The organism is Heyndrickxia shackletonii, assembly GCF_001420715.1.
GTDB lineage: Bacteria > Bacillota > Bacilli > Bacillales > Bacillaceae_C > Margalitia > Margalitia shackletonii.
In genome coordinates this window covers 672,155-725,460 of record NZ_LJJC01000006.1, presented here as the reverse complement: position 1 = coordinate 725,460, position 53,306 = coordinate 672,155, and the positions used below count along the sequence as shown (strand labels likewise).

At 35.8% G+C, this 53,306-nt stretch carries 50 protein-coding genes, 1 rRNA gene, 1 pseudogene and 1 riboswitch; of the genes and pseudogenes, 8 read left to right on the top strand and 44 right to left on the bottom strand.

What is annotated here, in order from left to right; translation table 11 throughout:
- The 13 genes from AN964_RS21685 to AN964_RS21625 form a co-directional block, all read right to left on the bottom strand.
- Positions 1-77, bottom strand: a 16S ribosomal RNA gene (locus AN964_RS21685); the annotation flags it as partial.
- 498 nt (positions 78-575) lie between these two features.
- Positions 576-878, bottom strand: a complete 303-nt coding sequence (locus tag AN964_RS21680; RefSeq protein WP_055741867.1) for a DUF4190 domain-containing protein — start codon at positions 876-878, stop codon at positions 576-578.
- Between the two features lie 452 nt (positions 879-1,330).
- On the bottom strand, positions 1,331-2,503 hold the full coding sequence (locus AN964_RS21675) for an ABC transporter permease (protein ID WP_055741866.1): 1,173 nt from the start codon (positions 2,501-2,503) through the stop codon (positions 1,331-1,333).
- On the bottom strand, positions 2,496-3,185 hold the full coding sequence (locus tag AN964_RS21670; RefSeq protein WP_055741865.1) for an ABC transporter ATP-binding protein: 690 nt from the start codon (positions 3,183-3,185) through the stop codon (positions 2,496-2,498). The genes AN964_RS21675 and AN964_RS21670 overlap by 8 nt, the downstream gene beginning before the upstream one ends.
- Before the next feature lie 2 nt (positions 3,186-3,187).
- Complete coding sequence (locus AN964_RS21665) at positions 3,188-4,054, bottom strand: efflux RND transporter periplasmic adaptor subunit (RefSeq protein WP_055741864.1); 867 nt, start codon at positions 4,052-4,054, stop codon at positions 3,188-3,190.
- Positions 4,055-4,403: 349 nt separating this feature from the next.
- Positions 4,404-5,339 (bottom strand): class I SAM-dependent methyltransferase, encoded by a 936-nt coding sequence (locus AN964_RS21660; RefSeq protein ID WP_235950793.1) that lies wholly within the window; start codon positions 5,337-5,339, stop codon positions 4,404-4,406.
- 404 nt (positions 5,340-5,743) lie between these two features.
- The gene (locus AN964_RS21655; protein WP_055741863.1) at positions 5,744-7,531 is read right to left on the bottom strand and encodes an ABC transporter ATP-binding protein; all 1,788 of its coding nucleotides are present in this window, start codon (positions 7,529-7,531) and stop codon (positions 5,744-5,746) included.
- A 13-nt stretch (positions 7,532-7,544) separates the two neighbouring features.
- Positions 7,545-8,774: an MDR family MFS transporter gene (locus AN964_RS21650; protein WP_055741862.1), complete on the bottom strand. Its 1,230-nt coding sequence runs from the start codon at positions 8,772-8,774 to the stop codon at positions 7,545-7,547.
- A 232-nt stretch (positions 8,775-9,006) separates the two neighbouring features.
- On the bottom strand, positions 9,007-9,654 hold the full coding sequence (locus tag AN964_RS21645; RefSeq protein ID WP_055741861.1) for a response regulator transcription factor: 648 nt from the start codon (positions 9,652-9,654) through the stop codon (positions 9,007-9,009).
- Positions 9,635-11,830: a sensor histidine kinase gene (locus AN964_RS21640; protein WP_055741860.1), complete on the bottom strand. Its 2,196-nt coding sequence runs from the start codon at positions 11,828-11,830 to the stop codon at positions 9,635-9,637. The genes AN964_RS21645 and AN964_RS21640 overlap by 20 nt, the downstream gene beginning before the upstream one ends.
- 342 nt (positions 11,831-12,172) lie before the next feature.
- Positions 12,173-12,844, bottom strand: coding sequence for an HAD family hydrolase (locus AN964_RS21635; RefSeq protein ID WP_055741859.1), 672 nt, complete (start codon positions 12,842-12,844; stop codon positions 12,173-12,175).
- Between the two features lie 116 nt (positions 12,845-12,960).
- Positions 12,961-13,998 carry a ketopantoate reductase family protein gene (locus tag AN964_RS21630; RefSeq protein WP_055741858.1) on the bottom strand — a complete coding sequence of 346 codons (1,038 nt, stop codon included), beginning with the start codon at positions 13,996-13,998 and terminating at the stop codon, positions 12,961-12,963.
- 94 nt (positions 13,999-14,092) lie between these two features.
- Positions 14,093-14,833 (bottom strand): acetoacetate decarboxylase, encoded by a 741-nt coding sequence (locus AN964_RS21625; protein WP_055741857.1) that lies wholly within the window; start codon positions 14,831-14,833, stop codon positions 14,093-14,095.
- Between the two features lie 153 nt (positions 14,834-14,986).
- On the opposite strand from AN964_RS21625, the gene AN964_RS21620 reads away from it, so the two are divergent.
- Positions 14,987-15,874, top strand: coding sequence for a LysR family transcriptional regulator (locus AN964_RS21620; protein WP_055741856.1), 888 nt, complete (start codon positions 14,987-14,989; stop codon positions 15,872-15,874).
- Positions 15,875-15,972: 98 nt separating this feature from the next.
- Here the strand turns inward: AN964_RS21620 and AN964_RS21615 are convergent, their stop codons facing one another.
- Positions 15,973-16,974, bottom strand: a complete 1,002-nt coding sequence (locus AN964_RS21615) for a DUF3231 family protein (RefSeq protein WP_055741855.1) — start codon at positions 16,972-16,974, stop codon at positions 15,973-15,975.
- A 304-nt stretch (positions 16,975-17,278) separates the two neighbouring features.
- Complete coding sequence (locus AN964_RS21610) at positions 17,279-17,779, bottom strand: hypothetical protein (RefSeq protein WP_055741854.1); 501 nt, start codon at positions 17,777-17,779, stop codon at positions 17,279-17,281.
- 378 nt (positions 17,780-18,157) lie between these two features.
- On the opposite strand from AN964_RS21610, the gene AN964_RS21605 reads away from it, so the two are divergent.
- Positions 18,158-18,898, top strand: coding sequence for an arylamine N-acetyltransferase family protein (locus tag AN964_RS21605; RefSeq protein WP_055741853.1), 741 nt, complete (start codon positions 18,158-18,160; stop codon positions 18,896-18,898).
- Between the two features lie 322 nt (positions 18,899-19,220).
- Here the strand turns inward: AN964_RS21605 and AN964_RS21600 are convergent, their stop codons facing one another.
- The 7 genes from AN964_RS21600 to AN964_RS21570 form a co-directional block, all read right to left on the bottom strand.
- The gene (locus AN964_RS21600) at positions 19,221-19,757 is read right to left on the bottom strand and encodes a GrpB family protein (RefSeq protein ID WP_055741852.1); all 537 of its coding nucleotides are present in this window, start codon (positions 19,755-19,757) and stop codon (positions 19,221-19,223) included.
- Between the two features lie 282 nt (positions 19,758-20,039).
- Complete coding sequence (locus AN964_RS21595; RefSeq protein WP_152982443.1) at positions 20,040-20,423, bottom strand: hypothetical protein; 384 nt, start codon at positions 20,421-20,423, stop codon at positions 20,040-20,042.
- Positions 20,424-20,581: 158 nt separating this feature from the next.
- Entirely contained in the window at positions 20,582-21,208 is a 627-nt protein-coding gene (locus AN964_RS21590; RefSeq protein WP_055741850.1) for a DJ-1/PfpI family protein, read from the bottom strand.
- A 285-nt stretch (positions 21,209-21,493) separates the two neighbouring features.
- Positions 21,494-22,366, bottom strand: coding sequence for an AraC family transcriptional regulator (locus AN964_RS21585; protein ID WP_055741849.1), 873 nt, complete (start codon positions 22,364-22,366; stop codon positions 21,494-21,496).
- A gap of 220 nt (positions 22,367-22,586) precedes the next feature.
- Complete coding sequence (locus tag AN964_RS21580; protein WP_055741902.1) at positions 22,587-23,018, bottom strand: hypothetical protein; 432 nt, start codon at positions 23,016-23,018, stop codon at positions 22,587-22,589.
- A 58-nt stretch (positions 23,019-23,076) separates the two neighbouring features.
- A complete protein-coding gene (locus AN964_RS21575; protein ID WP_152982442.1) occupies positions 23,077-24,108 on the bottom strand; it encodes a DUF3231 family protein in 1,032 nt (343 codons plus the stop codon).
- A gap of 285 nt (positions 24,109-24,393) precedes the next feature.
- Positions 24,394-25,209 carry a LysR family transcriptional regulator gene (locus AN964_RS21570; RefSeq protein WP_055741848.1) on the bottom strand — a complete coding sequence of 272 codons (816 nt, stop codon included), beginning with the start codon at positions 25,207-25,209 and terminating at the stop codon, positions 24,394-24,396.
- 123 nt (positions 25,210-25,332) lie between these two features.
- Here AN964_RS21570 and AN964_RS21565 point away from each other — a divergent pair, with 123 nt between their 5' ends.
- Positions 25,333-26,568, top strand: a complete 1,236-nt coding sequence (locus AN964_RS21565; protein ID WP_055741847.1) for a cysteine desulfurase — start codon at positions 25,333-25,335, stop codon at positions 26,566-26,568.
- 212 nt (positions 26,569-26,780) lie between these two features.
- On the opposite strand, the gene AN964_RS21560 is transcribed toward AN964_RS21565, so the two are convergent.
- Both AN964_RS21560 and AN964_RS21555 read right to left on the bottom strand, forming a co-directional pair.
- Positions 26,781-27,623 (bottom strand): MerR family transcriptional regulator, encoded by an 843-nt coding sequence (locus AN964_RS21560; protein WP_055741846.1) that lies wholly within the window; start codon positions 27,621-27,623, stop codon positions 26,781-26,783.
- A 74-nt stretch (positions 27,624-27,697) separates the two neighbouring features.
- Positions 27,698-28,861, bottom strand: a complete 1,164-nt coding sequence (locus tag AN964_RS21555; protein ID WP_055741845.1) for an MFS transporter — start codon at positions 28,859-28,861, stop codon at positions 27,698-27,700.
- 949 nt (positions 28,862-29,810) lie between these two features.
- Between AN964_RS21555 and AN964_RS27175 the strand changes: the two genes are divergently transcribed.
- Together AN964_RS27175 and AN964_RS21550 are read left to right on the top strand one after the other, a co-directional pair.
- Positions 29,811-30,272, top strand: a complete 462-nt coding sequence (locus AN964_RS27175; RefSeq protein ID WP_235950792.1) for a hypothetical protein — start codon at positions 29,811-29,813, stop codon at positions 30,270-30,272.
- Entirely contained in the window at positions 30,221-30,988 is a 768-nt protein-coding gene (locus AN964_RS21550; protein WP_235950791.1) for a styrene monooxygenase/indole monooxygenase family protein, read from the top strand. Before AN964_RS27175 ends, AN964_RS21550 begins: the two co-directional genes overlap by 52 nt.
- A 36-nt stretch (positions 30,989-31,024) precedes the next feature.
- Here the strand turns inward: AN964_RS21550 and AN964_RS21545 are convergent, their stop codons facing one another.
- A complete protein-coding gene (locus AN964_RS21545) occupies positions 31,025-32,197 on the bottom strand; it encodes an MFS transporter (protein WP_055741844.1) in 1,173 nt (390 codons plus the stop codon).
- A 78-nt stretch (positions 32,198-32,275) separates the two neighbouring features.
- Positions 32,276-32,375: riboswitch (purine riboswitch) on the bottom strand.
- Positions 32,376-32,578: 203 nt separating this feature from the next.
- Entirely contained in the window at positions 32,579-33,475 is an 897-nt protein-coding gene (locus tag AN964_RS21540) for a LysR family transcriptional regulator (RefSeq protein ID WP_055741900.1), read from the bottom strand.
- Between the two features lie 164 nt (positions 33,476-33,639).
- On the opposite strand from AN964_RS21540, the gene AN964_RS21535 reads away from it, so the two are divergent.
- Positions 33,640-34,863 (top strand): MFS transporter, encoded by a 1,224-nt coding sequence (locus tag AN964_RS21535; protein ID WP_055741843.1) that lies wholly within the window; start codon positions 33,640-33,642, stop codon positions 34,861-34,863.
- Between the two features lie 246 nt (positions 34,864-35,109).
- Here the strand turns inward: AN964_RS21535 and AN964_RS26810 are convergent, their stop codons facing one another.
- The 7 genes and pseudogenes from AN964_RS26810 to AN964_RS21510 form a co-directional block, all read right to left on the bottom strand.
- The gene (locus AN964_RS26810) at positions 35,110-35,250 is read right to left on the bottom strand and encodes a hypothetical protein (protein ID WP_163258620.1); all 141 of its coding nucleotides are present in this window, start codon (positions 35,248-35,250) and stop codon (positions 35,110-35,112) included.
- Between the two features lie 152 nt (positions 35,251-35,402).
- Complete coding sequence (locus AN964_RS21530; protein ID WP_055741842.1) at positions 35,403-35,870, bottom strand: helix-hairpin-helix domain-containing protein; 468 nt, start codon at positions 35,868-35,870, stop codon at positions 35,403-35,405.
- Between the two features lie 149 nt (positions 35,871-36,019).
- Entirely contained in the window at positions 36,020-36,538 is a 519-nt protein-coding gene (locus tag AN964_RS21525; protein ID WP_055741841.1) for a GNAT family N-acetyltransferase, read from the bottom strand.
- Positions 36,539-36,909: 371 nt separating this feature from the next.
- Positions 36,910-37,476, bottom strand: coding sequence for a dihydrofolate reductase family protein (locus AN964_RS21520; protein ID WP_055741840.1), 567 nt, complete (start codon positions 37,474-37,476; stop codon positions 36,910-36,912).
- Positions 37,477-37,742: 266 nt separating this feature from the next.
- On the bottom strand, positions 37,743-37,901 hold the full coding sequence (locus tag AN964_RS26525) for a hypothetical protein (protein WP_161809300.1): 159 nt from the start codon (positions 37,899-37,901) through the stop codon (positions 37,743-37,745).
- Between the two features lie 383 nt (positions 37,902-38,284).
- On the bottom strand, positions 38,285-39,049 hold the full coding sequence (locus AN964_RS21515) for a phosphotransferase (protein WP_163258643.1): 765 nt from the start codon (positions 39,047-39,049) through the stop codon (positions 38,285-38,287).
- Positions 39,050-39,425: 376 nt separating this feature from the next.
- A pseudogene (locus tag AN964_RS21510) lies at positions 39,426-39,779 on the bottom strand (LOG family protein); the annotation flags it as partial.
- Between the two features lie 83 nt (positions 39,780-39,862).
- Between AN964_RS21510 and AN964_RS21505 the strand changes: the two are divergent.
- Positions 39,863-40,186, top strand: coding sequence for a MazG nucleotide pyrophosphohydrolase domain-containing protein (locus tag AN964_RS21505; protein WP_055741838.1), 324 nt, complete (start codon positions 39,863-39,865; stop codon positions 40,184-40,186).
- 108 nt (positions 40,187-40,294) lie between these two features.
- Here the strand turns inward: AN964_RS21505 and AN964_RS21500 are convergent, their stop codons facing one another.
- The 3 genes from AN964_RS21500 to AN964_RS21490 all read right to left on the bottom strand — a co-directional run bounded on the left by AN964_RS21500 (position 40,295) and on the right by AN964_RS21490 (position 41,727).
- Positions 40,295-40,762: a hypothetical protein gene (locus tag AN964_RS21500; RefSeq protein WP_055741837.1), complete on the bottom strand. Its 468-nt coding sequence runs from the start codon at positions 40,760-40,762 to the stop codon at positions 40,295-40,297.
- Between the two features lie 377 nt (positions 40,763-41,139).
- Complete coding sequence (locus AN964_RS21495; RefSeq protein ID WP_055741836.1) at positions 41,140-41,433, bottom strand: MazG-like family protein; 294 nt, start codon at positions 41,431-41,433, stop codon at positions 41,140-41,142.
- A gap of 33 nt (positions 41,434-41,466) precedes the next feature.
- A complete protein-coding gene (locus tag AN964_RS21490) occupies positions 41,467-41,727 on the bottom strand; it encodes a hypothetical protein (protein WP_200915638.1) in 261 nt (86 codons plus the stop codon).
- Positions 41,728-42,319: 592 nt separating this feature from the next.
- On the opposite strand from AN964_RS21490, the gene pbp4b reads away from it, so the two are divergent.
- Positions 42,320-45,016 carry a penicillin binding protein PBP4B gene (gene pbp4b / locus AN964_RS21485; RefSeq protein WP_055741835.1) on the top strand — a complete coding sequence of 899 codons (2,697 nt, stop codon included), beginning with the start codon at positions 42,320-42,322 and terminating at the stop codon, positions 45,014-45,016.
- 942 nt (positions 45,017-45,958) lie between these two features.
- Here pbp4b and AN964_RS26805 read toward each other — a convergent pair.
- The 8 genes from AN964_RS26805 to AN964_RS21445 all read right to left on the bottom strand — a co-directional run.
- Complete coding sequence (locus AN964_RS26805) at positions 45,959-46,132, bottom strand: hypothetical protein (RefSeq protein ID WP_163258647.1); 174 nt, start codon at positions 46,130-46,132, stop codon at positions 45,959-45,961.
- Positions 46,133-46,698: 566 nt separating this feature from the next.
- Positions 46,699-48,528, bottom strand: a complete 1,830-nt coding sequence (gene glmS / locus AN964_RS21480) for a glutamine--fructose-6-phosphate transaminase (isomerizing) (RefSeq protein WP_055741834.1) — start codon at positions 48,526-48,528, stop codon at positions 46,699-46,701.
- Positions 48,529-48,604: 76 nt separating this feature from the next.
- Entirely contained in the window at positions 48,605-48,907 is a 303-nt protein-coding gene (locus AN964_RS21475) for a hypothetical protein (protein WP_055741833.1), read from the bottom strand.
- A 757-nt stretch (positions 48,908-49,664) separates the two neighbouring features.
- Positions 49,665-50,498 (bottom strand): alpha/beta fold hydrolase, encoded by an 834-nt coding sequence (locus AN964_RS21470; RefSeq protein ID WP_055741832.1) that lies wholly within the window; start codon positions 50,496-50,498, stop codon positions 49,665-49,667.
- A gap of 80 nt (positions 50,499-50,578) precedes the next feature.
- The gene (locus tag AN964_RS21465; RefSeq protein ID WP_055741831.1) at positions 50,579-51,022 is read right to left on the bottom strand and encodes a hypothetical protein; all 444 of its coding nucleotides are present in this window, start codon (positions 51,020-51,022) and stop codon (positions 50,579-50,581) included.
- Positions 51,023-51,332: 310 nt separating this feature from the next.
- The gene (locus AN964_RS21460) at positions 51,333-51,899 is read right to left on the bottom strand and encodes a GNAT family N-acetyltransferase (RefSeq protein ID WP_055741830.1); all 567 of its coding nucleotides are present in this window, start codon (positions 51,897-51,899) and stop codon (positions 51,333-51,335) included.
- Between the two features lie 33 nt (positions 51,900-51,932).
- Complete coding sequence (locus AN964_RS21455; protein WP_055741829.1) at positions 51,933-52,352, bottom strand: GNAT family N-acetyltransferase; 420 nt, start codon at positions 52,350-52,352, stop codon at positions 51,933-51,935.
- Positions 52,353-53,063: 711 nt separating this feature from the next.
- Positions 53,064-53,306: transposase (locus tag AN964_RS21445; protein WP_200915637.1), on the bottom strand; the 243-nt coding region annotated here is incomplete at its 5' end.

Sequence of the window (53,306 nt, the reverse complement as noted above, 5' to 3'; positions counted from 1 at the left end):
TTAAAAGTCCGCTCGACTTGCATGTATTAGGCACGCCGCCAGCGTTCGTCCTGAGCCAGGATCAAACTCTCCAAAAAGATGTTTGATTGCTCATAAAATGTCTTAAATAAAAGACTATAATTAACGTTGACGTTTCTGTTTTGTTTAGTTTTCAAAGAACTATTTTTTGTGACAGGATTATATCCTATCATTTTTTTCTTCTGTCGTCAATTACTTTTTTGAAATAATTTTTCTTATCAGCGACAGTAACTAATTATACTGACATCAAACTATTTTGTCAACAACTTTTTAATGATTAGAAGTTTAATATGTTGGTAACTCTTAACGACATTTATTATATTACTATTATTCTTTAATAAGGTCAATAGATTTTTTCATTAAATATAATTAAACTTTTGCTCATAACTTATTTCTCAAATAACAATACACTTAAATAGGATACAAAAGTTATGCTGCATCATTATATCCTTTCAATATCCTTTAATAGAAAAAATGATTATCCTAATACTTCCTTAAGTATAATCGTGCTATTTTTATTCAATATGGTACATAATACTTATTTTCGTAAGATACCATTAGTTAAATGAAACTGAAATAAATTGTAATTCGTACTCTACGTTGGTAAACATATAGATAGAAAGAATAGCAAATAAAATCCAAAGAAGATGAATGACGATCCCAATAATGCTACAAATAAACCCGGACGTTGCAAGTCCCCTTCCATTTTCATTCGTCTCCTTAATTTCTTTTATTCCTATTCTTGAAAATACTATTCCGATAATACCAAGTATTACTCCAATAAAAGGTATTACAATGGAGAGAATTCCAAGCGTTAAGGAAATTACTGATTTGCTATTTGTCTTACCTCTTTCAACCATACACATATCCCCCTTTCCTCTATTATCGTTTTTATTCTTAAGGTAAATGTAAAAAAAAGACATTGTTACTGAATTTTCTCCAATGCATCTTTGATAAGTCCAATACAAATTATGTTTATTTTTAAACTGCCCCATTAGAACCTCTCACCATACTCTTCAAAAAATATTTCTGTTATTTGCATTCAGATGTGTTTACCATTCGATTATTTGCTTCTAATGATCATTTTTCAAAGGTATACACTTTTCCATTTTGCGGGTTTCTATATTTTTCTCCCGTGAAGCCCCTATTATCCGCTTTCCTATAAAATCATTAAGGTACCATGACTTACAATCTTTCCTAATGCTATATTGCTTTGTTTTTAGTCCCGCAGATGAATTGTCTTTGGTCAAATTTCTACGGGATGCAAGCACTTTTTCTCGTCTTAAATGGATGCAAAAAAATAGTTTATCCTTTAAATACTACGCAAAGCGTCAATCGGGTTAAGTTTTGAAGCTTTTCTTGCTGGTGCAATTCCAAAAATAATACCAATTGCTGCTGAAAACCCAAAGGCTAATAATATAGTTGTCGCTGAAAGTGCAAAACTGGCACCTATTAACGTGCAAACACCAAATGCGATTAATGCTCCTAGCAATAAGCCGATAGTACCTCCAAAAAGGGAAAGGAAAACTGCCTCGAGGAGAAATTGCTGTTGTATTTGTTTAGGCTCTGCCCCAAGAGCCTTTCTTAAACCTATTTCTGTCGTTCTTTCCGTTACGGAAACAAGCATCATATTCATAATTCCAATTCCACCAACAACCAATGATATTGATGCAATCCCTCCTAGCATAAGGGATAACATCGTTGTAATCTTTTTAAACGATGAAATCATATCTTGCATATTCATGACCGTGAAACTGTTATCTTTATAATTGAACGCCTGGTTTAGGATCGATTCGATATCCTCCGTTATTTTTTCGGATTCATTGGCATTGCTCATATACACATCTACATTTGACATATATCCAGTGCCAAGTAACCCCATTGAGGTGGTATAAGGAATAATGACCGCATCATTATTTGAGGAATCTGAAAAACTATTCGACTTCTGTAATGTCCCTACCACGGTATATGTCACACCAGCTATAAGAAGCTTTTTATTAATCGGATCTTCTTCCCAAAACAAATCGTCTGCAATATTAGAACCAATGAGACAAACTTGATTCTTATTTTGGATGTCAAGAATATTAAGACCTCTGCCGGTTTCTATTAAATCCTTTGTCTTTGAAAAATACACATCATTTTTACCTTGTACCGTAACATCCTTTTTCTCCTTCCCGTTATAAACGACTGTTGTTTTTCCAGAAAGGGTTGGAGATACTCCTGCTACTTGATCAATTTTTGTAAGGCTTTGTATGTCACTGTCCACTAGCCCCTTCTTGAGTGGTGTCCCCATTGCCTGAATGGTTATTTTATCCGTCCCAAACGAGGAGAATTCACTCGTCATTCCGTTCATTGCGCCTTCAACGATAGTAATTAAAGCTATAATCGAAGCCACACCTATAACAATCCCCAGCATCGTTAAAAAGGAACGCATTTTATTATGGATCAGATTCATCCATGCCATCTTGATATTTTCCTTAAACATGTGCGAACTCCTCTCTAAGGTTTCCGTCTAAAATATTTACAATTCTGCTCGCATGATTAGCTATTTCAATATCATGAGTAATCATAATAATGGTCTTTCCTTCTTGGTGAATCTCATGAAAGAGCTCCATTATTTGAAAACCTGTTTTTTGATCCAATGCTCCAGTTGGTTCATCAGCTAGTAGAATGGTTGGCTCTGTCACCATCGCTCTGGCGATCGCCACTCTTTGCTGCTGACCTCCCGAAAGCTGATTAGGCCGATTGTGTAATTTTTCTTCAAGACCAACTCGAACGAGCATGTCGGCAGCCCTTTGTTTGCGTACCTTTTCAGTGACACCCGCATATACAAGTGGAAGCTCTACGTTCTGCACTGCACTGAGCCTGGGAAGAAGTTGGAATTGCTGAAACACAAAACCAACCTCCTTGTTACGAATCGCAGCAAGGTCGGCTTCATCAAGCTCATCAACCTTTTGATTAGATAAGAAATAGTCACCGCTTGTTGGTGAATCAAGGCAGCCAATTATATTCATGAGTGTTGATTTTCCTGATCCTGATGGCCCCAAGATAGCAACAAAATCTCCTCTATTTACTGTAATATTGATATTATTTAAAACCACTTGTTCCTCATCGCCCATATGGTAAGTTTTCTTGATTTGATTCATATTGAGAATTTGTTCTCTCATTATTAGTTACCTCCATGCATCATCATTGAAGGAGAATTATCTTTACTGGAGATCATCACCACATCACCAGCCTCCACTCCGCTTTTTATCTCCACTATGGTCCCATCGTTGATACCCGTCTGAATATATTTTTTGGTTGTCATTCCTTTTTCTGAGGGAATTAAAACATACGGTTTATTTTGACTATCAAATTTGATTGCTTTCATCGAAAGGGTAGTTACACCATTAGCGTTTTGCTTCAATATTTTTGCCTCCGTACTCATACCAACTCTCATCGCTTGATCTTTATTAAGGTCAACCGTTGCAGTAAAATAAGATACACCGTTTTCATTTGTTGCTTCCTTAGATATGGCTGAAACCGTTCCTTGTATTTCCTTTTCAAGCGCATTAATCGTTACCTTCACCTTTTCGCCAACTTTTAAATATTTCAGGTCGTACTCGTCAACCTTTACATTTGTTTGTAAGGCAGAATAATCTACTATATCGACAAGCTGTGCTCCTGACATGATTTCTGCGTTTTCTTCTACATAGATTTTGGAGATTTCCCCTTTGAATGGAGCCTTAATTTTCTCCCCCTGGTTCGTCACCATCACAACTTCGCCGCTCTTGACTTTATCTCCAGGCCTCACTTTCATTTCTTTTATCTGCATTGGAGCTTCACTAATAATAGTCTTCCTGTTTTTTGCTTCTACTGCACCTGAAAAGCTGTAGTACGTAGTTATGTTGCCAGTTTGTGCTTTTTCCTCTTCAAAATCGCCAGAACCTTTAGGTTGAAACAACACCACTGAAACTATGGTAACGATGATAATCCCTACAAGGCTCCAGATCACTATCTTCTTTTTACTTTTCTTCTTTTGCTTTGTATTCATTTTCTTCCCTCCATTGTTTGATGTAACCTCATCTTTTTCTATCAATCTTTTAGAAGCTGAAAACTTTCTACATGTCAGATAATTACTAGATGGTTTCATTGTATGATTTTTCAATTTCTTAAAAACCGCACACATTTTGAGTAATCCCGCAAGAATTTGTGGTATCTCCGCATGATTTTATAGAATAGATCGATGTTATCTTCTTAAAAAGAAATACCCTAACACAGTGTGTTAAGGTATTTGTACAATAATCTTTATACATTTTGAATTTGTGCTTTAGGCTTCATCAATTGTTTTCTTCCTGAATTAATAAATAATATTCCGATAAAGATAACAATAACGATCTTTCTTATGAAAGTCGTATTACATTAGTTGAATAATCATTTGCATCAACGGCAAATGATTTGTTTGATTCTATTAGCAATTCTTCGATAAAAGGAAGACCAGGTGCATAAATAAAGCTTCCTCCAAGCTTTAATGAATGTAATATTTCCATATACTTATGTGCATAACTTTCGAAATTACCATCCACCTTTAAATGATGATGAGTAAAATGATTCGAAAAAGCCATATGGGATATAACCGTTCCCCAATTGTTGGATTTAAAGGCACACTCAAGCCAATTCATTTTTAATAAATGATCACATGGGTTTACATTTCTATCCATCCCAAAAGCTTGGATTCCATTCTTTCTTAAGAAATGAACTAAATGAGCTTGTGGACCGCACCCAATATCTAAAACAGGTTGTTTAATGGTATCAAGATTGATTTTTAATAATTTCAATTGAAACTCAGGAGTATATTCGGCACACTCTACCTTGAACAACACTGGTGATTCTTTGTACTTTTTTAATATTTCGGCACCATTTGATTCTAATAAAAATGCCTGTAGTTTTTTATAGTGATTAGAGAACAAATGATCAAGTTCTATCTGAGTTATTTCTTTTTGATCCCCAAGCACACAAATGGATTCAAATAAATCCTTATAGATATTTTGGAGTCTATCATAATTCTCACTATTAAAATCTAAGTATTGATTAACTTCAACAAATAAATTCATGGATTGATCGGCAATAAACTGTAGTAATTGTTGATAAGTCCCCACCACTTTTGTATCTTCAATAAATTTTGAAATCTCCTGCGCTTTTTGGACAATTAGTTGAATAGTTTCCCTAGAAGGATTTATGACCATTTTCCCATTTGCCAATTCATAAAATAGACTCTTATCATGATTATGAATCAACTGTTGTTCGACCGTCTTTTTAAAGTCATCTAAAGTGAACATTATTCTTCTTCCCCTCTAAGAACATTTCTATCAGACATATTTTTTGCAATGTCACTGAATGTGGAAACTTGATTTCTCATCATCTTTTCCAACCTACTGAAAAGACATACCAATCCCTATCGTTTATTTAATTCTCATTCTATCCTTGCATTCGCAGAAGCATTATTGTTGGTTCTGTCGCTTATAGATGCTGACAAATTTTTTACTGCATAACCCACTAATGCAAAATAAATGATAAGTAATATTAACTCCATATAAAAAGTGGGACCTTCGTATATTTTTTGTTGTAAAAAACACACAGAATCTTTGCGGATTACCGGTATAATTCTGTACTAGTGAAGTATGTTTTTTAAAAAAGCTGATATTATTTGCTAATTCTTAAGCAATACATCACTGACAAAGAGTTAATAACTCTTTTGCATTCCTGAAACAAGCTTTAATTCATCACTCTTAGGAGTATTTTGCTTCGAGTAAAGCTCCTTATAATAGCCTTGTCTCTTTAGAAGGCTTTGGTGGCTGCCGCTTTCTATAATTTCTCCATTCTTCATCACAAAAATAGTGTCAGCATTCACAATGGTTGAAAGTCTATGTGCAATCATAATAACCGTCTTATTATTATCAAAACGATTAATGGATTCTTGCACTAGTTTTTCACTTTCATTATCCAGTGCACTAGTAGCTTCATCTAAAATAATAAGTGACGGATTTTTTAAAAATACACGAGCTAAGGCAATACGCTGCTTCTGACCGCCTGAAAGCTTGATACCTCTTTCTCCTACTTCTGTATCGTATCCATTTGGCAAAGCAGTGATAAAATCATGAGCAAAAGCCTTCTTTGCTGCAGCAATCATTTCTTCTTCACTGGCATCAAGTTTTGCGAGCTTAATATTGTCCCTAATGGACGTGCTGTATAAGAAATTTTCCTGTGTTACAATCCCCATATGTTCTCGGAGACTTGAAAGAGAATAATCTTTGATATTTTTCCCATCAATTAATACTTCCCCATTTGTTACATCATACATTCTTAACAAAAGCTGTAAGATTGTGCTCTTTCCTCCACCGCTTTCCCCGACGAATGCATACGTTTTTCCCTTTTCCATTGTTAACGACACATTCCTAATCACTTTTTCCTTACCATTGTAGGCAAAAGAGACATTCTTGAGTTTTATAGAATCATTGAATTTGTTTAATTCAAGCGGATTTGCTTTTTCTTTAATCGTGGAAGGTGTATTGAAAAAGTCGAAAATCCGTTGTAAAGCAACTTTTCCCTCGGTGATAGCAGGATAAGCATTAACCAAAGCCGCAACTGGGCTCCTCATTTTATCCACATATGCAAAAAATGCGATTAAACTCCCGGCCGTTAAATCTCCATTCAAAACAAATAAGCTAGCAATAATCGCTACTATAAAAGGAGTCATATCACTTAATACGTTAACGAATGCAAGCATTAATGCATTTATCTTCGCATGCTTATCTGTCAGTCGATCAAAATGTGTTAAATGCTGATCCAATTCTTCCTTGTCGCGTTTCTCAGAAGCAAATAGCTTCGACACAAACGCCCCTTGAATTTTTTCGAAAATAAAACCACTCATAACAGATCGGTACTTCATCATATTTCGCGTTGATATTTTAAAGCGTTTAGATAGAATATGAGCGAGAATAAACTGAAAACTTACAAGTCCTACTGAAAGCAATGCTAACTTTATATTCATCGTAAACATCACGACCACAACAAACAACAGGACGATCATTTCAATCCAAATGTTCCCAAAAACTGCCATTAAATAACCTCTTACCTTTTCAATATCATCAAAAAAACGTGTGCCAATTTCCCCGCTTTTATTATCCGCAAAATACTTAGCATCGAGCGCATGAACTTTTTTAAAAGCGTCCTTACGAAGATTCTTAATAATATTGTTATTCGCTTTATGAATGCAAAACTGTCTTACATATTCCATTGGTGTACGAACAAATAAGAAAACCGCAAGCATAGAGGTAGCAATGAAACCTAATTTTTCTAACTTATCCACGCTGGACAATGCTTCATTTTGAAGCAAGCTATCAAAAATATATTTTAAAATCAGAGGAACAAACAGCGGAATTAAGAAACGAAATAAACTCCCCATAAATCCGATCATATACAATTTGCTCACTCTTCTCACATAAGGTAAAAATTGTTTAAAATCATTCAATTTGAGTACCCCCTTATAATTTGAATTGTGTTACCTGTTGTGATTGCCTAGAATATAGCTTCCGCCCCCACGCATAGAAACCGATGCTGAATAAAGAAACCAAAGCAAATGTTAAAAACATCGTCCTTCCGCCATAAGAAACCAATACTATTCCACCAAGCCATGGCCCAATAAAATTGCCGAAATCACTAAATCCCTGGGCTCCGTAATACATACCACGCATCCCCCTTGGTGTGATTTCATCAAGCTGGGCATATTCAGATGGAATGATCAGAATCTCCCCCAAGGTGAAAAGGACCATAGACAAAATGAAACCGCATGATTCTTGTGAAAAAGCAAAGCCAATTTCTCCAATCGAAAATAATAAACTTCCAAGAACAATCCTGCTGAAAAGTCTAAATCTCTCAGACCATCTTGTTATGAACACTTGTGTCGCAATCACGGTTATCCCATTGATGCTCATTAAATAACCAAATAGCTTTAAGCCATGATGAGGATTGGTTTTGTTTAAATATTGGGAAAGGGTGACAGACATTTCACCGTGAACAGCTGTGAGTAAAATACTTCCGCATATAAAAAGAAGTAATACCTTATCCCGTAAAAACACCTTCCATGACTGTGATATCGTTACCTTTTCGACCACTTCGGCTTCCGTCATACTAGTTGCATTCTTATATTGAAGTAAAAATCCCATTATTAAAAAATATCCAGCATAAATCAGTGAAGTAAAAAGAAATGCCGTTTTGTTCCCCGCAATCCCAAAGTAGGTTCCAATAATCGGACCGACTGCATAACCAATATTCCCCGCTATATATCGGTAGGAAAACACCCTGGTCCTCTTTTCCTTCTTAGTCAAATCTGCAATTAATGCCTTCGAGATTGTTACGAAAAATGAAGAGAAAAGACCGCGAAGAATATTTAATAAACAAAGAAGCATCGAGTTACTCGTTAAAAGAAATCCACTAAATACAGCTCCTAAAATGAGTAATGAGAATAACATCAATCGATTTCTGCCTAAAAAATCGGAAAGAGTACCTCCCAGAAACCCGCCAATGGTCGCCGTTAAAGCACCTGCTCCGACAATCATCCCAATCGTAACCGGTTCTAAGTGTGCTGAATTCATTAAATAAATTGGCAAAAACACTAAACTAATGGAGGTCGTTAAACTGCTGAATACTGTACCTACTATTAATAGAGGAACAATTGGATGATATCCCATTAAGTTAGTTAAGATTCGATTCATCTTCCTCACCCTGCTAAAGTTGACTTGTTTTTCTATGTCTCATTGTACGGTGACTTTAAGTCACTTCACCCGCATACTTTTTGAGTAGCTCCGCATGATTTTGTCGTATGCCCGCATGGACTTTCACAAGTAAAACACCCTAAAGAACAGTTGATTTCCTATATAAAGGCATAAAAAAAGAGCTTGAAATGAAGTTTCAAACTCTTTTTTTACTATTTAACTTCTTTTTTCCCTAATATAAGTCTTCCGCTGGCAGTATTCCTAAACTTTTTGCTTTTTTAATTGCCTCTACCCTTGAATTAACACCAAGCTTTTGAAAAAGCTCAGTTAAACTATATTCCAGCGAGCGTTGGCTAATTATTAATGTTTTGGAGATCTCTTTATTGCTATGTCCTTTTGCCAATTCTCTAAGAAGATTTTCTTCTTTGTTGCTGATTATTGCCGATTCATTACTTTTATCACTCTGCACCACTATTTCTTGACGTCTTAACTGCTTCAATAACTGCATCGGGATAATAGCCTCTTTTCTAGCCGCACTTCGTATAGCTTGAATCAATTGATCTCTAGTTGACGTTTTGGAAATAAAGCCAGAGACACCGGATTCCATTAGTAAATTAAAGTGAGGCGCTATATCAAATCCGGAATATATAAGAATGATGGCATCTGGAACAAGCCCGAGGACTTGCTTCGCCAAATCTGCACCATTAATATTAGGCATGTAGAGATCAAACAAAATAACATCAAAATGATGGAGGCGGACTAAATCAGAAACACAATATACATCTGTTTCTATCGTCACATTCATATCTGACTCAGATTCTATTAACATTTTAGTCCCTTCAACAACCGATCGATGATCATCAACTAGTAATATTTCCATTGTATTCCCCTTTTTGCTGTATAGTGGCAGGAATATAAACATCTACATGAAAGCCCTTTTGTGGGGCCGAATTCATATACATATCACCCTCTAAGCTTAAAATCCGGTTTTCAATACCTGCTAACCCCATATGGTTAAATGACCCTTCCACAAGCGATATATCTGCCCCTATTCCATTATCTCTATAACAAAAATGAATCTTATCCTTATAATAGCCAAGTTTCATTGTTACCTTTGAAGCCTTTGAGTGCTTAGATGCGTTATTCAATAGCTCCTGAACAATTCGGTAGAGTCCTAGAATCTGGTCTTCATTTAGCACTATTTCTTTCTCACTAGTTAAAAACTCAATCTCATAATTGGAGAACATTCTGGTGTAAGAAAACAGACTTTTTAAGGATTCTACCAACCCCATTTTCAGAAGAAATGGTGGTCTTAGTTCATTGCAGGTGATACGAATTTGATGAATGGCATCGAGCAACCCTTCTTCAATTTGAAATAGTTCACCCTTAACCTCCTCACTGAAAAGCGCGGATGAACGTAAAGATTCGAGCTTCCGATACCAAATAATCAAGTCCTGCAAAACAGAATCATGTAAATCACTTGATAGAGATGCTCTTTCCTTTTCAGAAAGTCTAAATAAAAGCCGTAACATCCATTTTGGTGTCTCGTCATTCGTTACCATTTCTTCTACACGATTCATTAAATCCTCAATTAACTGCAGGTTATCATAAAGTATAGTGACATAGTGAATGGCTGTTTCAAGCCATTCCTTCTCCATCTTAAGCAGGGTTTGGTTTAATTCTATTCTTAAATAGACCTGCTGTTCCTTCTCGCCTATTTTTAACCATATTTCGTTAATACTTCTAAATGTAGGATTCTCACATCTCAGCACTTCTTCTATTGACACATTTTTCACTGGTAAAACATTTTTGACTTCTTCCACTAACCGATTTTCTAATTCTGTTACCTTCATAACATTAGCCAAGTCATTAGAAAAACGGTTAATGCTTCGCTGAAGAAACTTATATCTCTTTTGACTATAGATTAACTCTTGCTCTCCCTTTTTACGCTCGGTAATATCCTTTACAATCCCATGGACCCCATTAAGTTCCCCAAAAAGAAAAATTGGCACAAAGGTTATATTGACAATCCGCAAACCACTACCATTTCCAGTGATACGACATTCAACATCTCTTGGTTCTCTCTTTTTCATCACCTCAGACAGCATTTCATAAACAGGAATATGATCTTCATCAAAAATTAATCCTATAAAACAACGGTCAGATAGCTTATCTTTTTCGAGACCAGTAATTTTTTCAAATGAATGATTAGCATTTACAAAATTACCTTTTAAATCGATGGAAAAAACACCGTCCAAATTGTTTTCAAATAATGATTTGTATTTTTGTTCACTTTCCTCAATTGCCAGCTCTGAGCGTTTCTTTTCGGTAATGTCCAGCAAAATTCCATCTAACCTTTCAATTGCACCATTGCTGTCCAAGAACGGATGGATAATCATCCTCACCCATTTTATTTCGTTATCAACGTGGATAAACCGAATGATTTTATTCACTGGTATTCCCATATCCAGGGTATTCTTTGTTTCCCCCATTAGCATTTCATTATCATCAGGATGAATATGATCATGTATCCGTATCGGGTTATTGATTATTTCACGCCTCGGGATCCCCGTTATTTTCTCAATGCTTTCCGAACAAAAGGAGTATTGATGAAAGTCCTTATCGCCCGACATAACAGCTGCGTTTACACCTTCAAGGATATTTTCCAGCAACTGCTCTGTCTTTTTCCGCTTTGTAATATCTCGAACTGCAGCAACGACGTATTTAACATCACCGAATTCGTCTAAAACCGGTTTTACCCGTGTCTCTACATAGAGGAGGGAGCCCTGTGAATGGAATATACGGTAATCTAGTTCCACTGATGTTTTTGATTGGATAACTTGTTGATGAGATAATCGAACACGTTCCTGGTCTTGAGGATGAATAATAGTAAATGCATCCATCCCTTCGTACTGTTCAACCGTATAACCTAAAGTTAAGTGGATAGAAGGAGATACATATCGTACAATTGCATCATTATCAACCAGAACAATGATATCTAATGTGTTTTCTGCCACTATTTTGTAAATCTCATACTCCTTTTGCGCATCCTCCATTTTCAGTACAACTCCTTTCTTATTTGTCTTTTAAATCGATACTTTTGTGACTATTATATAGAAGGCAGCAAGCTTTCATCACGCAAAAATATGGCGAATGTCCGCAAGACTTTTCTATGTTTTAAATCCTTTTTATGGATTGGAAATTTTCTTTCAAAGAATAAAACAATAAGAAAAACCGGGAAAAACATTGCCCGGTTCTATTAATTTAGTTATGAATATCCATTTGCTTATACTGTTTGCCTTGGACTTCTTTATAATATTCCTTATACATTTTTGCTTCATGTTTTTTTACATGAAAATATCATAGGAGTTGTAGGTACTCCATCAAGTTTTAATAACTTAACGTTCTGCATTTAAAGCTTTAATGATCACTGGCAGCTCACCTAAATCATGAATGGTGAAATCCGCTTCTATATTACCCTCGCTGCAATTCTTCTTCCAAATTCCAATCATTCCGACATTTCGCGAAGCTTTCACATCATTTTCAGGATGATCCCCCACAAATATGCTTTCCTTAGGTGAAACATTCAGTTGTGCTAGGGCTTTTTTAAATATTTGCGGATCGGGTTTCTTTATTCCCTCCCACTCTGATATTAAAATGGTGTCAAAATACTTCTCAATAACAAGCGCCTTAATATTCCCTAACTGAAATTGCCCTTTTCCGTTTGTGATCATGCCAAATTTAAGATCCATCCTCTTTAAATTTTCTAACATACTGATGAGATTAGGAAATGATACACAATGATGTTTAAAAGTACAAATGTAATCATAAAGTAGTTCTTCCCATGATATCTCTGTAATCTTATATTCATCTACTAGTTGTTGATATACCTTATCTTTCCACACATATCCATGATTATCTAATTCCAAAAATCTAGTAATGTATATCTCTTTCGGAATATGACCTAATATTTTCTTAAACTTATTATATTGTGAATGGATGAACATTTTTACCGATTCATCCCTGTTTAACAAAGTTCCATCTAAATCAAATATAGCTGCTTTGACCAATTTTATTTCGACTCTCCCTATTATTTTATGCTCCTTCTCCTATTCGGTTTCATTAATGGGATTTCCTTCTTAGCGATACAAAATAAAAACCGCCCTTTTTGGACGGTTCTTTCTAATTATATACCTTTGTCGATTAGCTCATTAAAGTAAACAATATTTGTATCAAAATCTGGGACTGATTTTTCTTGTTCAGCTTTATGAACAAGTTCCACTAGTAAATCGTTGAATGGGGTTGAAATTCCTACTTCTTTCCCCTTCGAAGATACAACACCATTTATATAATCAATTTCACACTTTTTCCCTTTTTCAAGATCTTGAAGCATGCTTGCCTTTAGTAAAGCTTGCGGTTGAAAGGCAACCTTAGCGTATTCAGCGGCTTCATTTAAGTTGCTTCGATCTTTATTCAGATTGAACTTTTCAATTTCAAGACCGCCCATTTTTACAAACTTGACACCAATGGAATGCCCTACTTTAATGGTTTCATCCGCTAATCGAATAGCGGTTTCTAATGCCGTTTCATTGTTTAAAACATCTCCATATGTGCATCCGAAAACAGCTGAAGTACCACTCATTGCAATATTTATCATGAGTTTAGACCATTTTGTTCCTACAAGGTTGGTAGATATTTTCGTCCCACCTACAAGGTCTAATACTTCTTTAATCTTTTGAACTCGTTCCGTAATCGTTCCATCCAACTCGCCAATTTGAAAAGCATTAGCCTTAAAGGCAGGTTCGGCGGAAGTTAATTCAGAAACACCAGGTTTAACCCATGTCGCACCGAATTCCACAGAACCGCCGATCACTTTATCTTTGCCAATAATTGCAGAAACGGCTTCTTCCGGAACACCGTTTTGAAGTGAAAGTAATACACCATTTTTACTTAGGTATGGTTTAATATTCTCTAAAACTTGCTTATTAAAAATTTGTTTGGTTAATAGAAGGACAAGATCGTAACTGCCGCTCATTTCTTCCGGAGTGATGGCTTTAACAGGTACGTTTTCATTAACTGTACCAACAATAGTTGCACCTGAACTATTTAAAGTATTGATATGTTCTTGATTTACATCAATCAGTTCAACATTTTGATTGCCTTTAGAAAGATAAGCACCTACGATGGTTCCTAATGAACCTGCACCATATATTGCAATTCTCATATGAATTCCTCCTAGATGACGGTTCCAAGATGTTTTAATATACACTTTTATTACCATGAAATCCGTCGGTTTATTTCAAATTTCATTAAAACCTTTACTTTTCAGCTAAATAATCATATATAACTGTTGGAGATGCTAAAGACAGCTCTGTTAAGATGTGCGAAGCCGAAACGACTTCAAGAACTGGTAAATCAGCCATCGGCGCAAGAGCGTGTGCAAACAGTTCCAGTCTTGCTGGACCGGACCAAGCACCGAGTATTTTGATATCGGTAATTTGACTTCGTACTAATTCACAAATTCTTGGATACCCGTCATAACCAGGCATTTTTTTCAACATATAATTTGGTTTAACAATCTCTTTTAATGCCTCCGAATGATCCAGCGGGAAATGCTTATAGCCCATGGTAGCTGTTGCTACTCGTAAAGTACCATAATCCAAGATTCCCACTAAGGTATCAGAATCCACATACAAACTTGGCTTGCCAAGTTTCTTAGGATAAGCCGCAATTTCCCGGCCTGAAGCGATGGCAGGAAAACTATCTACATACATTGCATGGAGATAATCACCTTCCTCTCCTTCAAAGCTGACAGGTATTACTTGTCCGCATTCTGTATAAGATCCTAGCCCTGTTACATCCGGCATTTTCATAATTTCAAATCTTACAAGAGGATCTTTAACCTCTAATGGTTCTGGAACGACCTTTCTCAAGCTTTCAAGGTCGGTTCTATATAAAATGTTCAGGTATTCGCGATTATAAAAACGATACGGCCCCAAAGGATACGCGCCTGCATCTAATGGAGTCGTAAACTGCTTAACCACATCTTCCTTTTTCATCCGAATGACACCTTCCTTTTTTACTTTGGTACAGTAATTTACATTATGGTAATTAGCATTTCCTCTTTTACCAACTACCTCTAATATCATCTTAAACCTGAATTTACATTTAATATAAATATATTTATTAAAATAAATGAGGTGCACTAATAAATGGAGTTGCTTCAATTAAAATACTTTCAGACAGTAGCCTATACAGAGCATATTTCTAAGGCAGCAAAACAACTGAATATCGCACAGCCTTCATTAAGTCTAACGATAAAAAGACTCGAAGATGAATTAGGTACAACCTTATTTGACAGGAAAGGGAGAAATATCCGGTTGAGTTCGACAGGAAAAATTCTTTTGAAACATGTGAACAAGATTTTTACCGAAATTGAAAATGCAAAAATGGAAATTCAATCTCAGGATCAGGACAATTCCAGTACCATTAAAATATCGATTTCCAACCCAAGATTCCTAAAAGGATTAATTAGTGAATATATTACCCGGTATCCTAATACGAAAATACAACAGGGGATAGGAGTAAAAAGTGAGATACTGACAAGCTTGAAAAAAGGAGACATTGATTTAGGGATAGCATGTCCTCCCATAACGGACGAAGCGATAGCAAGTTGTGTGCTTGTTGACGAAGATATCGTGCTTGTCTTACCTTTAAATCACAAGCTTGCAGCTAAGTCGGAGATTTTGTTAAGCGAAGTTGCTAATGAATCTTTTATTTCTTTGGCCAATCACAAAGAGTACATCAGTTTTACAACGGAGTTATGTCAAAAAGCTGGTTTCACACCAAACAATATTTTTGAAGTAGACGGGGATCTTTTGTTAGAAATAATCAAACTCGATCAAGGTGTAGCACTTCTTCCGATTTCAGTCTGCAAAAAGTTTAATTTACATTATATAAAAATTGCCGATATGGATTCTGCCTTTACTGTCGGGCTTTCCTGGTCGAATGATAAAATATTATCCTCTACGGTAAGAAACTTCCGTGATTTCATTATTTCTTACTTTAAAGAGAACGATGAAAAGTTCAAAGTTGAATGAAAGAATTTGCAAAAGATTCCTGTTTCTTCAAACTAGTACGATTTATAATATGTATTTGTTAAACTTTATCGTTTATTTTCCATTTAAATATTTTCTTTTCAATCAGTAGGCAGTTCTCTACGATCATCCGCTACAGGTAGTTTTTCAAACCAGCCATTTTTAATAACAATTTTCCCGTAATTAGGCAAAAGCTTGAATACTCCTAAAATGGCTTCCTCACAATACCCAACTACATCCATTCGCAAGCTTGAAACTAAAGCTGTTCCGTAATACGACGTGGAAGCTCCTAAAAGAAATCCAGCATTAATCATGATTAATTTATCTGAAAATGGTGCAACCTTTGAATTTGTAATATGAGTGTCCAAAAGACTCGGAATATGAAGATTCTCTTCTCTTAACAGTGTAGAAAAAGTTCCATAGTTTTTATTAATCGTGATTAAACCTTTCTCAAGATGTTTACGAACTTCCTTGTTTTTTGCAACTTGGCTGAATCCGAGACATATCCCCTTTGCTAAACGAGTCTTTGTCAAATTTAAAAAAATATTCCCAGCTTCTGCTGAATTCAATGGCCTTTTCTTTCCAATTACATCTAATGCGTAACCTATGTTTGTAATATATTCAACTTTTTGCGGGGTAGAGAAATTAGGAGGATGTTCATATAACCCTTTAGATAAAAGAATATCCACGGATTGGTTATATACTTCCATAGCATCCATATTACATTGAAAATAATAATCTCGAATGTCTCTCCTTGAAGAAGTTCCAAAGCAAAGACTATATCCAGTCAAACCATGATTCGTCATCGTATGTAAGTAATGTAACCAAAAAACATCCGAAAATAGGGGTGGAGCCTCCAGATTTACATCTTTATCCGTAAGTCCATTTGGCAAAGGGAATTTTTCTAATGCAAAAAATTCTTTTATTCTTTCCTTGTGTTTTTCTGACAAGCTTAAAGTAAATTCAAACAAGGCGTGTATTTCAGGATCCTTCACCGTTAATAAAACATGCTTACAAATACAAATGGACATTGTTTCCTGAATATATTGGATAAACAAATTTGTAATTTCCGTTGATGTCAATCGAATGGTATCCTCGCCCAATTTTACATACCTCCAAAATTGATACTAAAAAATCATCCTCAACATTTTCCACTGTATTAAAAGGTATTTTTCCCGACTTTATTTCTTATATGTGTTCATGAAAAAGCCTCTATTACTAGCTTTATGAAGTAAGAAGCTGAGATGTATTTTCTATACATCATCAATGAATTCCCCCAACACGATCACCATCACATTAACCAAATAACTGATTACTTAAGTAAAAAAGCTTAGTTTCCAGTTTAGTCAAACAAATAAATAAGAGCTGTCGATTTCGTTGATCTTCAGCTCTTTTACCTTTATATATCTACACCCAGTTATCATCTGAATTGTCATCCCATCCGCCAAAATCATTGTTATCTTGTTGGTCATTGGGATTGTAATCAACACTGTCAAAATTACGGTCCCCATTATCCTGATTCCAATCATCCTGTGGCTCCCGATCCATTCCCTCCCGCAGTTGATTGATTTCATCCTGCTGTAAGATATTTTGGTCTTCTAATTCTCGCAATAGTTCATGATCCTCGAGATTCTGCAACGATTGGTACTGATCAAATCCAATTCTGCCCTGTTCTAATAAATAGGTCAGTAAAGCACCCGCTGCCAACCCACCTGCAAAAGTGCCGAATCGTCCCATCCCTATGCCTCCTGTGTTCCAGGAATTAGCCGGCCCATAATAATCCGGACGCTCATTATATATATTTCTTCTCGGTTCGTAAACTTGCGGCCGGTTACGCAGCATCAATGGACGAATGATAAAAAAATGGATCAACAAAATGATGATAATAATCGCAATGAATAAAAACATCCTGCCTGAACCCCCTTTCAAACTAAGAATCATTTTTTCCTTCTTATTTTATACTGTTCTCCTACTTTTAATAATGAAACATTTTCATAAGGCTGTTTTCGTAAAAATATTTGCTTTTCGATTTTAGTGTAAAACTGAAATAATATCGTTTCGGGGTATCTACTGTTCCAAGCTAAACGGAGAATTTTATTATGTTATTGATGAAAAGGCAACAAAGTTTAAGAAAAGAGCCTTTATCAAAGAATAATTATTCCGCATTTGTTAAAATAAATATGTAACTTCTTATCGGTGGCTACTTTATGCTATCGTCTACTAGACGGTTTTGCACGCAAAACCTGATAGTATCCCGTATATATTCGTTAAAAGGAGGAATTTTTGATGGATATTAATCAATATTTACAACGGTTTCGTGTCGAAGATGTAAAAGAAATAAGTCTGGAGACACTAAATCAACTTCAACATATGCTTCATGTCCCTTTCGAAAATCTCGACGTAATCCATCGCATTCCAATAACATTAAACTTGGAAGCTTTTTATAATAAAATTGTTTTAAACAATCGCGGCGGTTTTTGTTATGAATTAAACGGATTATTCAACTGGCTGTTACAAAGCCTTGGTTTTAACAGTTACCTTATTTCAGGCACAATCAATCGCCCCGACGGATCCTGGGCTTTGAAAGGAAGCCATGCTTGTCTCATTGTCGAAATAGATCAACCGTATCTGGTAGATGTAGGGTTTGGCGATTCCGTAAGAGGACCGATGCCATTGACTGGAGAAACAAAAGAGGATGTTAGTGGAATATATCGAGTTGTAAAGGTAGAAGACACTTTTTACGATTTACAAAGAAAAAACAATCAGGATTGGGATACGTTATATCGTCTCGACATAAGCCCCCGGGAGCTGAATGAGTTTAAGGATGCCTGCTATTTTAATCAGACTTCACCGAAATCTCATTTCACACAAAAGCAAATCGTATCTCTGGCAGCCGAGTATGGAAGATATACACTTTCAGGAAATTCATTCATCGTCACGCGTTTACAGGAAAAACAAAAGATGGATGTCGTTATTGAAGAAATACCTTACATCTTGAATAAATATTTTCACATTAAAAACATTTAATCGGTTAAATAGTATTTATTCCCTCGTCTACAAAATGTATCTATGTGATGGAACTTACATGTTCTATTTTAAAAACAAGGTAAATATTTTTTTGGATAGGAAAGTTAGGATTCCCTTAGAAAATGTATCTAAGGTTTTTTCTTTTTTAACTGGTGCTATTGTGTCCAAAGTGTCTGGTTCTTATGTGGGCAGATATTCACTTTACTTTTTAAGTTTTAAAAATAAGGTTAGTATGGATACCTGACCTTAAGGTTTTCGAATAGTAAGCATCGATCTATTTGAACTAAAAATTCACTGTCGTTTCATGTATACTTAAAATTGGTTATTTATTACTAATCCTTTTGCTAAAAATATTTTTAACGAATGCCTCTTTATATTTGGTATATGCATTAATTCCGCTGGTTTGTTTTTTAAAATAATCCAATTTTATGTCTAAGTATTCGTTCCGCGCATGTTCATTATCATTTAAATAATCTCTGAAAAAAATAAAGTTTTTCCATAACTCTTTCTCATATTCTACAAGGTGAATGAAATGTGTTTTTACAAGGTAAGTGTTATCCGTAAATTTTGCAAAAACGATTTCATTGGGTCTCTCTACTTTCAAACGCAGGAAACCAATAGTTTTAAGACCTTTTATTACTGAATTATCTACGTTTAATATATCATCAACAGCGACTAATATATCCAATATAGGTTTAGCCATCATATTCTTAATTGCTGTACTTCCAATATGTTCAATACGATTCTTACTAATATTAGTATTTTCATGTATCTCTTTCTTTATTTTCAGAAATTCATCGTTCCATTCTTCTGTATATGGTACAACCTTCACTTCATCCCCGTTTAATCCTAAGTTCATTTTGGAGCTCCTCTCAACTCTACTTTTAAATATTTTTGATAAAATTCATTAACAACTGTCTTTTTCCGATGAATTAAATTAACTTTATTCTTTACTACAGCGGCGTAGTCCATTTCAAAGAAATACATGGCTTTACTAAGATTATCATAGAAAAAGGGAACAAATTCTAAATCATTGAATACATATACATCTATTTGTTTGTCTCCACTTTTAAATGCTTCGTTTATCCGGTGGTTCCCATTTATACAAAATGGTTATTATTTGTTAAGTAGGAGCTCTGAACTACCATGACATAGGATTTTTGTGATTGTATTTTATAAGTTTAGGATCTTCGTTAATGTTACCTTGATCTACCGATGAGATACAGTCTGATGGTGTAAAGTTTACTGGATTCATATTTTTACTTTTAATAAGTGAAGCGGCTCCATCTATGTCTAGAGTATACTCAAAGATTCCTAAAGGGTACTCTACATACAACGAAAAGGTTTCTTGCCCGATAGGATGATTTACAGGATATGTTTCGTGCATAAAATATTCTTCAACCATTTTAAGCCACTTCTTTGCTATACTGGCTCCCAAGACAGATATACTTTTCATTTCTTCCATGCGTGACTTAAAATGCAGTAATGGATTAAATAGCTTTGATTGTTTTTCAAATAACTCCATTTTGCTCTCCATTTATAAACACCACTTCTCTAAAATGAGTTCTACATACATTTAAAAATTCCCCGAAATTCAAAACATCTATTTTACTTAATAAATCCCCACACTGTCCTGCTCTCCCCCTACCTAATAACTAGGTGATACACCAACAACCGGAATTATTAATAGTGTACAAATTCAATATTTCTAGCTGTTCTTTCAGAAATAGTTTTCCCCATTATTTGGCTAACAAGATATAGCGCCATATTAATTCCGGAAGAAACTCCACCAGAAGAAATTAGGTTACTATCATGTACGACTTTGACATCTGAAACAACTCTAATTTCAGGGTATTTTTTTTGCATTATTTTTAATGCTAGATGGTGAGTTGTTCCCTTCTTTCCATTTAACAAACCAGTTTCACCTAATATAAATGCTCCTGTACAGACTGAGCATATGTATTCAATGTTATTATGTTTTTTAATCCAATCTTGGATCCTTAAATTTTTTGCCACAGCTTGTACTGCCCTTAAGGGGCCACCTGGAATAATTAAAATATCTAATTCAGGACAATTTTCAAAGCTAAAATCAGGTTCCACTTTTATACCTGAATGGGTCTTTATTTGCATCCCTGTATCTGTAATTGTAAAAACATCAAATGGTCTTGTAGCTAATAACTGCTTTTTGTAAAGCGTAAACGTTTCTTCAACTCTGTTTTTCGCAGTTAACGATAATACTTCTGCTGGACCGGCAAAATCTAAAATATCAACAAAATCATAAAGCAAAATCCCCACATTTCTCTTTTTCATCTTTTCTCCTCAATCAATCTATTAAATTGGATTCACTAAATCGTAACTTTATATCAACCTGTTTCTCCTATCTACTCTCCTAAATTTCAGGACTTCTTTCTTATATACATGATAAATGTAATTTCTTCAGAAGTTAACTTCTACAAATACTAACTAATATCCTTTTGAATCAAACTACTTTACTTAATAACATGAGCCCATGTTCAGAGAATACGTACACAAACACATACACATTTATAAAAAAGAGCGCTGAAAAAATCTCAGCGCCTGTATCCAATGCTCTATTTACATTTTCAAAACCGGAATCCAAATTTCACATTTCACAGTTGGCGATGTAATATCTTTGCTTTTGATAGACAAAATTTCTGGTCCTTCTGTTTGTTGATAGCTTGAGGATGGAAACCATTCAGAATATATACGTCCCCATGTTTCCTGCAGTGTATTCGGAAAAGGTCCATCTGACTCGAATACAGCCCAAGTAAATGCTGGAACTTTTAGTACAGAAAAATCTTCAGAATACTCATGAGTGGTTGCTACACCAATATAATGATCAAGAACTCCTTTTTCCTCCATACGACCTTCCGAAAAATTAGTGGATGCTTGAATAATCCCTTTTGGTTCCACATTAGATAGTTCATAGAGTTTATTTATCTTCTCTGTATTCAATGATTTCCACATAGCAGTGATTTCTGGATTTTCACCATGGAAAACAATTGGCACCCTTTTCATGATACCAACTATGTGAAATGCCTCTTTTTCTTCTATTCGGTAATTCATTTCATTTCCTCCTTTAATGGATAGTTGGAAAGTCATTCGTGGATATGCCTTTAATGCCTGACCATAATTTCTAGCCTCTGTAGGAGTCACCCCATGCAAAGTCTGAAATGCTCTGGCAAAAGAATCTGGTGAGCTATATCCGTATTTAATAGCAATATCAATAATCCTTAAGTTGCTATTATTTAAATCAAATGCTGCAAGAGTAAGGCGTCTTCTGCGGATATATTCTGACAGCGGAATACCTGCAAGAAAAGAAAACATTCTTTTAAAATGATATTCGGAACAAAACGCTAATCGTGCCACCACTTTAAAATCGATATCATTCGTAAGGTTTTCTTCAATATATTGCAATGCATCATTCATGTTCTTAAGCAAATCCATTTTATGACCTCCCTAATCAAAAGATTAACAAAAACAAAATGTATCCTTCCGACAATTCATGCACAATAATGTAGGGTTACTATAAGTTGTATTTTCATAGTAAAGTTTCTTTACCTTTGTCTTCAATAAAAAAACGCTACTTCAGTAGCGTTTTTAAAGAATATCAGATTTTATTCGTGCTCCATTCTCTTCTTCAAATCACCCCAAGCTTCCGGTTTATTTAATGATCTGTATATTTAATTATTTTCCTAATTATTAAACCAACAGCTACTCCCGGTATAACACACAGTATTGGAAGCCATACTGGTCCAAATAATATTCCAAATATCCTTAATTTTGAAGAATAAATACAACCAACCGTTACAAAATAGGCAGAAAATAAAAACGGAAGAAAATCATACTTTTCTTTTCCTCCCCCTGCGTCTTTCCAAGCATCCCACATTGAATAGAAATACAAACATGGATAAAACATTAACCATTGATAATTTGCTTGTATAATTGCATTTTCGATATTACCATGAAAACTTAAAATAATGATTTCATTAAAATTCGCTTGAAGATTAACGACAAATTCTAATATTAACAGAACAGTTCCTTTGAAAAATTTCCCGTTTAAATACTGTCCAAATCCTGGGAGTGCAATACTCCACATTAATGCTTCTTTTTTGTTTGTCACATTGTTCTAATCCTTTACCATATTAAATTCAAATTTACTTTGGTTGTTTGATAAGCGCTTGACGGTCATCTGCTTGTGGCGGTTCCTCTAACCAAGCGTGTCTAATCATAATATTTGCACCGTCTTCCGCATATAAGGTAATTTCCGCTGAAAGCCTTGTATAGGTAGCACTTAAATCCATTCTCTCACAAGTACCCGCTGCTGTTCCATAATTTCCAATTCCGGTTGCTATCATAGCAGTAGTTAGAAACATCATTAATTTATCGGAAAATGGTGCAACCGTACTATCTAAAACATGTGAATCCCAAGACATAGGGGCAGGTAAATCTCCATCCGCAAGGAAAGAACTAAATTTTTTTAGATGTTTATTAGCAATTCCTTTTCCCTCTATAAAGAATTCCTTTACATCTTCACCTTTACAGACTTGCGCAAAAGCCATCATCATGGCTTTTCCCATTGAATTTGTTTGAATATTGATAAATAAATGTGTAATTTCAATTGCGGTTAACGGACGTTTTCTTTTACCGAAAAAGTCAAATAAAAACCTTTGCTTTGATACGAAATGAACCTTATCAGGGTTAGAAATGTAAGGTGGCCTAATATATGTTCCCTTTGACAAATTAACTTTCCTACACATATCGTGTAAAGTTTTTGCTTCTTCTAGTGTCTTTTGAAAGAATTTACTTACATCTTCTCTTGACGAAACACCTATTGCTACTCCTGCACCTGCCATTGCAATAATCGCTAAATTTTGTAAAAAATATAGCTTGAATATATCGGTAAATAATTTTGGTGCATTAATATTTACATCTTCATCAGTAAATCCAACAGGTATAGGAATTTTTTCATTAGTGAAAATGCCCGTAAGTTCCTGAATGTTCTTTTCAGTTACATCTAAAGAGTATTCAATAATTGGTAATATCTCCTTATCCTCACATTTGTTCTTAAAGTATTTCAAAACGCATCTTGTTAAAGTATCATTTTCGTATTGTGTCCAAAGAAAACCCATTTCGGAAGCGGTTAGACGAATATTATGTTCAGTCATTACTTTTCCATCATCAATCATTTCGAGGATCCCCCTTAAATAAGCGCATTAGCCTTCATATTTTTAGAATGAAATATTCGACTAAAATTATTCCTTATGGGAAGCTTTTTATTTCAGGATAAATAAGGAAACAGAAATCCCGCCGATTAAATCAGAAAAATCACTTTTTAAATGAAACGGATAATAGACAGCTTTGTCTAACTTATAAGGAGGGGGATAAGGGTGTCAATTAAAAAAGACGATGAATCAACATAAAAATTATTTAAAGCGCTTAATTAATACATCGTTTACACAATTTTTTACTTTTTACTTATCAGTTAAATGATTTAAAAAATACCAAACACTATTAGAAAGACGTTCCGCCGGGCGTGTTATAATATTTATTGCAATAGGGCTAGATTCATATCCATTCCAATACTTTAATTTCCCGCAAGATACTTCTAACTCAACAGCAGATTTTAATACTACACCATACCCTATTCCTTCTATTACATATTGCTTTACCGCCTCAGTTGAAAAAATGCTTTTGGCTTTCCCCTTTATTTGCCCATTTATGGATAAAGGAATGTCAGAAGGAACCCATACTGTCGTTGAATCGATTGGAAACGGAGGCTGAACCCCTATTAAATGGTCATTGGAGATTTTCCTTATTCTTAAAGAAAAATGATCCTCTGGAGGTGTTAATGTTATACCTATATCTACACTTCCGGATCGTACTAAATTTTCAATCTCCTGATCTGCCACTATTTTTAAATCGACCGTGACATTGGGATGCTTCTGATTAAAAGTTAGTATAATCCTTGGTAATAAATAGGTACCTAATACTGGAGAAGTGCCCACGATAATTCTTCCCCGACTGCCTTGTTGAAACTCTTCCATTGCCCGATATACTTGCTCTTCTAAAGATAGAATGGATTCTGCATATTCCATTAAAGTCAAACCAGCATCTGTTGCCGTTATATTTCTCCCCACTACTGTATATAAGGAAACTCCTACATCCTGCTCCAATCTTTTGACCATCATCGAGATAGCTGGTTGACTGACATGGATTTCTTTTGCAACCTGACTAATACTACCTGTTTCTATAACTTTCTTGAATACAGATAAATGATTCGTATTCATCCAAAACCACATCCATAACTTTTTAGTTATAATATTATAAAGATAATTATATTTGTATTATATCCTTTTCGCTGTCAAAATAAAGTTATGGATCTACTTTTAGAGTGAAAGGGGTAAAAAAGGATGAACTTAAATGAAATAAAAACTTATTTCCCAATTTTGACTCAATCTGTGAATGGGCACCCTCTCGTTTATTTAGATAACGCCGCGACCTCACAAAAGCCGAAAGTTGTAATAGATACGTTAGAAGCTTATTATCAAACCTACAATGCAAATCCCCACAGAGGGGTACATACTCTGGGAGTAAAAGCAACAGATGCCTACGAAGCTGCAAGAGAGAAAGTAAAAACTTTTATTAACGCAAAGGAAACAGCAGAAATTATTTTCACACGAGGAACTACCTCATCCTTAAATTTAGTTGCTCAAAGTTACGTAGGGCAATTTCTCAAAGAGGGTGATGAAATTTTGATTACCCAGATGGAACACCATAGTAATCTTATACCTTGGCAGCAGGCTGCAAAAAAAATTGGCGCGATTTTAAAGTACATTCCTTTATCGCCAAACGGAACAATTGATTTGGATAATGTGAAGGAATCGATGACCGCCAATACGAAATTTATTTCCATCACTCATGTTTCTAATGTATTGGGAACTATTAATCCTATAAATGAAATTGTAAAGTTGGCACATAAACAAGGAGCAGTAGTTTGTGTAGATGCCGCTCAAAGTGTTTCCCACTTTAAAGTAGATGTTCAGGACCTTGCCTGTGATTTTCTGGCGTTTTCCGGTCACAAAATGATGGGGCCAACCGGAATCGGAGTTTTATATGGTAAAAAACAAATATTAGAACATATGCCTCCTATTGAATATGGCGGAGAAATGATTGATTTTGTTGGTTTATATGATTCAACATGGAAAGAGCTTCCGTGGAAGTTTGAAGGTGGTACACCGATCGTTGCAGGTGCAATAGGGCTTGGCACTGCCATCGATTTTTTGGAGCAAATTGGACTGGAAACCATTCGCCTTCATGAGAAAAAACTGGCTAACTTTGCATTGGAACAGCTATCTGCCATTAAAGGGATTTCCATTTATGGACCAAAAAACCCTGAACAAAGAGGTGGAGTAATTACATTTAATATTGATAATGTTCATCCACATGATTTGGCAACCTTTTTAGATCAGGAAGGAATAGCTATTAGGGCTGGACACCATTGCTGTCAACCATTAATGAAGTGGTTAAATGTATCGGCAACTGCACGTGCCAGTTTTTATCTCTACAATACAGAAGAAGACATTGAGTTCCTTATCAATGGAATTAAAAAAGCGAAAGTATACTTTGAGGATGCATTTGCAATATAACTTACAGCTTACCGATTTATAATCCGGTAAATTTTCACACAAATTCAATGACCGCAAAATTGCGGTCATTTTCATTATTTCCCTTTTTTCAAAATAAAAAGCATAAGTAATTCAATCATAAAAGTCACCTCTTATGAAATACGTTAGGCAACTATTAAAGTTTCATTTCCTATCGATAGGTTCAACATAATATCCTTCATCTCAAGCGTCGTTTAGAAATCTTCCACTCGAATTCTCATTTCAATCAAATATTCTGCTTGCAAATTTGGGGAATAATGAATATATGTTAAAAATTCATATATATCACTAATAACCGTTAATTGATGATCTTTTGTATACTGAATTAGTTTTTGTAAGTTCAAAAAGTAATCTTCTAAAGATGAAGATTCAAATGTAATACAAACGTATTTACCTTGTGAAATGGTGACGACTTCCATATCGTTCGTTAATGATGAAATCTGTTTCTTTGTTAGAACAGGAGTAAATAAATATTGATAAGTAACTTCATCGATATTTCTATATGGCTTATACGGAATTATCGTACCATAACCATTGTTTCTAAATCCTTCCGTCGTTACAGCAAATTTCTTCAGCTTACTGTAAGAAGCATTTAAAATATTTTCTGGATCGATTCCTTCAGCCTTTATTTGGATAATCTGTATTTCCTCTTCATTGGAAAGATAGACTTCACCAAGTGCAGGGTATTTGTTTTGCTTTTGCATCCCCTTTTTGACATTCGCAATGATTTGTTCAATTTCTAATAATGAATCGATTTTTTGTCTTATTATCTCTTCTTGTTCTGTTAAAAAAGTTAAAAAATCATTTGCCTGCAGCTCCTGTACCTTTTTTATTTCTTCTAATGGGGTACCAATATATTTTAGTGATTTAATTAAATCCAGACGGTGAATTTGTGAGTCCTTATAATAGCGATAGTTCGTATCCGGGTCAATATACGCTGGTTTAAATAAATTAATTCTATCGTAATAACGCAGCGCTTTTATCGAAAGATTAACCAGTTTAGAGACTTCTCCGATGGTATAAAGCTTTTCTACCATTTCAATCACTTCCTTACCTCTATATTGTAAAAAAGCGTATTCTCAGCGGCAACTAGGAATACGCTTTGAAATCTTTAAGTTGTACGATATGCCTTAGCTTTCCAAGCAAACGAAATCGCAATTCCGACTACTAATAAGACGGCTGAAAAGTAAAATGGATAATTTAAATTGATATCAAATAACATCCCGCCAATAATTGGTCCAATGACATTACCAATACTAGTGAACATAGAGTTCATACCACCAACAAATCCTTGTTCATCGCCGGCAATTTTTGATAAATACGTTGTAACCGCCGGTCGTATCAAGTCAAATCCAACAAATACGATTGCCGTAACCAGTAAAATGGTAAAATAAGTATTTACAATCGTTACCAAAAATACAAGTATTGCTGAGAAAATCAAACAATAACGAATTAAACGAATTTCTCCCAGCCAATTCGTTAAGCGATCAAATAAACCTACTTGAAAAATCGCCCCAAATACTCCACCAGCTGTTATTGCAATCGCAATATCCTTCGGCAAAAAGCCGAATTTATGGTCTGCAAATAAGGAAAATAACGATTCAAAGGCTGCTAAACCGAATGAAAAAATAAAAATAATCATAAAGGATATAAAATACATCGGTACAAAAATACGTTTCCATCCTGTTTTTTCCCCTATAATTTCTTCCTTTTCAAGATTTCGTTCCGGTTCATGAAGGATAGTAATCGATATTATAGCAGTAATTAATGCAATAACGGCTGCAAAGAAGAATGGCAAGCGAGAATTAATTTCTCCTAAAAAACCGCCAAATCCTGGTCCAACAATAAAACCTGTTGAAATGGCTGCCGACATATATCCCATTGCTTTTGGACGTCTCTTAACCGTTGTAATATCAGCAATAAATGCTGTAACAGCCGGCATAATAAACGCTGCACTAACACCGCCAAGCATACGCGAAATAAAAAGCACCACAACCGTTTTTCCAATTCCGAATAAAAACTCCGACAATCCAAAAATGATTAGACCAATAATAATCATTCTTTTCCGTCCAAATCTGTCAACCCAACGGCCGGAAATCGGCGACAAAATTAACTGTGTAAGCGCGAAAAACGCCACCATATACCCGACAACAGATCCGGATATATGTAATTCATCCATGATAGTAGGAGTGACCGGAATAACAAGGCCTATTCCTAAAAAGACAATGAATATATTGATTAATAATATAACTAACATCATGTTTTTATTTTGCATATATTTATACTCCTTGAACTTAAAATATCTTGTTTAAAACATTCTCCAGGTTTGAATTTTATAAAAATAAATATGATTTTAAGACCATTTTGAAAAACTCCTTTATCGCTGTCTTACCGTGCAACATTATTTCTATAATTAGTATTGTATCCCAGGACTATTTAAAACCTTACAAGGCATAATTTAAATCCTACCCTAAGGGGAGAGTCAAGTTTTTTCTCTTTTCTCCGCTATTTTTTCACAATCGAAAGTAAATAGTAAATTGGAATGAGAAAATACGTTTCTATATTTAAAAAGGACATCTCGTAAATGCACAATGAGTGGGTCTGTGGTCAGATACTTATAAAATGGAAGGATAAATATTAAAAGATTTATGGAGGTTTTTTAAGTGGAACATAGTTGGGCTTACATTAGCAGAAATAGCATATCTTTAGACTCTAATATGACTAATTCATGATCAATTTGTATCCCTCCCCCACTTTTTTCATACAAAAAGGGCAACAGTCCAACTGAATAAGCTTAGAAAACCTTCCGTTTCATATTTCCAGATGTAAACATTGTTTAAGTCATCTATTAAAATGGCTCTTCTTTTTCGACCAATTTCTCCTTTTCTTAATCCTAATCAAACGTTTGATTAGATTTTAGATAATACTTATTCTTATGGGATTTTCTTTGTTACATCTATAAAAAAGATATCGAAATTTCTTATAAGAAAATATAAAAACCTATTTTATTTACAGGTTTTTCATCGTATTTTTGAACCTAAATACGGAATATTTGGAAGTACTTTGATCTAAATAAAATAAAAACAAGGGCTGTAATCGTATGGTGATTATATGAATCTTGCCACTAAAGGACTATTTACATGAGATTTACCCTCCAATAAAATAAATGATAATTACAATTAGCGTAAATATTTAATAATATCACTTATTAGGAAGTGGAATTGTTGAAAAGGAGAATCTGCATTATTGGTAGTGGCGAAGCTGGACTACATCTAGCCTATGCTCTAAAGGACGACTTTGATATCACTGTCATGGAACGCAAATCACCAGATCAGTTTAAAAAAGGTCGCATCATGTCTACACAGGTTCATTTTGGACCAACAAGGAAACGTGAAAAGCGATTTAAAATGCCAAATTGGGAAGATCAACCTCTTATTGAAAGTATCCATATTACAATTGGAAATGAAAAACTATTTGTAGGAATGCTGCAAGAGCCAGCATTATCAGTTGATCAACGTTTATATTATTCGTATTCTATTAATGATCTTATAGAAAATGGCGTTTCCTTCCGGTTTGAAAAAGTAGATAAAGAAGATTTGGACATATTACTAGAAAAGTATGATTTAATTATTGATTGTACAGGAAAAATGGACCTCTTTTTCCTTTCCCTACCGAGGAAAGTCTAACTCCTTTTCAAACTCCTCAGCGAAAATGTATCGTAGGTTATTTCGAAGGTATAAAAGCAAATAATCCCTTAGGAGTAAGTGTAACGGTTCTTCCAGAACTAGGTGAAATGTTTGAGATCCCCGCTCTAACAGAACAAGGTCCTGTTACAATTCTGTTCGTTATGGTAGTACCAAAAAGTGATTTAGATGTATTTAAAGGGATAAAGTATGCAGAAGATTTTACACTTAAAATGAGAAATACAGTTCAACATTTCTTCCCGGAAATTCACACTAGAATAGATGAAGAAAATTTTGCTTTAACCGATGATAATGCCTTTCTTCAAACTGCTATTGCACCAGTTATTCGAAAGCCGTATTCCTTGGTAAAAAATAAGCTTGTTGTTGGCTGCGGAGATAGTGTTTTTCTGAACGATCCCATTACAGGTCAAGGTTGTAATCTCTCTTCATATTGTGCAGAACAATTGTATGAAACCCTTATGAAATACAAAGATTCTAAGTGGGACATAGAAGCAGGGGAGTATTACTGGAATAGAACAAAACAATATGTAACAGAAGTAACGGGATGGACAAATGCCATGACAAAGCCATTACCGAATCATGTTGTTCAACTATTGCTTCAGGGTGCACAAGACCAAGCAAAGGCGGATGAAATTGCGGAGTGGTTTGCAAATCCTACTAAAGCATATGAAGCATTTTTTCTAAATAATATAAATTAATCATTAAAGGTAGTGGGATATGCCACTACCTTTGTATTATGCATTCTCTATTTCCGTTTTTCTGACAATATTTGGTCTAGTCAAAGAAAATATTGCACAAAGTAGGGAGATGATGACAATAGTGCCACCAACCCAAGCCATGTGGGACACATTACTAGTTTGTTTTAAAGCAATACCACCAATAGCAGAGCCGAGTGATATGCCGATTTGTAATGCGGAATTATTGAAGCTTTGTTGGATATCAGATGTAATTGGATCTGCTTGAATCAAGTAACTTTGTTGCGGTGGTGCAAGACTCCAGCTCAATGCAGCCCAAATCATCATCATTGGTATAAATATCACAAGTGAAAATGTTGTGAAAGGAAGCAAAAACAGTACTACGGCAAATGAGCTAATCACAATGATAATACTCTTATTAGCACCAATCTTATCGGAAAGTGTTCCTCCAAAAGCTCCCCCACTTACTGCTGCTACACCAAATATAAAATAACATACACTAATCCAAAAAGAGTTAAGATGGAGATTTGTTTCCAAAAACGGTGTAAAATAAGCATACAGTGTATAGTGTCCTGCTAGCATAAACATAGTAGCAAGATGCGCACTGCCTATTTTTGCACTGCCAATTGCTTTAATTTGTACGGAGAGTGGAATAGTTTTTTCACCAGGTATCTGCTCTAAAAACATGGAAATGAGTATTATCGATCCAATCGACAATATGGCTATACATAGGAATATAACTCTCCATCCAAATGTATTGGAAATTAAAATGCCCAAAGGAACTCCTAAAACAAGAGAGGAACTAATCCCCATATAAATAAGCCCCAACGCCTTTGCCCGATGGGATGGTTTGACAATTTTTGCTGCAATGGTCAATGAAAGAACGACAATTAACGCTGTACTCATTGCTGTCAATATTCTAGAAATCATCATAAAAGTGAAGTTTGGGCTGATATACGTAATGACGTTACCTATTAAAAATATAAATAAGGAAATAAGATATAATTTCTTACGTTCAATTTTGCTGGTTAATACAAGTAAAACAGGTCCGGCAATCGCATATATGAGTGCAAACACTGTTATTAACTGTCCAGCAGTACTTAGTGAAATATGAAAATCATCTGCGATGGCGGGTAATATGCCGCCCACAATTAATTCCACCAGTCCAACTGCAACCGTTGATAATGCTAAAATAAAAATTCTAAAATTCATATTAAAAACATTGTCTCCTCTCCTATTTTATAACGATATAAACTTATTTTTTCCCAAAAAAAATAAAATCCCAACTACAAAATGTTATTGCATTTTTGTAGTCAGGATTTTTCGGTTCCTGGTAGAAACCCTCAAGCCATATTCTCGAGGTTATACATCGTTATTGTTTATGTAGTTTAAGAATCTAATAGAAAATTCTACTACGTTATAATATATTTTTCAAGTTCAATTTTTTCAATGGAATAACAAAAGTGACAAATTGGGCTATCTTCCCCATCCTCTAGTAAAGGTGGATACTAGATTTTAATTTTATTCTTTTATGCACCACTATGCCGCCCAATAGAGTGGAACAAACATGAATTATCCTCTTAGCCTTGTAAATTAACGTTTACCGGTGAGCCCTTCATTGTCTTTGCTCAATTGACTCATGACTTGAATGAATTCTTTTGTTGCAGGTGTGACTTCATCAAAGGAGTGTGTAATGATACCAATAACTCGGTTTATCTTTGGATGAATATCTTTTATGGTGAGATTGTGAGAAACAGAAGATAGTGTAAAATTCGAAATAATGCCTATGCCCAAGTTCTTTTTAACCATATTTATTAAAGTATCGGCAGTTTGGACGGTCAAGTTCTCTTTAAACGCAATATTGTGTTCTTGAAGTATGGTAGATATAACGGTCTCATGTCCTCCTTTACAAAATATAATTTCATTCTGATATTCCTCAAAATCAATTTTCTTTTTATTCATTGATGGATGATGTTCCGAAATGATTGCGACCATGTAATCATGGATTAAAATTTTATATTCATAGTTATCAAAGGGGGACGTAACGATCCCCATATCAACCGTTCGATCCTTTACCCATTCTTTGATTTGATTTGAGGTTCCTTCGAATAGTTCTATACTAACGAGCGGATATTTTGACCTGAATAAGGCGATTGTTTCCGGCAGTAGATTCGTTGATGCTGCAGGAAATGACCCCACTTTTACCTTACCACTTAGAAGTTTATTCTCCCGGCTAGCAATTTGGTATATTTTGTTTTCGATCACCTTCATCTGCCTGGCAAGTACCAGAATTTCTTTCCCCACATCGGTGAGCAGTAATCCATTGTGTTTATCCCGAATAAACAATTTGATATTCAACGATGTTTCTAGATTTTTAACCGCCTTGCTAACTGCCGGCTGCGAAATAAACAATGCTTTGGAAGCTTCTGTAATATTCATTTTCTCTGCCACTTCCATAAATATTCTGAGATTGTTTACGTTTATACCCATAACCAATAAGTTATCTCCCCTATTCAAAAAATGTATTTCAGTTATACAAAAATATACCATATAATATCAACCATCAGTCAATGCCTCAGAAGAAAATTCATCAGCAATAACTCATTCTTGATTCCAAGGATGGACACTTTTAACTATGAAGGAGGAAATGTTTTATGAGTATCCACGCTAAAGAAACCGCCCTTTCAAAGTCGTCTACAGTCCGATCACCTCGTTCCTGGAGGATATGGGCAACCGCCTGGATGGTAACGGCAGTCTTCATGCTTTCGAATTCTGCTACCCCGCTCTATGTTTACTGGCAGCGAAATATAGGCTTTTCTAACGGGACGCTTACTCTGGTCTTTGCGGCTTATATCGTGGGACTTCTCCTGACGCTTCTTTTCGCCGGCCAGCTCTCTGACCGGTTCGGACGTAAAACAGTACTGTTCCCGGGTCTGACTGCAGCCGTTCTTGCTTGCCTATTGTTCGCTACTGCGTCCTCCGTGACAGTTCTTCTCACTGCCCGTTTTCTATCAGGCATTGCTGTCGGCGTAATCGTCTCAGCGGGCATGGCGTCGGTCGTGGATGTCGGAATTCCCAATCGGAGACAGTTGGCTTCGCTTGCTGCATCTGTAGCCATGGTACTGGGCGCGGGTCTCGGACCGCTGCTAGCGGGGGTCTTGGCTGTGGCACTGTCACAACCGGTGGTTCCAATCTTTGCAGTCGAACTTGCTGTATTGGCGACTGCTTTTGTCGTTGCAGGAACACTACCAAAGAGACGTATTCACTCCCGTCAACAGAACAACTGGCGTCTGCACTTGCCAAGTGTACCCAAAGTAAATCAACTGGACCTAGCATTCGGAATCGCCATTTTCGCACCTGGCATTACAGCTACATCCTTCGTATTATCGCTTGGTCCCTCGCTTCTGGCAAAGCTTCTACACGTCACCAGCCCTCTTATCGCGGGAGGCATGGCCTGTATCATGTTCCTGACGGCAACAGGCGTACAGTTCGCGGTCAAGAAACTACACGTCCGAACAATTTTCCTGACCGGTGCTTCTGCCATTATCCTGTCTATGATCAGTGTTGCGGTGGCCATCAATGCCTCTGTTGCCTCGCTGATTGTGATCTCCGCCGTTCTAGCCGGTGCTGGTCAAGGCCTCGGACAACTCGGGGGTCTGACGCTAATTAGCCTTCATGTCCCAGAACATCGCAGGGCAGAAGCGAACGCAGTACTCAACATTGGCGGCTATATCCCAGCCGCTATCTTACCCGTTTGCACGGGCTACCTTATCGATGTCATGGGTCTGACAATCGGCGCAACTGCCTTCGCAGTAATCCTGTCTGTGGTAGCCGTTTCTGCATCACTTTTTGTTCGCACACGACTTCAAAAGGAGTGAAAATACGTATATTAAATCCACTAATAGGGTATGTTGTATCCTCATCCTAAATAAATGGGCCGGTTATGAATAAACAAGGTTTTAATGTTGCGTCTTCTATATGATGGAAGACGCGGATTTTCCTGGCTTAAAACCAATTGAAGGATGGCATTTTTCATAAAACCGGTTTTCAAAAAATATGTGACAATAAAAATGGCTTGCAAACAGACAACAGTTTCCGCAAGCATTATCTTATTTATTATTCCGTTAAATAGGCGATTGTTGAACCTCGTCTTCAAATTTTACCCAAGTCCAATCTTGAGAATTCCATGGACTCGTAACGTCGTATATTCTCTCCTTGTACTGTCCCGAAAAAGGCTGGTCTATTATTTCAGCATTGGTTATCACTGTGTTTCCTCCAAATAGGGTAATTTCCATAAATATTCAATATTGTTTTTCAATATCCTTCTTCCAGTAACCTGACCCTTTAATCGAATAAAAAAGCCACCAAATTGGCAGCTGGATCTTAAACATGAGCACAAGTTTATGAAATAAGCAACTTAGTTCTTAACTTCATGCCAGGCAAGTTTAGGTCTTGTATCAGGGTACACGAATTGCTGGCGATATTCTTTTCGTGCTTCTGTAAAATCAAACCAACATTTATTACTTTCTGGATTATTGGCATGATGGACCACGCAACGAAAAGCATCTTCTAAACAGGGATCTTCCCAGTATCCACACTTCTCTTCCCAACAATTAATGAGATCAGAACCATCCATGTTCTTTATTTCTTCAAGCGAATAGTAACCTAAATCTACTATACGTTGGGCAACTTTTGGGCCAATCGAGGGAACCGTTTGAAATATAGCTAAAGCCCGCAGATATTTGGATCTATCACTGGATATTCCCAAGCATTGAGAAAGTTCCAATGTACTAATATGCGAAATATCGTTTAATTTAATTTTACAAGTTCTTAATTTGGCTCTTTCTTCCTCGGTTAAAGGAAGTTTGGGAGAAGAATTCGGCATAGGCTTCACCTTTCCAACACGTTTTTCGAGCTTCTAAAACACCCTCTACTAATCCAGCATCCTCAGAAAACTTTTAACTTCATCTCTCCTGAAATCTATTGAGAAGATGGATTGACGCTATACATTCTAAATATGGAATAGTCATAAAATTATATACGCCTCCATCCATAGAAGGCTATGACTAGATCATGTCCGTTAATTTTACTAAGACGCTCATCAAGGAATTCACCAATTTTGATACCCCCAACAGACTCATAAAACTTTCTTGCGGAAGAGTTGCCCTTAAAGACTCCTAAAAACATCGACCTTATTCCATTCTGTTTAAAGTGATTAGTAACGGCATTTAACAACTTTTTTCCCATACCAGTACGTTGATAATGAGGTGAAATATAAAGCGTGTTTAACTCACCATGATACCCTTGAGGTGCATGATCAGGTATGGAGCCCATTGAAAATCCTATAATTTCATCTTGTCTTACAGCTACATAACAAAATGATTGAAGATTGCTATTTTCCAAAATCCCCTTGAATCTTTCAACTGTACTTTCGTTCGATATTGACTCCATAAACTTTTCTGACACAATCCCCTGATGGGTTGCCTTCATACTATCTACATAGATTTTTGCGACAATCGGTAACTCTTGGGGTTCCATTTGTCTAATTATCAAATCTGTCCCCTCATTTCAAATAGTATTGTTGGTACCTTTGTTGAGTTGCACTTGTAATAAGATAAGAAAAATTAATATCACGATAAAGCCAATTAAAGAGTACCTCAAAATTCCTCTCAATCTAATTATTCTAAAATATATTCATCTTTTTTACTACAAACTCCTTCTTTTCTTTGTCACTATCCTTCCCCTTTTCTTCAATAAGAAAAGAACATTCCTTATAAAAGGAATGCCTCCGTTAGTTGCAAAACTTATTATTTTATTACAAGGCTTTGTTAATTCTCAATGTTGATTTTCAGCCAAAATATAACCTACCCATTAAGGGCGGTTTATTAATCTATCGTTCTCCATTAGCGGAACACCTTGTATGGCTATTTCTCCAACTCATAGCGGGCCGTGATAATGCCCGACTTGAGTGTTCGACTGGACAGTAGCTTGAGCCTGATTTTCTCGCTGCCGTCGAATACCGATTTTCCGCCGCCTAGGACGACTGGACAAATTGTAAGCAGGAATTCGTCGATCAGGCCGAGCTTAAGAAGCGTCTTCGCCGCTCCCGGGCTGCCGAAGATAACGAGATTTTTGCCGGGCTGCTCTTTGAGTACCTTGATTTCCTCTGCGATATTGTCCTTGATCAGCATCGTATTGTTCCATTCCACCTTGTCCATTGTGCCGGAAATGACGATTTTCTTAACATCCTGCAGCCATTTGGCATGCTCCATATCGTGCCTTGACGCATTCGGATTGTCCAGCTGAGTTGGCCAGTAGCTCTCCATCATGCGATACGTCGTCCGTCCGTAAACGGGAGCTCCGACATCGGCTACGACCTCCTCGGCGTATTTCTCTAATTCCTCGTTGTACGGAATCCAATCGAGTCCTCCGTTCGAGTCCGACGCATACCCGTCCAGCGATACATGCATGAACAATACGAGTTTTCTCATGTCCGTTTCTCCTCAGATTTCGAATTTACTTTGTTCGATTTATTTGGCCGTTGGCTGCGTTTCATCCTGCTGTTACGTTCATTATAAATCATTACGTTATGTAAGGCTCAAGTGGAAGTCTGAATTTTTCGAAGAAAACAATGTTGCGTAATTCTGCCCCTTTTGTTCAATAAAAATTCCAACAAAAATAGGCATTAACCCTTCTTGGATTAACGTACCCGTTACTTTAAGTACAGCAATTCACAAACTTATAGAGTAAATAATTTTCAAGGCCTTTTTGGTTGAGCAAAAAACATAACAGATAAAAATACAATGATGAAATTACCAATAAAAATAATGGTTTTATCATCTGTTAATAGATTTAAAATGGTTGTTAGTATAGCTGCTATTAGCCCAGAGAAAAATACCCTATATATTTTTTTCATATGCCCCTCCATGATCAATTTTTGCCAGAACATTAAATTTCGTTTGTTTAATGCAGATTAAGCAAACGATTTGAACTAATTCCTATCTTTTTTATTGCTATCTCCTGTTTCTATCAAATTGCTTTTTAGTATATGAAGACACATAAATTATCTATGGTAATAAAGTAATTAAATGTATCAACTATATAAATAATATTTACCAAAAATGGATCCTATTTATTTGTACGGAATATTTTTCAAAAAGTTTCAGTGTTCGATAATCTTTGTTCAACTAATCTGCCCCGTTTGTCGAATAAGAAAAAGCCACCAAATTGGCAGCTGGATTTTTAACTCTTGCACCCTTTAAGTACATAATTTCACAAAGTTTTATTTTAGAGACAATCTTAAAGAAAATTAGTGTTTATTATTCTTTCCAGTTTATCTTTTCTTTTCATAGTTAACTTTACATAGCTACTTGTTCGGTCATTAATCCCCTGGTTATTAAATAAAGCAATAATCCCTCTTGTAAACCATAAGGTAAAGTTTTCTTTAAGAATTTTCCAATTAAATGTGTCAAAATTTGATATATATCCGTTCCTAAAATCGGTTAAAGATGTAATTAACTCATTTTCATCTTTATTCCAGTCAATAGTTGATGAAATAACTGCACTCATGTCAAAATGGTTATTCCCTTTTCTTACTTCACCAAAGTCAATAATATAAATTTGGCTATGATTAAATAAAAGATTCCAAACACCTAAGTCTCCATGTATATAGCAGTTGTTTTTAAAATTGTAATCTATACATTTCTCTATCAAGGTTACTAATTGACTTTTATATTCTAATTTATTGAATTCCTTCATTTGAAAGAGATCCATCCACATCTTATCCAACGAAAAACGGTCATTTTGCTCGTAAATACCTGTAATACTCTTGGTTTTAGAATGAAAAAGAGATATTGTTTGGCCTAAATTATAAAAATTGATTTCTTTGCTTTTATCCTTATCGTTTTCAACATAGATCTGTAGATTATATACATCTTCATTATTTTTAATATAAGGTTGTTTTTTATTACTTAACAAGATTTTCGGAGAAATGTTCTGTTTTAATAGTGCTTTTGATATTAAAAATTCAGTGATCGCTTGTGTGCTATCTTTTAGCTTTCTCAAAATATATTTTCCATCTACTGTGACTACCATTTTAGCATTGGAGGTATTTCCTTAACCTCAATAACCGGACTAATTGGATAGCAATTGGAAACTCTGCTTAAATCAAACAATTCCATTCATCCCCTTCTTAATACTGTACAAGTAACCGACCAGCCTTTTCCTATTGGTGTATTCTTTAAGTGTGTGTAAAATTCCTTGTTCAGCTAATGTACCCTTTTGTTCAAGTTCTTCATAATCCTTTTTACCTTTGTAAAATCTAATCCCTTAATGTGTAGGGGCATAAAAAAAAGACGCCTTGTTACTAAAGAAAAGCACCTTTTTATGGAATAACTAAAATATAGCGTTTTTCCTGAAACCACTAAATTTATCCTCTTTATTAAAGGTAAGTCTTTACAGTAGGTCGCTCATATGTAAAAAATTTATCAATTAACGCTTTAGGGTTTGAATCTAATATTGCCATGGAACGATATTTTTCCTGCAAAAATTGGTGCTCAACCATATGGTCAAGCAATTAAACAAGAGGTTTATAATATTCATTAATGTTAAGAAGCCCACATGGCTTTTAGTGCAAACCAATTTGAGACCATGTAAAGATTTCAAAAAACTCTTCCAATGTTCCCGAACCTCCTGGTAATGCAATAAATCCATCTGCTAAATCTGCCATTTTGGCTTTTCTTTCATCCATTGTATCTACGATATATAGTTCTATTAAATGTTGGTGATGAATTTCTCACTCTTTTAAAATCTATCATTTTCATTACAGAGGTTTTCCTGATAAGCTAAAAGGGCTATAGTCGAGGGAGGTAAATATCATTGAATGTTAATGAGTTTCAAGAATGGGTAAGGTCATATTATGAAAAAAGAGGATGGTCCGAATTAGACATTTTTATTCGAATTGGTTTTTTAGCCGAGGAAACAGGAGAAGTCGCTAGAGCAATTAGAGCTCTTGAAATTGGTAGAGATAGACCAGATGAAAATAATGGAACATTAGCACAACAAAAACAAGAATTAGTAGAGGAACTTGGGGATGTTTTAGGAAACCTTATTGTGATTGCTAACAAATATGATATTGCTCTTGAAGACATCTTTCAGTCGCATCGTGACAAATTAGTCAAACGTTATACAACATCAAAGTAAGGTTTTAAAGGGGCTTTTCTTTAGCATTTTAGAATTTTACTTTTTTCTTGTGCTAAACTGCCCCTTTAGCTCGTCAGTTGAAGAAGAGATAAGTTATTTTTTTAATATCTAAATCCCTAAATGATAAATTTTATGACCATGTTTTTCGACTTCAATAATAAAAGCGATTAAAGCATCTAATTGTTCAAGAACTTCATCTTTATCAAAAATATTTTTCTCATACTCTCCATCTTCTTGATCATCACTTAAAATATACATTCCTGTCAAAGTTATTTCTTTTGGAGCACTTGCAAATATCATTCTCCATCCAAGAAGTACGTCTTTTAAAGTAGTTGTAGAGTCTTCATCAAGAATTGTCATAGCGTAATAATCTAGACCCATTTCATTAAATCGTTTTGTAAAGGGCGTGCATTTTGATGGTACCCATTTTAGCGTATCATTCATATACAGAATAAGGTCATCATGTATTTTGACATTCCCTACTGCGGACTCTTTTATAGAATCCATGTAACTTACTATATCCTTGTTCAGCATTACGTCTTTCGGTACTAAATAAAAATCATGAATTAATGCCATTAATTTTCACCTTAACATTTCTTTTTATTTGTTAATTACCAATTGAATTTAAAATCCTTATAGGAAGCCCCCATTAGTTCAAAAAAATTATTCTTTACTCTTATTTATAATCCATTCAACAGCTTCTAATAAATAGGTTGTCAGCAATAAAATCTGGCTCTATTCCCCCCCATTTATCTCTGTGCGTGGCTTTGGAATAAAGATTGATTAAAAAAATATCCCTCAATTCTTATCTAACGGCAACTCCAAAACTCCATTTTGAAAAAAGATTGATCAAAATGGAGTTACTCTTTTTAAATAATTATGAGATTTTTATAAAAAAGATTGATCATTTTCTACCTGTATTACTCCATTTTTTACTAAACGAACGAAATTCGCTAACTGATTTTGCTTTCCCACTTATCCAACTTTTTACTAATTAACTCGTGTAATTCCTTATCGTTCTCGGACAATTTGTAAAACATAGCTAATGCTACTAAAATAACATCAATACATTCTTCTTTTACATCTCCGATTCCTAATTGTTTGTACTCACTTCCACTAGCTTTTATGTATGATAATACAGCTTGAGAGGTTTCGCCAACTTCCTCTGATAGCTTTAATGCCATTTGCTCTAACGTTTTTGGTTCTTTTTCACTGAGTATCTTAATTTCTTTTAGCAGCTGTTCCAAGATTTCTTCCTCTTTCTTTGATTATTTCCGATGTTATTTTAAGGGTCCACCAGCAAGTGCAATTACTCTCTGTCGTTTATCTAAACTTTCTCCCCAATAAGCATAACCTATGAATGACCATTGAATATGAAAATGAAGCCTTCCAAGTTTGAAGTTTTCTTTATTATCCTCACTAAACTGACCTAAATAAATATGTATGTCAGCTTTTGAAGTAGATACGGCACCAATTACATGACCTAGTTCATGTAATAAGACAAAGATTGGCACAACCAAAATAAACAACAAAAAAGTCAACAGATTATTCTCCTCCTTTATTTTAATCTAGGTAAGGATTCCCCCATTAATTAGCCCAATTTCTGAACAAAAATCAACCCAGGGATTATTCAGGAATGCTGCCCCTTTAAGAACAAACTAAACAACAGATTTAAATATGTGAACAATGATTGGGAAGTTTGATGGATAAAGCGCAATAATGCCTCGAGATCCTCCCGGTTTCTATGGTCCTCTCGAAAGATGCTCAATGTGGTCCTCAGCCTTTCGAATTCGGCTTTCACGGCTAACAACTTTTCCTTCATGTCGCACCCATAATCAGAATCGTCTTCCCTTGCAGTTTCTTTTTTAATTTTTCTTTGTTGAAGGCTACTGTGACAAACAGAAATTTTTCCAGCTTATAGTTACGTGTCTTGATTATTCCTTATTTTAACATGACAAATCCGCTATTTTTCCGTTAACCTCCTTCAAAAATATTCTCAACTGAAAAAACCTTTATATATCAATATTTTATAAGCATTTGAAATTTAATTTCGGAATTTTTTCTTTATTTTTAAAATTATGTTTCGTAAAATTAAACCATATGCTTTAAATATTTTCAGAGGAGGAATGCTAGTTGAAAAGGAAAGGCTATTTTTCACTGCTCACCATTATTGTTTTGCTGTTGTCCATGCTCCCCGCGGCCACAAGTTTTGCCAAGACCAGCACGCGACTGATTGTTCACTACCACAACAAGACCGGCATTTATAAAGGAAATTTGGAAGCGTTTCCTTTAGAGTCCACTGCTACAGGAACCGTTTCCGAAAAAACAACGGATGACTATGGACTCAAAATGACCTTTACTTTCCCCGACACCCGTGACAATGCTTACATAGGCCTTGTGGCAAAAGAAGACAGCAAATTTCCGAAAGATAAACGGTATGTAAGACTGAAGAACGGCACAGCCGAAATCTGGTTACTTGACGGCGACCCTCGTGTATACAATGAACCGCAGCTGATTGATCCCTCCATCATTCTGAAGAAAGACAATAAGGCCTATGCAGCCGTAGAGGATTTAAAAGATCTTTTAAATCTGACGTATAAATACGGAAAGAATACGTATAAATTTGATGGGGCAGCAGTTGGAACCGCCGACATTTTAACGATTTACCATGACCGCGATTATTTTGAAATCAACGTGAATACTAACCGAATCGGCTCCAATGTGACAAGCAATATGCTGAACGAATACACGGAACTAGTTTTTAACGATGTCGACGGGTTCAAGCAAAACGGCAACTACTATTTGTCAGTTGGCTACATTGAAAGATTGTTTCAGGTAGGCTCACTCGCGAAGGATGGGCAGGTGTTTTTGATGAAGCAGCAAGACGTTGCCTATGACCAATTATCCTATGCCAAAACTCCGGAAGAAGTTGGTTTTTCCTCGGAAAAGCTGGCGAAAATTGATGACTATATTAACAAGCAGGTTCAGGATGGCTTTCCATCTGCAGCCGTCATCGTCGTGAAGGACGGAAAAATTGTCAAAGAATCGGCATATGGTTATTTGAAAAAGTACGATACACCGCTTGTAGACGGGCAATATCAACCGGCGCAGCTGCTGCCGCGATCGGAATGGGAACCGGCAACGGTCAACTCATTATACGATTTAGCTTCGAATACGAAAATGTATGCAACCAACTATGCGATTCAGCAATTAGTCTCTGAAGGCAAGCTTGATTTGGATCAGCCGCTTTGTTCATTCCCAGGTTGGGAAAATTATCGCGACAGCTACACGGTCTATACCGGAAAGTGGACACTTGGCGGACCCGGCGGACTCAACAAAACGCCGCGCACTGGAAAAGAAACGGTCACCATCCGGGATATTCTGCACCACTACGGCGGATTGATTCCCGACCCGGAATACCCGAATAAAACTTCTGCCGGAGCCCTTTGGTATCAAAACAATGACCCGACGAACCGTGCCGGAATCATTGACATCATTTGCAAAACCCCGCTGATGTACACACCACGGACCACTTTTGCTTACAGCGATGTCGACTTTATGATTCTAGGCTTGTTGGTTGAGCAGATTACTGGAATGCCATTGGATCAGTATGTTGAAAAAAATATTTACAAAAAACTCGGTTTAACTCACACTGTTTTCAATCCGCTCCAAAAAGGCTTTGCCAAATCGCAGATTGCCGCAACAGAATTAAACGGCAACACGAGGGATGGCAATATCAGCTTCGGACAAATGGAGGACGGTACTCCAGTGAATATCCGCAAATATACACTGCAGGGGGAAGTCCACGATGAGAAGGCTTTTTATTCGATGGGCGGGGTATCCGGTCATGCCGGGCTCTTCTCCACAGTTGGCGACATGGGCGTATTGACGCAGCTGATGCTTAACGGCGGAATTTATAATGGAACACAATTTTTCACGAAAGAAGTGGCTGACGAATTTACAACTCCATATGATCCCGATCCGAAAAAAGTCGATTCGTCCACGATTGGCTTGGGATGGCGTGTTCATTCAAAGAGCTCCTCGGCCTACTATTATTTTAACTGGGGGCCGAGCCGCAGTACGTATGGCCACCAAGGCTGGACCGGAACGTTGACGGTTATTGATCCGGTTTATCATATGACGATCACCATCCTGACCAATTTAAGGCACTCACCGGTTGTCAGCCCGCCGAACGGTTTTGCCGGTTCGAATTATCCGATCGCCGATTTAGCACCGATTTCCGGACTTGTTTACAATGCTTTAAATGATGAAAAACTGCAATACAGCCCTGATGCCCCAGCTTCGGTGTCAGCAAAAGGAACCGGCACAAGGACAATCGACTTGAATTGGAATAGCGTTAATGGGGCGGACAGCTACAATGTCTACCGTTCCACTTCGTCGGATGGCTCCTATGAGAAAATAAATGTTTCTCCGGTTACGGCAAATTCTTTCAGTGACACAGGCCTGCAACCTGGAACTAAATATTTTTATAAAGTTACATCCATCAATAGTGTCGGTGAATCGGCACCTTCCACTCCTGCTGAGGCAACGACTGTATCAGTTCCGGAAGTTTACGATGCAATTGGCCAATTGATTGAAAAATATTCGTCTACAGGGGATTTGAATGGCTCATTAGAAGTCCAGCTGACCAACAGTTTGAAGCAGTCACAAGATCAATACAGGAAAGGGCACCGTGCGCAGGCCATCAAGAGTGCGAAGGATTTCTTGAAACATCTTGAGAATCAAGGATTAGCTGATCAGATTACGGCCGAGGCAAAGCGGGCATTGAGCAATGAGATTGATATTTTAATAGATGCATTGATGGATTAATAGGTAATAATTAACCGCTCGGTAGGCCGCAGCGGTTTATTTTTTTTCGTTAGTAGATACACTGTATGCGTTTAACGGGCTCTCTTGAAGGGGACAAAATAAGTAAATCGTACACTTACTCGTATTGTTTGAGTAGGTGTTTTTGTTAATGCTAAGCAATTTATTATTAAAATCGTACCCGATTTAGCATTGAATTAACCTTGTACATTAACTGTTGTACAATGCTATTTTTCTACGATTTTGATTACTGATTTTATGTTCATTTTTTATATCAGAGTCTCTATTATTTTTCATTGTTGATTTTCGTTAAGGTATGAGAATTGATAGGCGGAGATTTTCCGGCTATTGTATATAAGGGATGCTTAAGAAGTAGATATAAGCGGAAATATTCCGATTAACTGCCCTAAATGGGACAAAATCTAAGGATTTCGATAAGATAAACGGAAAACCTCCCTTATTTTTAAGGAAATAGGAGTATTTCCAAATTTAAATGGAATTTATCCGTTTATTTTTCAAACACGGTAAAATCAACATTTTAGTTATAAGAGAGCCTACCAGATATTCAACCTATTTTAGGGTTGAACTATTCAGCTTTTCCGAGTAGTTGGTGTTTAATAATCACACGGTAAACAGTTGATAAATAACGTAAAAAAACTGCGATTTTTATAAAAAATGCATTTTTTTCTTTGCAAATTTATTGTGATTTCATATGTTATTTTAGTTCTTTGTCCCCCAGAAAAGAACCCCTTAGTATGCGTTTGTCGGTCTTTTAATCTTAACTTGGCTCTAAATGGAGACCCAATTCTACTTTCTAATCCATTAAATCGTTTCTTATGGTTGAAAAAAATCTAGTTACTTATGGCAAAAATGTTCGTACTATGTATATTACCTTTTCTTTTACAATTTTTTCACTCCTGGATATTCCTCCTATTTACTTCGCATTTATTCGTAAAAATACTTAAGAAGTTCACTTTCGTTGACCGATATACTTTTCTTTAAATCTTTCGTTCTCAATACAAACTCTTTTACTCCTATAAATTCTGATTCGGCAATCAAGTAAAATTGTGTTCCTTTTTTATATCCATTGAATTGCTTTTTAAGTGTATATAACTTCATTGATAACCTCTGATGGTAAATTAAAATGATTTTTGGTTGTGTTTTTCGGATATCTGCGTAAACTTTGTTGCGCTCTGTACTATTTGTGTGAATTCGAACATGTTGAGTGAATCTAAAAAAAGACTACTATTAAATAAACAACAATAACGGCGAATACAGCCTTTTTTTATATACGGAATTATACCATTAATAATAGCTGTGGAATCGTAAACTTTTCTTCAATTAAATGGCCCTTTTAGTTTAATAATAAAGTCCCAATTTTTGGAGCAACAGGATTACAACTTTCATCCGAATATTCTGCTCCAAACCATTTACAAATACCCTATGTATTCCTTGTGCTAGTTATTCAACAGATATAACAATCGGTATAAACCTTGTCACTAATTTCCGAATCATATTTGTCTTCTGGTGCGTGCGGTAATAAATTAATGAGGTCCCATTCGTCAAAGGAAAAATTTTAATCAAACTTTATTAATACTAATTAATATTTATTTTAAAAATCGAACTTTGTTTTAAATGACCAATCTTTTTATTAAAATACAATAAAAAAACAGCGGAATGAACACTCACTCCACTGTCAAACTTTTAGCCAAATTCCTTGGTCTATCCACGTTATATCCACGAACAGTTCCTGCATAATATGCCAATAATTGAAGAGGTATGGCAGCAATGATTGGCATCAAGAACGGATGAACCTCAGGTATATACATCACTTCGTCGACGATTTCACTGACATCATCATCCCCAATAGTTGTGACGCCAACTACAAAGGCATCACGGGCTTTGATTTCCTTTATGTTGCTGATGGTTTTATCGCGAAGATGCTTTTGGGTGGAAAGTGCAATCACAGGAACACCCGGAGTAATCAATGCCATCGTTCCGTGTTTCATCTCTCCCGCTGCATAGGCATCGGCATGTAAATAGGCGACTTCTTGAAGCTTAAGCGCCCCTTCTAATGCGAGAACATAATCAAGTCCGCGTCCAATTAAAAATAGACGGTATTGATCCTCTGTCACCTGTGCAAATTGGTCTATAGCATCCTGTGTCATGATAAGCGTTTTTTCCACTTCTTCCGGTAGCTGGTGCAATTCTTTCAACATTTCCGGGATTCTGTCTAGCCCATGACCTTTTGTTTTCTCCGTTAAGGCAATGGCTAAAAGGTATAAAGCGGTTATCTGCGTTGTATATGCTTTTGTGGCTGGAACGGCTAGTTCTGGTCCGGCATTCGTACATATCGTATAGTCCGCTTTGCGAGCGATATTGCCTCGCCTTTTATTTGTTATTGCTATCGTCTTGCAGCCATATTGTTTTGCTTCTCTTAAAGCAGACAATGTATCAGCTGTTTCACCGGACTGACTGATGACGATAACCAAATTTTTTTCACTGAGGGGTCCATGCTCATAGCGAAATTCAGATGAAATAGAAACTTCAACAGGAATGTCCAGCAACGTTTCCATCACTTTTTTTCCAATCATGCCTGAATGATAAGAAGTTCCATTCGCTACGATATCAATTTTTCGATACTCAAAACTTTCCTTTAAAAAAGGCTCCAGTTCCGGAATATTCACTCCGTTTTCCGTCAGCCGCCCCTCCAACGTATTTTTTATCGCCTTGGGCTGTTCCATAATTTCCTTCAGCATATAATGCTCATACCCTTGGAGGCTAAAATCATCTTCCGTCCATTCGATGATTCTTTTTTCAGGTTTTATGGTTTCTCCCTCAATGGTTTGCACTTTGATTTCATTTGCTTTTAAAATGGCTATTTCTCCATTTTTGATAGGATATATTTCTTTCGCATAGGAAAGCAGCGCCGAAATATCGGAGGATAAAAATGCTTCGTTCTGTCCAAATCCGATGATTAATGGATTTTCCTGGGATATCCCAATAATTGTATCAGGTTGATGTTTAGACATAATCGCAAGTGCAAAGGAGCCCTTTAACAAAGGTAATACTTTTCGGACTGTTTCTTCAAAATTCCCGGTATCATGTTGTACAAGCAGATGCGGGATTACTTCTGTATCGGTATCTGTACAAAATACATGACCCTTTGTGATTAACTCATTTTTCAATTGCCGATAATTTTCAATAATTCCATTATGCACTACATAAAACTGAGATTGATCATCACTTAAAGGATGGGCATTGGAGATGGTTGGCGATCCATGTGAGGCCCATCTTGTATGACCAATTCCAATATTGCCTCCTGTAATAGGCTCCATTTCCAGCAATGTTTTTAAATCTTCAATCCTGCCAATCTCTTTTCTGATCTCAATTTTTTCCTGATTAGAAATGGCTATACCTGCAGAATCGTAGCCTCGATAATCTAAATGAGTCAAACAGTCTAAAAGAATGGACTCTGCTGAAGATTTCCCTATGTAACCAACGATTCCACTCATTGTCTCACCTCAAATTCAGATGGTAAATTTATTATATAGGATAACATATTCCCCGAACCTGATGGCAATAAATAAATTATTGCTGCAACTCATCCAATGACGCCTCTGTTTTGAAAATAATTTTATTTTCCTTTTTGTCATAATAATAGACTTTCACCATTTCACTCCCACTAGAGGTAGCATCACCAGTTAATACCCCAAAGTTTCCATCTCCTAAATCTACCATATTACTATAGGAAAAATGAGGAAATATTTGCTCAGAGCCATTTAAATTATCAACATGTACTGTACGTTCTCCACCCGAAAACAGAAGAATAATTGTCAAAATCACAAGTGTGATTCTAATATTTCTCAATTCTCTTGCAGTGTCTTCCAACATTTCAACACTCCCCAAATTTTTTATCCATTATTTCTCACCATATTTTCCATCTCTGATGGCTTTTCGAAACCAGCCATCCTGTCTTGAATGGCAATAGCTTCACCCGTACCTATCCCTTTAATCGAATAATACTTCGTTCCCTTTTTATATTTATTGGAGAAATTTCCGTTGTATGTTCCTTCCTGATCAGAATACTTTGTTACCTTAACTATTTCTTCATCCGCTTCTTTTACAATTCATCACTAATTTCGTAAACATAACCTTTCCAAACGACAAAGGGGTCTTCATTACACACTCCCCTTTTTTACGATATTGAATAAGAATGGTTTCAATATTTTTACATTCTTATGTTAGCAATCTGCTTTTTCATACAAAAAAAAACGATCTTATATTGAGAAAGACCGCATCAGCTATTCAGGGACATCATCCCATTTATTCAGTTTTTCTTTATTATCGATCAAAGTGGAATTTTTATTTAGCGTAAAAGGATAAAATCAAGAATCGTACAAAAGATAGATTAAGCCTTTTGTGGTAACATTCCATACAAATTTAATAATAAAGATGATTAGAGGGATAAGTGTGTTCCATCCGAGAATTAATCTTGAAGAGATATTTACAATATGAACTGCACCGTAATTATTACATCTAATAGAAACAATTTATATAATTCCTTCCATGTAAATGGATTGGAATAGCTTTTACATTTCTTTCATATGTCTATTGAAAAAGCAAGAAAATTCCCTTCATCTATACACTCTTAACAAGTACTCTTTACAAATTCCTGAAATTTCTCTTCTTCCTCCGAAAAGGGGTTATGATTACTTTCTTCAAAAATAGTAAAAGACGCATTTGGCATTAACTCTGCTATTTCGATACCGTATTTCATTGGACATTGAGAGTCATATTTTCCCGAATAGATATAGCTGGGTACAGTTACATGTTTCAACTCTTCTCTTATATCAAATGTGGGATACTCTACTTTTCTAAAATAAATTAACCGTTCTCCAACAGTTTTTCCGCTGTTTGGCTTTTTCAACGCGTCCTTTAGCTTTTCCTCTGAGTAAAATGACATTAAAGCCCATTCATAACTAAGTTTTCTTCGCATTTCAATCGGTGTTGCTGGATCATTTAATTGGTCCATAATTTCTACTATGTGATTGAAATTTGGATTTTTAGAACAGTAAATGGAATCCGGGTCTGCACCGTATTCATAGCTGGACGCTGCTCCGCCAGCAATAATTTTTGTTAAAGATTGAGGACAAATAATAGCATATTTTAATGCAAGCATTCCTCCTGCAGAATGGCCTGCGAATGCCCATTGATCCAGCCCAATCGCGTCACGAATAGCCTCTAAATCTCGAATGGATTCTTCCATACTGTATTCATGATTATTATTTGCTTTTACGGAGTTACCTGCTCCCTTAAGATTAATTAGGTAAACTTTATATAGTTTTGTAAAAGGATTTGCAAATGTGTTCCCCCGCTCATTAAAAGCACTATAAAGATGGGTGACGGCCATCGGTTCACCCTCACCTTTTACAAAAATCTCAAATATTCCTCTGTCCGTTTCAATATATCGTTGAATCCACATGAGAAAAAAAACTCCTTTCATTCTCCATATTGCTGCAAGAGACAGGAAAATGCGCCTATTGAACGTATGTCAGTTAAAACTCAAAATCCATTTCCCCACATTGCATTTAAAAACAGCATATAGAATGTAAAAAGAGCTGTTAATATTGTAAAAACGATCGGAACCATCTTAAGTCTTTTGCTTTTCCCCATCGTTATGATAAAAATAGCAACGGAAAGGACTGCAACAACATAGTACAGATAAATCACCCAAAAATGTGTTAGCGGTCCTAAAAATAATCCAAATACGGAAAATTGGAGTAAAAAAGCTAATATAGAAACAGCAATCCACTTTTGTTCATTTTTGATAGATACAATATTTTTAATGGATAATAGTACTGAAACAATAACCAACGCAGCAAGCAACCATTCATACAAGAAAAAAAGCTCTTCTTTTTGAACAGCAAAATAATATCCCAGTGCGGACAACGGTATGATTGCAAGCAGTAAATAAACATTTAGTTTAAGATTACTGGTTTCTCGCATTCTTCCCTTTTCCCCTTTCCGTTTAAAAAATACCTAAATGAAAGCTCACTTAATGTTGAGTACCTTCTAATTTTCCAAAATAATCGATTCAGAACTCATCTTTACTTTAACATAATTATCCATTTCACACTATAAATAGTTTAAATACGCTAAAAACATCTACAATTATTTTTAGAAATTCTGCTGCTATTATTTTTTATGGAAATGGGGGTGAAGTACTACGGGTAAGAATGGAGTTGAATATTAGAGTGGCTTACGAATAAAATTCCCCCATCTCCTTGAAATCAATAGAGATGGGGGAGTTTTTTTCTTAAAACAATGTTGAGTAGAAATTTTCATACCAATCTATAAAATGATTTTTCCTTACAACATTTAATACACATGGTACCCCTTCTTGGTTCTCTAATTTTCTATGTTCTTTCGGAAACTCTTTCTCTACACCAATACTCATATACGGTAGCTTTATTTGTGCTTTTTGGGAGCGAATATTTACTTTTCTGGCTCCTGCAAAAACATATTCAAGGCCTAAATGATGAAATGCAATATAAAGCATCTCGGCTTTTACCAATTGATTATAACCTTGTCCCCAATACGGGCTGCCAATCCAAGTTCCAATATGGCTTGTTTTCTTCTCGGAATCTAGTTCCTTTAGGGTGATAACCCCAATTAACTTCTCATCTTCATTCATAATTACTCTGGAATATTGCTTGCCGCTCTTTTCTTCATCTTGTATGAATCGTATAAAATCAATAGTTCCTACAAGTGATGTCTGTTTATCACTTAATCCGAGAGCTTCTTTCACTTGAGACGCTGAAGACAATTGAGACATTTGTTCCGCGTACTCTACTTTATGTGGAACTAACTTTATTTTTTTCAATAGTATCCCACCTAATATACGAAATTCTGCAGCTTACCACTCTCTGAAAGTTTTTCTGAAACCAAAAAAGCTTCTAAACTTGATATTTTCATAGTATGTAACTGAAGTTTTCGAAGCCAGCAGATCAATACGAGTTTTTGGATAATGTTGATGAACATATCTCAATAAGCTGGTACCTATTCCAAACCCCTGGTATTTCTTGGTTATCAATAGTTCACAAACATATAAAGTGATGTGTTCATCCGTGATTCCCCTAATATAACCTATGATTTGGTTATTAATACAGGCAACAAACTTCACATTTGATTTACTCCAAGCCTGCATTGTATCTTCCTTTTTTTCAACAAGATTATTCCATTGCTCTTGCATGTTTAATTGATGGATATATGGAAAATCTTCTTCTTCATATGGCCGGAAGCTAATCGTTTCACCGTTTTTTAAAATATACCCCATATTTCTCCACACCTTAACTTTAATAATCTTGTCAATTTTCCTTTTGCTTATTTTCATTTGAAATGCATGTAGGAATCACATTTCTCGTCTTTCCTCTTTTTGTTACGGACAGTTAAAGGTATTTTTTTCTACGTCTTGTTGTTTAGTTTATTATGGATACCCTTCTTTTTTCCTTGTGAATTTTCCTTGAGATTCCCTGTAAAGGACATCCTGTTTCTTTTTTACACGTGGTTTGTCCTTTTTATTTCCTCTAAAGGACATCCTGCTTCTTTTTTCCTCGTGACTTGGCCTTTTGACTCCCTCTAATGCTCGACATAATTTTTTCGCCTCATTGTCCTTCATCTCGCTTATGAAGGTCATCTCAACCAAGTTTTTCCGCCTCAATGTCCTTCATCCCACTCATGAAGGTCATCTCGACCAAGTTTTTCCGCCTCAATGTCCTTCATCCCGCTTATGAAGGTCATCTCAACCAAGTTTTTCCGCCTCAATGTAGTCAAGTCCATTTAATTGTGTAAAAGTGTTAACAATATTTTCGAGTTAATTCAACTTGTGTAATGAACTATATTATTTCGAATTTACTTTGAGGGGTGGGCATGATAGCCTGGAGGGTAAACCAGGTGTTGTAAACTCCTGGCTTCCTGGCTTTTTATCATGCCTACTGGAGGCTCAAAGTCAATTCGAAATTAGGCTTTTACACTCTGTATGATAGAGTTAATTATCTTTTGATTTTTTTAAATATGGGTAATCCTTTGACGTCCATTCTTCATTAATATCCATCAATACTGAGCCAATAATCCTTATGGCAGACTGATCATTGGTAAAAATACGAATGACTCTTTCTCTTCTACGGACCTCTTGGTTTAATCGTTCTAGCATGTTGGTTGTACGTAAACTTATATGATACTCAACCGGGTGTGCAAGAAACTGGATTGCATCTTCAAAACCACTGTCTAA

Excerpts from the sequence above, each read along its gene's own strand:
- AN964_RS21680 (WP_055741867.1), bottom strand. The coding sequence starts at position 878 with ATGGTTGAAAGAGGTAAGACAAATAGCAAATCAGTAATTTCCTTAACG.
- AN964_RS21675 (WP_055741866.1), bottom strand. The coding sequence starts at position 2,503 with ATGTTTAAGGAAAATATCAAGATGGCATGGATGAATCTGATCCATAAT.
- AN964_RS21670 (WP_055741865.1), bottom strand. The coding sequence starts at position 3,185 with ATGAGAGAACAAATTCTCAATATGAATCAAATCAAGAAAACTTACCAT.
- AN964_RS21665 (WP_055741864.1), bottom strand. The coding sequence starts at position 4,054 with ATGAATACAAAGCAAAAGAAGAAAAGTAAAAAGAAGATAGTGATCTGG.
- AN964_RS21660 (WP_235950793.1), bottom strand. The coding sequence starts at position 5,339 with ATGTTCACTTTAGATGACTTTAAAAAGACGGTCGAACAACAGTTGATT.
- AN964_RS21650 (WP_055741862.1), bottom strand. The coding sequence starts at position 8,774 with ATGAATCGAATCTTAACTAACTTAATGGGATATCATCCAATTGTTCCT.
- AN964_RS21645 (WP_055741861.1), bottom strand. The coding sequence starts at position 9,654 with ATGGAAATATTACTAGTTGATGATCATCGATCGGTTGTTGAAGGGACT.
- AN964_RS21640 (WP_055741860.1), bottom strand. The coding sequence starts at position 11,830 with ATGGAGGATGCGCAAAAGGAGTATGAGATTTACAAAATAGTGGCAGAA.
- AN964_RS21630 (WP_055741858.1), bottom strand. The coding sequence starts at position 13,998 with ATGAGAATTGCAATATATGGTGCAGGTTCATTAGGAACCATCGTAGGT.
- AN964_RS21625 (WP_055741857.1), bottom strand. The coding sequence starts at position 14,833 with ATGAAAAAGGAAGATGTGGTTAAGCAGTTTACGACTCCATTAGATGCA.
- AN964_RS21620 (WP_055741856.1), top strand. The coding sequence starts at position 14,987 with ATGGAGTTGCTTCAATTAAAATACTTTCAGACAGTAGCCTATACAGAG.
- AN964_RS21610 (WP_055741854.1), bottom strand. The coding sequence starts at position 17,779 with ATGTTTTTATTCATTGCGATTATTATCATCATTTTGTTGATCCATTTT.
- AN964_RS21605 (WP_055741853.1), top strand. The coding sequence starts at position 18,158 with ATGGATATTAATCAATATTTACAACGGTTTCGTGTCGAAGATGTAAAA.
- AN964_RS21600 (WP_055741852.1), bottom strand. The coding sequence starts at position 19,757 with ATGAACTTAGGATTAAACGGGGATGAAGTGAAGGTTGTACCATATACA.
- AN964_RS21595 (WP_152982443.1), bottom strand. The coding sequence starts at position 20,423 with ATGGAGTTATTTGAAAAACAATCAAAGCTATTTAATCCATTACTGCAT.
- AN964_RS21590 (WP_055741850.1), bottom strand. The coding sequence starts at position 21,208 with ATGAAAAAGAGAAATGTGGGGATTTTGCTTTATGATTTTGTTGATATT.
- AN964_RS21585 (WP_055741849.1), bottom strand. The coding sequence starts at position 22,366 with ATGGATTTGCTTAAGAACATGAATGATGCATTGCAATATATTGAAGAA.
- AN964_RS21580 (WP_055741902.1), bottom strand. The coding sequence starts at position 23,018 with ATGTGGAGTATTGCACTCCCAGGATTTGGACAGTATTTAAACGGGAAA.
- AN964_RS21575 (WP_152982442.1), bottom strand. The coding sequence starts at position 24,108 with ATGATTGATGATGGAAAAGTAATGACTGAACATAATATTCGTCTAACC.
- AN964_RS21570 (WP_055741848.1), bottom strand. The coding sequence starts at position 25,209 with ATGAATACGAATCATTTATCTGTATTCAAGAAAGTTATAGAAACAGGT.
- AN964_RS21565 (WP_055741847.1), top strand. The coding sequence starts at position 25,333 with ATGAACTTAAATGAAATAAAAACTTATTTCCCAATTTTGACTCAATCT.
- AN964_RS21560 (WP_055741846.1), bottom strand. The coding sequence starts at position 27,623 with ATGGTAGAAAAGCTTTATACCATCGGAGAAGTCTCTAAACTGGTTAAT.
- AN964_RS21555 (WP_055741845.1), bottom strand. The coding sequence starts at position 28,861 with ATGCAAAATAAAAACATGATGTTAGTTATATTATTAATCAATATATTC.
- AN964_RS21545 (WP_055741844.1), bottom strand. The coding sequence starts at position 32,197 with ATGAATTTTAGAATTTTTATTTTAGCATTATCAACGGTTGCAGTTGGA.
- AN964_RS21540 (WP_055741900.1), bottom strand. The coding sequence starts at position 33,475 with ATGGGTATAAACGTAAACAATCTCAGAATATTTATGGAAGTGGCAGAG.
- AN964_RS21535 (WP_055741843.1), top strand. The coding sequence starts at position 33,640 with ATGAGTATCCACGCTAAAGAAACCGCCCTTTCAAAGTCGTCTACAGTC.
- AN964_RS21530 (WP_055741842.1), bottom strand. The coding sequence starts at position 35,870 with ATGCCGAATTCTTCTCCCAAACTTCCTTTAACCGAGGAAGAAAGAGCC.
- AN964_RS21520 (WP_055741840.1), bottom strand. The coding sequence starts at position 37,476 with ATGAGAAAACTCGTATTGTTCATGCATGTATCGCTGGACGGGTATGCG.
- AN964_RS26525 (WP_161809300.1), bottom strand. The coding sequence starts at position 37,901 with ATGAAAAAAATATATAGGGTATTTTTCTCTGGGCTAATAGCAGCTATA.
- AN964_RS21500 (WP_055741837.1), bottom strand. The coding sequence starts at position 40,762 with ATGGCATTAATTCATGATTTTTATTTAGTACCGAAAGACGTAATGCTG.
- AN964_RS26805 (WP_163258647.1), bottom strand. The coding sequence starts at position 46,132 with ATGAAGTTATATACACTTAAAAAGCAATTCAATGGATATAAAAAAGGA.
- glmS (WP_055741834.1), bottom strand. The coding sequence starts at position 48,528 with ATGAGTGGAATCGTTGGTTACATAGGGAAATCTTCAGCAGAGTCCATT.
- AN964_RS21475 (WP_055741833.1), bottom strand. The coding sequence starts at position 48,907 with ATGTTGGAAGACACTGCAAGAGAATTGAGAAATATTAGAATCACACTT.
- AN964_RS21470 (WP_055741832.1), bottom strand. The coding sequence starts at position 50,498 with ATGTGGATTCAACGATATATTGAAACGGACAGAGGAATATTTGAGATT.
- AN964_RS21465 (WP_055741831.1), bottom strand. The coding sequence starts at position 51,022 with ATGCGAGAAACCAGTAATCTTAAACTAAATGTTTATTTACTGCTTGCA.
- AN964_RS21455 (WP_055741829.1), bottom strand. The coding sequence starts at position 52,352 with ATGGGGTATATTTTAAAAAACGGTGAAACGATTAGCTTCCGGCCATAT.